Below are 46,289 nucleotides of genomic sequence, written 5' to 3'. Positions count from 1 at the left end.
TGCTGCCAGTTGCAATGTATCACTCCATCATTCTCGCCGCCTATCACACCGTTTACAAACGGAGTTATCTCAAAAATACCATGAAAAACATAGTTATATCAAAGATAATTTAATGCCGCTTGTCACAATATGCCGCGAATAACCGCCTATCAAGCCTATAAATCTCTACGCTTAAGTCTGTATAAATAAACAGGTTAAGATATGAAGCTAAAATCCCCCTTCCTGAACGAAATACAAGATTATATGTACTCTCGACATTATGCGAAAAGTACAGTTGAAGCCTATATCTACTGGATTAAACAGTTTGTTCTATTTCACGACAAACAGCACCCTAGCAATCTCGGCACTGACCATGTCGAGTCATTCCTTAGCCACCTAGCACTAAATAAAAATGTTGCTTCAAGTACTCAGTGCCAAGCACTTAACGCGCTCGTCTTTCTTTATAAAAATATTCTTCACACCCCAATAGATGTAGACATTCGCTTTCGTAAATCTAACAAGCAAAGGAGGTTTCCTACCGTGTTAACGCAACAAGAAATCCGCTTGTTGTTTTCTCATATTAATCCAACCTTTCTTCTTCCCATTAAATTGATGTACGGCTCAGGGTTAAGGGTAAAAGAGTGCGTTAGGTTAAGATATTCCGATATTGATTTTGACTACAATGCTCTGCGTATACATCGGTCAAAAGGAAATAAAAGTCGCGTTGTTACGCTCGCCAAAGAACTTATTCCAAACTTGAAACATCAGCTTGAAACAGTAACCACTGTGTGGCAACAAGACATTACCAACACTGCTTATCAAGGTGTTTGGATGCCCAATGCTTTAGAAAGAAAATACCCTAAAGCAAACAAATCACTCCGATGGCAATTTTTATTCCCCTCATCACGACTGTCTGTCGACCCCGCAACTCACGCAATTCGCCGACATCATATCGATGTTAGCACTATCCAACGAGCGATTAAGGACGCATCACATAAAGCAAAGATTAGTAAATCGGTTACCTCGCACACCTTACGCCATTCATTTGCTACTCATCTACTCGAAAGTGGCGCCGATATTCGAACTGTTCAAGAACAATTAGGGCACGCAGATGTGAAAACAACACAGATATATACGCATGTATTGGAGCGAGGCGCACAAGGGGTCGTCAGCCCACTCTCGCGCTTATAACTCTAACCTAAGGTTAGCTCTCAAGAACCTCAAATGAGTGTGTAATGGTAATCGCTGGCTTCAGCATTAAACACATGGCAATATTTAGATATGGCTTCTTGAGCAGCTATCTCAATTTCTGATTCTGTTACACCGATACCTTTCACCACAAAATGTAAATTTACCGATTGATACAACTTAGGTTATTCTTCAGTCAGATCGTAGGTAAAAGAGTCAGCGGAGGACGCTACCGCCCTCACGTTACCATGGCTTCGTGCGTCTTATAACCCTACCACAGCAGTATGTTTTACTGTATATGCAGATCAATCAACTAAAGTGATCGCTTTCGCAAAAGTATGGATAAATAGGACTAAGCCACTACGCCATCCACTGCCACGACATGGGAAATTTTGTGCCACCACCGACTTTAAAGCACTATCTAGAGCGGTTCTACGATACCCTTTTCACGTGTGCTTTTAGTTTTTTCAGCGCCCAGTCATAATGACTAGGCATAGCGGAAATACAATAGCTACCCAACGTCGTGGTCCCTGTCCAATCAAAATGCCGCTTGGTGAACAGTTCTTCATTGGAAAAGGTGCTGGTTAGCTCCAGAGCTGCTTTATGGCTCTCTTTAACCAAAACTTTTGCTGAAAGTAGTTCAGTCCCTTGGTGTTTATTAAAGAACTCAATGTTCATTTGACCATAGGTTTTCCAGTTATATGGTTCAGGAAGAAAGCTCACATTTTCTCCTGAAATGTTTGAGTTAATCCAATTAAATAGCAGTTGATGCCATTCGTATAGATGAACCAAAACGTCTCTCAAATTACGGTCGCGACACCAATGGGCTTCTTTTTTGTTGGGTTCGCTCGAAAAATCGAACTCAGTACTCAACTCAGCGTCGGACATAGATTCGATGTAACGAAATAATGTTAAGAACTTGTCGTTAGCTTGCGAGATTAAGTCTTCTTTTGTCTTCGGCCTTGTCATTGGCGCAGGTTCCTTTTGCTTGTGCTAATGGGGCTATAACTAGCGAGACTGTCGGTTCTCGATTAGATGTAAGCGTTCAATTCATTAAGCTTCATTGCGTTCTCCTGTGAAGGGATGATTTTAAAGGTTCGATCTTCACCCTAGGATTAGGGTTGATAAATATGTGAAGGGGAACTCACCAAATCATTTGCTCTAGAAGTCGTGTCGCACTCCGATGAGAGCAAGCTCAAACTTATCTCGTTGCACTTGCGCTCCAAGCCTGGGGGCAATCTTTAATAGACGGCGATACCGGCCCTAGCCACTCGACCCAAGGCTAAACGCCAACGATACCACCAACGTTTGCGCTAAGCACAAAGAGGCAGCTTGCGAACGAAACGCCTCAACATGTGCCTCTTTAACAACAAAGCAGACATCACTGAACGATGATAACGGGCTTATTTGGCTATCAGTAATCACTATCTGTTTTGCGCAAGCCTGAGTGGCCAAATCGCACAACTTTATGGTCTCTTCGGTATAGGGGGAAAAACCAATCGCAAGCACAACGTCGTCTTTGCCAACTAGACCCAGCTGCTCTTTGAACATACCTCCTAACCCATCAATAAGATGAGCACGACGATTAAGGTGGCGCAACGCATAGGTTAAATAAGAAGCAATACTAAACGAACGCCCTAAACCGATCAGATAGACGTTGTGTGCTCTCTTTAGTATCTCAACCGCTTCTTCGAGTTTTTCTGGGGCGGTTTGCGCAGCTAATTGTTGCATCGCCATCGCATTAGCTCGGGAGAACGCTTGTAAAATGTCACTCGGACGCTCAAGCGCTGGAGTCTCGCCGTCGAGCTCTTTCAATAATCTCACTCTATCGCCGTAGTTCGCTGTTTCTTCGAGTAGGTTTTTACGGAAAATCTGTTTCATTTCATTAAAACCGCTGAAGCCAAAAGCACTAGCAAAGCGAATTAACGTTGACGGCGGCACTTCAGCTTGACCTGCGATAGCCGCAACAGTATCAAAAGCGACACTGTTCGGGTTATCCAACACATACGCCGCGACCTGTTGAAGCCGCTTGCTTAACTCATCATAGCGAGAGCGAATTTGATCTTGAAGTTCTGTCAAACTTATTGCTATGGGCATAGAAACTCCTGATATTCTGTCGTTCCTCATTGTATGTATTTCCACCGCCCAATGAAATATTTTTTTCATATATTGCATTTACAGATGACGAAGCCTTAGAAGTGCTATCTATCAGATTGACTCAGTAACGAAAAATATTACTAACAATCAAAATCTTACTAATTACCCCGCCAAAATGCACATATGTGACGACGTCACAAAGAGAACAAGAATTTCATAAGGAAAGTTAAATACCATTTCAGCGTTTGAAATGAAATAAATATTGCGTCGTCGCATTACAAAGAACTGATGATGGTCCATAGCGATAAATGAGAGACTTGAACAATTGGCACAGTAATTGGAGTTTTACTTCCTATTATGCATCTATTGAGAGTGTCAGTATGAGTCTATTTGCCGGTATTATCTGTCATCGCGGTTTCAATCAATATCACAAACAATTGATACGCAAAGTGTCTAGTTACTTTTCTGACTTCAACCCTCAGCACTGCAATAAGGTTTCAACCGATAACTGCTACATTTCGCATTTTGATTTTGATGCGTATAAACAGCCTGTATTTTTGCAAAACGAGACGCATTGTTCCACGCTGATTGGCCATCCACTACTGAGTGCCAATCGCACAGACGATATTGCAGCCTTAAATGGGCATCTACAGCTAGAAACATCTTTAGCACAATGCGAAGGGGCGTTTTGCTACCTGAATGTCGATCACGAAGCAAAATCGTTAACTTTGGCAACGGATGCATTAGGCCTAAGGCCATTCTATTATATGGTGTTCGATGGTGCGCTAATTATTAGCACCCAACTTACCTTTTTTACTCGACTTGGTATTCACCTTACACCCAACGCTGCGGGGTTAACGGAATATGCAACGTTAGGGTACTTTCTACTCGACCACACCCCTTATAAAGAAGTGAAATGTGCCTTACCTAATCAAATTCTGCGATATACCGATCATCAAGTTTGTCTCACTCAATACTTCGATTGGGTAACCCTAGCTAATCAACAACGTAACGTACCAGAAGCCGTGGCCGGTATTAGCCATGCCTTTAAATCGGCGTGCGAAAAATACCGTGGTCACGACCAACATGTTGTTACGACCTTAAGCGGTGGGTTAGATTCACGCCTTATCAGCTCTGAGCTAAAACAGCAGCAATGTGATATCAGCGCACTAAATTTTTCGACGCAGCGCACCCACGATGCAACGTGTGCACGAGCATTTGCCAAGCACCAGAATATTGCGTGTGATTTTATTCATGTTAACGATACGCAGTCTCAAACCGTCGAACAACGCCTCGGTACCTATTGGCGCCAAGCCCCTCACCCTGATTATGCAAATGTCACCCGGCCACAGCTGGCTTGGTCTGGCAATGGTGGCAGCGTGGGCGTGGGAATGGTTTACTATTCTGAATCAATCTATCAGGCAGCCAAGACAGGGAGTCTAGACAAGTTAATTGACGCCTTCCTCGCTCAGCAATACGCGTATTTACCAGCAAAAGTCGTTAGGCAAGCGAAGCAATATCAAGATACACTGAAGCAGCATCTCCAGTTAGCTTTTGCGCCTCTGACATCATTGCCGCTAACAAAAGCCTACCCGCTATTTTTGCTCCTCAATGATCAACGGCATCATCTCTCAATTCCGTTCGAAAATATCACTGACTATCAGATGGAATTTTGTGTGCCGTTTTTTTCGTGGAAGGTGCTGCAATTTCCACTCTCATTGCCAGTGGAAGAGACCAGAAATCACCAGTTTTACATGAAGTGGATGGAATTAACCTACCCGGAGGCATTGGAAACGCCATGGCAGGCTTACCCAGGGCATGCTGCTTGTCCGCATAAGGTGGAGGGAGAAACGCAGTGGCAACATAATCGGCGAAAAGTCGCATCCAATCAAACAGTGGCTCGCGTGTGGTTACGCGCACTTCGCTTTGATGACCATCGTTATATTCGCAAGCCGATTTTTAGTCTGTTATGTCTATTACATTTGCTGAAGTTGCGGGATGCGACATCAACAATTACCTTAACCCATCGGCTGATTCGTTGGCGAACTAAAACCCGTCGCCAACGCACCTATAGCCAGACATTTTAAGCTAATCGCATCAGTTATGAGGCTGGCTTGGCTTTTGATCTAGCAGGCTTAAATGGCTTACCGCCTCTATTGTCAGCTTTTCTGCCTTCTGCTGTGTTGCCGTTACCTTCCGTTTTTTTGCGCGGACGACGTGATGACGGCGATTTAGCACCCTTTGGCTTTTGATGCTCAGAGATAATTTGCGGCTTCTTCGGTTTCTTTGGCTTTTGCGGCTTACGTAAAACAGACTCTGCCACTTTATTTGTCGGCTCAAACCCTTCCACGATTTCACGTGGTAGCAATTTCCCGATCAAGTTTTCAATTCCATTAAGATCTTTTTGTTCATCTGCAGTTACAAAGCTAATCGCATGGCCGCTGGCACCCGCACGACCTGTTCGACCGATACGGTGCACATAATCAGCAGCAACATTTGGCAGATCAAAGTTAACAACGTACGGCAATTGATCAATGTCTAACCCACGCGCCGCTATATCCGTCGCGACCAGCACGCGGATCTCGCCAGATTTAAAGCCCGCTAACGCCTTGGTTCTCGCGCCTTGGCTTTTGTTACCGTGTATTGCCGCCGCGTTAATTTTGCGTTCTTCCAAATAGCGCGCCAAACGGTTTGCACCATGCTTCGTGCGTGAAAATACTAGAACTTGTTTCCAGTCGCCTTGTTTAATCAACGACGCTAACAACGCTGGTTTCTGCTTTTTGTCACACGGGTGAACTAACTGCTCAACCAGCTTCGCGGTGCTGTTAGGCGGCGCAACAGAAACTTCAACTGGATTTGCAACTAGCCCTTTCGCCAATGCACGAATATCATCAGAAAATGTCGCCGAGAACAGCAGGTTTTGACGCTTAGTTGGTAGCAAGCTAATGATTTTACGGATGTCACGAATAAAGCCCATATCAAGCATACGATCCGCTTCATCTAAAACCAGTACTTCTAACTGATTAAAGCGCACAGCATTTTGCTGATATAAATCCATCAAACGGCCAGGCGTTGCAACTAATACATCAACACCCTTGCGTAGACGTGTCATTTGCGGATTAATTTTAACACCACCAAAAACCACTGCAGAGGTTAACGGTAAATGCTTACCATAAGTTGCAACACTTTCTCCCACTTGAGCGGCTAGCTCGCGTGTTGGCGTTAAGATCAGTGCACGAACTTGGTTGCTCTTTACTCGCTGGCCTTTCGATAGGTTTTCAAGAATTGGTAGGGTGAATCCGGCGGTTTTACCTGTTCCGGTTTGCGCGGCTGCCATCACGTCTGAACCCGCCAAAATAGGCGGAATCGCTTTCGCTTGAATTGGAGACGGATCGGTATATCCTTGCTCATCCAGTGCGTCAAGAATGCGGGATGAAAGCCCCAGAGCAGTAAAACTCATAAATAATATCTCTACATCGGTTTGGTGGGATGTCGAAACAACTATTTCAACTACCCTTAAGGGGGGCGGAGGTTACGCGAATGACCACCAGATAGCAATAAATCATTTAAATCACAGCAAAACTTGAATATTTGGTGTGGCTTGTCATGTATGGTGCTTTTTCAGGCAATCAGTTTTATCTAATTGAAACATTGATGCTATTCGTCGCTTTCTTCTCTAAGATAGCAGTGGGTGATTAGAAAGGTAGATTTAGTGTGATAACAGTCGAAAAACGTGATGGCATGAATGTACGCCTAACGCACATACAAGATGAATCAAAGTCTCGCCAGTTAGATATTTTTATTTTTGTACCCGGCGAGTTATCACTTAATGAGCACGTATTAACAGAAGACGAGTTCTATCATAACGCCCTGCACAGTAAGCATACTTACCACAGTGACAAAAACCTATTACCACTCGTACACAGCCGGCTGGCCAGTCGCGGCAAGCTCTCCAGCGACCAATACCGGCTCAGTTTAAGTCTTTATGCCTTCCAATATGTAATTGCATTAGAGAAAACCTCTCATGCCCTGTTTAACCACCCTTTTCTTGAGCAGAAATTAGAAGATATAGACTCAGACCATATCGAAGAAGCCTATGAAGCCAATGAGTACCTCAACGCGGTAATCGATGCCAAGCTGCTGGCTGAAAGTATATTAAGAAAACTAAGACGAGGCGTGCCGTCGGATAAAAAGCTCCTACGCTACTTTGAAAACATCGACAACTATCTATCTTGGATTACCGAGCAGAGGTTTTTAGCGCTTATCGCGCACCTACCCCGCAGTAAAATGTACAGCGAAGTAAAAAGCCAACTGCTCGATACAGCATCGTCAGAAAATGAGTATCGCAAAGAAAAGAAATACAACTCTCGTCATGCGATGCGCGATACCACTAGAATGTCAAACAAAATGCGCCTGCTACGCCGACTCATTGAATATCCGGTAACATTACGTGAAAATACCATCAAGCTGGGCGGCACGACCAATAAAGTAGTAAAAGGGTCTGCTACGGCCATTGTTATGCTGTTTGTCTCCTTTATGATTTTGCAAGCGCAAGGCATGTTCAGCGAGGTCACTCTGTTGCTTATTCTGGTTTTATCTGGAATTTATGCCGTTAGGGAGGTCTTTAAAGACGATTTAAAAAATGCCCTCTGGCGTTGGATGAGGAAAGGGAAACCGAAGTGGCGAAGAGAGTTCTCTGATAATTCATCGAAACAGATCGTCGGAAAAAAAACAGAATGGCTAGAATATAGAAATTATGACCGCCTCGAAGAGATAATCCAAAAAACACGTAAAGGAAAGGTCTCGCAACGTGAAGAATCTATTCTTCATTATAAAAGCCACACAGACTTAAGCAGTACTAAATTTCTCTCTGGATATGAACAAATTCGAGAAGCGATGACCATCGATTTCCGGGTTTTTGCTCGTTTGATGGAGAAAGGCAGCCAACGCATTTACCGATTAAAAGACGACCAAGTGGTAAAAGAGTCGGTAGAAAAACGGCACTTAATCAACCTTATCACACGTTTACATGACAGTAATGGAGAACCGATAATCCAACGCTGGAAAATCATCATGAACCGTTCAAAAATCGTCGACATAGAAGCGATCGAATAGCAACAACGGCGCAACAAGTAAAACAACAAATAAAACAATAACTTTACATATCTGGTACATACTTTAGACTATAAGTACGTGAGTATAATTAGTCAGGGTTATGCATGGAATTTGTCAGTAAAATCCGTCAAATTGTCATTCTAAGCGTACTGCTTACCATCAGTACCTTTAGTTATGGGCAACAATCCATTGCATTTTACTACAACAAAATCGACTCAGTTCGTGAGCTGGTCAATTACGACCGCGTTGTCGTTTCTCCTGCATTGATTAATCAAAAACAAATAGAAACATTACACAAAGCAGAGACAAAGGTTTTTGCTTATCTTAGCGTGGGTGAACTTGATGAACACCCATTGCCGAATTCACTACTAAACAGCAGCGTTGGAGAAAACCAAACTTGGTCTAGTTGGGTGATGGATCTTACCGCTGCGCCGTGGCAAGCCCACCTTCAACAACAGGCACAAGCAATACTTGCACAAGGGTTCGATGGGCTATTTTTAGATACGCTAGATAGCTACCAACTGTTCACTAAGTCGAACAGCGCACTGCAACGCCAAGAACAAGCATTAATCACGATTTTATCTTCATTAAATCAACTAAGTCCTTCATTAATCATTAATCGTGGTTTTAGTGTTATCGACAAACTCGATTTTCAACCGGACGCTGTCGTGGCTGAATCCCTTTTTCATGGCTACAATGCAGACAGTAAGAGCTACTACACCGCAACTGCGCAAGATAGCCAATGGTTAGAAAATGAACTAAATACTATCGCCACATCTGGCATTGAAGTTATCGTTATCGATTACCTTCCCCACAATTTGCGCCAACAACAAATTGACGCCGCCAAACAACTTAGTGAGCACAATTATACGCCCTATATCAGCGATGGATTACTTCAAGGCTTTGGCGTTAGCACCATTTACCCCATTGCTAAACGGGTATTGATTTTTTACGACGGCACGTCAACGCGCATGGTCAAGTCAAACTGTCATCGACTGCTCAGCATGCCCATTGAATATTTAGGCTATGTGCCTGAATGTAAATCAATTAGAGCAGCAAACATTGAACAGATCGAGATGTCACGTTATGCCGCTGTAATTTATTGGCTGAGTGATGAGCTATATAGTCAAATTGATAATTTTGAACCGTGGATAAAAAAACACCTTAACCATACTCCAATGCTATTCATCTCTGGTCTACCTCAAGCATCATCAATACGCACTATTCTCGGGATTCACAGTGGCGAAGTGACAAATACTGCACTAGAGCAAGTGTCAGGAACCGACTGGACAAACAATAGACCACCGCTACGATTAAACCGTTTTAACCTTTATCGACGCGATTACGCCAATAGCATAAAGACAAAAGAGCTTATTCGTTTTGAGGATAAGCAAGGCCAACCAACCTCACTGTTATTTAAAGGCAGTTGGGGTGGCGCTGTGCTTAATCCGTTACCCATTAAAAATCTCGCTAATAATAAAGAGCGCTGGTTTATTGACCCATTCCGATTATTAACCGAAGTACTTGGCCTTGCTGCGATTCCCGCCGCCGACGCCACCACCGAGGCTGGCTTGCGCATATTAACCAGTCACATCGACGGGGACGGGTTTCCTTCTCGCGCTGCGTTCCCCAATCGGCCATACACCGCTGAAGTGATACAGAAAAATATATTGGAGAAATACGCGATTCCACACACCGTTTCGGTCATTGAAGGTGAAATAGGCGCAACGGGCCTATTTCCAAAGCAAAGTCATCAACTTGAAGCCATCGCACGATCAATTTTCCGCCTCCCCAATGTAGAGCTTGCTTCACACACCTATAGCCATCCCTTCTTTTGGGATCAATCAATCCCAGATGACGAAAAGCTGTATGGCGACTACTTGCCTATCCCAAATTATAAAGTTGACTACCATAAAGAGATCATTGGCAGTATTAACTACATCAATCAGAGGTTAGCCCCCACCAATAAACGCGCCGAGATTATTCTTTGGTCCGGTGCCGCAGATCCAACAGAAGACGTGCTTGCCATCGCAGAAGAGGCGCAGCTCATTAACGTTAATGGTGGAACAACCTACGTTGTTAAAGGCGACAACGACCCTAGCCAAGTGTCCCCTACCATTGCATGGTACCCGAGCGCTGTTCAAGTCTACGCACCAGTGCTCAATGAAAATGTTTACACCAACCTATGGACAGAACACTTTGATGGGTATCAGTTTGCAGTGGAGTCTTTTCAATTACTCGCCCTTCCCCGACGATTAAAAAGCATCAGTATTTACTATCATATGTACTCTGGTACTTACCCAGCCTCATTAAAAGGACTGCAACGCGTGTATGACTGGGCGCTGGATCAAGCCGTCACCCCGCTATATTTAAGCGAGTATGCAATACGTGCTGCACAACTCTATGAAACAGGTATTGCTAAAACGCTAAATGATCAATGGCAGATAACCACCACGGGCGTAAAGAGCATCCGCTTTCCAGCCTCACTGGGCGTGCCAGTTAGCTCCGACATTGCTGGCTGGAATAAAGGGCCTGATGGCCGTTACCTGATCATCACCAATGCCAAATCTTTAATTGTTGGCAGTAACAAAATACACAACAAGCAACCCCGCTTAATGAGTGCTAATGGCCAAGTTATGCGTTGGGAAAACCATCAGGAGACAATTAGCGGCGACATTTTTTCTCATGTACCCACAACGATTAACATTGCCAATGCTGCACACTGTCGCCTTGCCAGGAGCAATAAGCCGATAGCAGCACAGGCTGTAAAACAAACACTACGTTTAACGTCTGAGTCCTCTGGTCTGTTATCCGTCCAGCTTCGCTGTAACAAGATCAGGTAGAACAATGGGCACACGACGACGCAGGCAAATGAAACCAAGAATTCGCTTGATAAATAAGCTAACACTTATCGTACTGACGCTCACCACACTTTGGGCGCTATGGATCGTTGCGCCCACCAAGTCGATGCTCATTCAACTGCTTTCTCGTTCATCATCGCCAGAAATCTCGCTTGCCTTTTTACAACAACTGTTTAAAAACGATCCACAAAACAGAGATATCGTCAGGCAAATCGCAAATAATTACTTCGCATTAGGACAACTAGAAGCGGCAGAGAACCTATTAGAAAACATGCTTGTTATGGACAATGGTGAGTACGACGGGCAAGCCTTAACCCTTTATGTCGATATTTTAGTAGCCCATATTTTTCAACAAGATGAGCCCAAAAGCCAAGATGCGCGTAAGCGGCTCAGCCACTTATTACAACCACCACCTCAAGTAAAAGACAGTGAAATAGCGAGAAAACTGGCAGATATTGCCCTCGCCTTTTCGATGCCCGCATCGGCATATCAGTTACTTTATCCATTTCAAGCAACACCGATCACCAATACGCAAGAGCTGATTGATTTGGCGCTGCAAAGTAATAACCAGCACAATGCGATTGCGCTACAAACGGCCCGCTTTTACGAAAGCGATAGCATGCAAGACGCGACCTACCTCTTCTCACTCTTTGTGTCCGCGAATGCAATACAAGCCAACCGTGATTTTTTCCAGCAATACCAAGGCAGCCTAAGGCAAGACATTGCGTTCTTAGATACCGCAATTAACCATTGCGAACAAATTGGCGACCAGCTGTTAGCCCTCGAGCTGGCACTTGAGCGTCTCGCAATCTCTCCCTCACATTCGCTTTATTCAAACGCTTCACGTACCGCAATAGCCTTAGGTGATATCAAACTTGCCACTCAACTACTCGAGAGTGCATTAGCATTAGATAGCTCAGTGACGACTAGTCACAGCAACGTTAGTAACACGGCTATCAATCAGAACGAATACTCTGATATGGTAACGCTACACCAATTGTACCGCTGGCAAAACGAGACCGGGCGTGCGTTATCAATGAGTCGCCAGCTTTATCAACACTCTAATAACGTTATTCACCTTAAGAACGGTATTGATGAAGCCCGCGCGTTAATTGACCTCGATAGTGAAGCTGAATTTTTTAATCTCCTCGCCAGTAGCAATCAAATTACGCTAGCTGATTATTCTGAGTGGCTCGATGCTGTGGAAAAAGCGCTAGGTACCCCAATCGCACACAGTAAATTAAACCAGCTCATTCAAAAAAGGCCCAATGACCCCGCACTTTTATCCCATAAAGCGCGCCAGCTGATGTCCTTTAACAATCACGCTGATGTCATCACAACCTCGCTAACGCTAGCAAAAATCCGTCAGTTAACACAAAATGAAGCCAGGCGCTTAGCCACCGCATATATCATGACCTACCAACCCGAACGCGCACTCAACGCCTTAACCCAGCACAGTGGCTGGCAGCTTGCTGATAATGATTACTTAGAAACCGTTGATCTTCTCGCATGGGAAACAGGCGAAATAGAAATATCAGCGGTAGCACAACAATTACTCATTGAACGTTCTGCACAATACCTTGATAGCAGCCGCTACGCCCAAGCTCTAATGCCATTAAATAACGATAAAGCCGCAAGGTTAATGCGCTTGTATCAGCAAACTAACGACGACACACTGCTACTTATTGTTATCCAGTACTATTCTGAGCAAAATGATGTCGAACAGTTAACCCATTTACTCTCGATTGCAGCTAACTCACTCAATCTGGCTGATCATCAAACCGTGATGCTCTTGCGTGCTCGTCTCGCTGAACTGCAAGGTGATACCTCACTCGCGACAGCGAATTACCTCGCCTTACTTCAACACTATCCGAATAACACCCTAGCAATAGAAAGCCTCATTTGGCTTGCGCTGAATAACAACGACCAAGACCAACTCGCTGCTGTCTATCATAAATACAAAACACCACTGCTTAATCAGCCAGCACTGTGGCCCGCCTTTGCCAGTGCAAGCCAGCAATTAGGCCTATTTCGTGAATCTGAGGTTTGGTACCGCAAGCAGTTAATGGATAGCGCTTCACCACTTCTATTGCTTAGTTTTGCTCGTCTTCTAGAACAAGCAGGAAAAGCAGACACCGCCTATCAGCTCAAACGTTTTATCCTCCAAGAAAAAACCGATGCCTTGCTTAAGCACCCCAATGGAGAGTTTGGCTTTCGTGATATGTTGGCCTTGTTTGTCGATGACAAGCTCGCCTATCAACTTAGCCAAACGATAACGCTAGTTGAGCCAACCAATGACCGAGTGGCTGAGTTTTTCACACACCTGCTAGGGCAAAACAACACCGACAACATACTGCTATGGCAACAACGTAGTGCGCTTGGCACATTTCAGCTACCTGACTGGCAAGCGCTATCTATCGCTCTGCAACGGAAAGATAGATTAGAAATCGAACGCATATTGGCGACAGCACTAAGGCTGCCAGAGGCCGATAAACACGTTGCTCTACAATTAGTTAATCAGCATCAATCGGCGTGGCAGCATGGTCAACAGTCACTCGGCCGTATGCCAGACAAGAAGGCCGAACAACAACTGCGCCTTATTCACGTTCAACAACACCCCAATAAAGTACACAGTGTTCGCGGTCAGGCCACCAGCCTCTCCCCATGGGGGATCACCCGTTATAGTGTTGACTACTTTGCGCCGCACAGAAACGGGCATTGGCGTCTTGGCACCGATTATCAACAAGCGGATACAGCAGAATTATTCCTTCACAACCAGGAATCAAAAGAGACGCGATTAAGGGGCCAATATTTTCACGATACCAGTAATGAAGATTGGCGCTTTAGCTTCGATTTTGCTGATGGCGTTGGCGACATCAGAACAGGGCTATTCGCAGAACACGTATTTATTATTGATGATGACCTTTCAGGGTCTGTGCAACTTGGCATTAATACTCACCAAGAAGCCAGCCAGCTAATGACCATCGCAGGGCAAAGTGATTTTGCGGGATTCAACCTCAACTACCAACCAACCATTAGAGAGTCGGTACATTGGCAGTCGCGTTATCACAATTACACCACTCGCTTTGGCGATGACATTGGTGCCGGATGGGAAATGAGCGTACGTGCCGCTGAACAGCTCTTTTTTACTGACCCAGCTTGGCGAATTTACCTCGATTACAGCCAACAACAGGTTAGCCTTTCAGAGGCCCCACTCCTAGGAGTAAACCACTGGCAGCAGAGACAAACCGCATTCAGCAGTGGTGATTTTATTGATGAACACTATCAGCGTATTGCGATTGGGCAACGGTTCTGGCATGGCCAACCTGGCACACCAGGCGCAACAGCACCTAGCCCAACATATTGGTTTGATAGCAATCTAGGTTACAACATTGGTAACGCTAATCTCGATGTTGGTCTCAGTGCCGGTATAGGGTGGCGTCTAATAGGTAACGATGAACTCTATTTTAATTTCGATTGGCAAAGCCAAGATAAAAGTGGCGATGAATCCCTGCGAATTCATTTTGGTTATTACTATAATTTTTAAAGGAACAAACCATGAAAAAATACTTATTCACTTTTATTACCCTCACCGTGTTGTCCGCGTGTAGCAGTTACGAAGTACCAGATAGTCCACAGTTCTCAGCTAATAATCGTTGGGCAATAATGCCAATGTACAACTACTCTAATACCCCTCTTGCGGCTGAAAAAGCAGAGCAAATTCTCGCAACTTTGCTCTATGCTAAAGATATCAAGCCATTACGTTATCCTAACCCACGCCCTGATAATTTAACGAGTATCCTCGATGAGTCGTTCAAGCAAAATCAGGCTGGAGCATGGCTTAGTGGACAAAAGGTTGATTTTGTCATTACTGGCTCCGTCGAAGAGTGGCACTACAAAAGTGGCCTTGATGGTGAGCCTGCTGTTGGTATTACATTGGAGGTAAAGGATGCCTTAAGTGACGAAATCATATGGCAGGCTTCTGGTAGTCGAGCTGGCTGGGGCAGAGAAAGCGTTAGCGCGTCAGGACAAATCGTAATGACTGAACTACTTGAAGGTCTGAATATCGCCACCAGAGATCGCTAACTTGCCCAGTACTATTAACGGCATTCAGGGAAGCATATGAAACGACTAAGTCAGTTAGCCCTAAAGGGCTTAGCGAATAACAGCTTTGCGTGGATTGAAACGTTACTCGTCACCTTTGGCTCTATCTACGTTTGGATCTCGTATGACGCTAACACGCTCTCTTATGAGCACAACGGTTTATTGTCGAATGATCAAACCTTCTTCTGGCCACTCATTGGGCCCTTGCTTATCGCATTACGCTATGGCTTTGCTAAAGGATTTACTTGTGCGCTGGTCACCTCTGTAACATCTGCCTATTTTTTACAGGTTACCAATCAACTTGATACCTACCCACTTGCATTAGCGATAGGCACTATTATCGTTGCTATGTTGGCGGGCGAGTTTCATGACCATTGGGATAATATTAATCGCCGTCATCAATTAGATGAACAATACATGAACCAAAAGCTCGAGAGTTTCACACAAAGCTACCACTTACTTAAAGTGTCTCATGACCAATTAGAAAAACAGACGGCTGGACAAACCGTTAGCCTTAGAGCCAGCATCAGTGCTTTGCAGAAACTCGCTGTAGAATACCCAGAACAACGCATAGAACAAATTGCCTCGCCATTTATGAGTATTTTAGCGGAAACCGCCGGACTAGAAGTCGCCGGTATTTACCAAGTCTTAAATGGGACTATTCAGCCCAAAGCTCTTGCGACTATTGGTGATCAGCACAACTTGAACCCTCACGACCCGATGCTTAAAGATATGTTACAAACACAAAAAGTGCTTTCTCCCGCTGATATTACCGCATTGCAAAGCCACCAGTCTCAATATCAGCTCTGCATTCCTATGGTCGACTCGTTTGGTGAAATTCAAGCCGCTGTTGCTGCTGAAAAGGCAAAGTTCTTTATGCTAACCCCTGCAAATGTCTCGCTTGTTGCACTCATCGCCAACTACACAGCAGATCTGCTTTCACACAAAGTGACCACGCCCATTTTAACCGAACAACAAGGGCATCTATTTCACCAACACCTAAAGAACATGATAAAGCACAATACCTTATATGGTGCTGATAGCGCTATCGTGGCGTGCATCGATCGCTCTGGCAATGCTGAAACAAGCTTAATGCGTGCGGTCAATTATCGGCGCGGCGCTGATATCTATTGGTCTTGTAAAAATCCGCAAAACCAACCTGCATTAACAGTGCTGCTTCCTCTGACCAATGTGTACGAGGCTGGTCAATACGCCAATCGTTTACAGCAAATATTGCAGGCGCAATTAGGCGATAACGCAACGCAATTCGATATTATTGGCCCGTATTCAATAAACAAAAACAGGGAAGACATCACCGCTCTTATTAATCACTTCGGAGTATATGATGAAGAAATGGTTGACGTTGCAAACAATACTCTTTGAGGTCAGTGGCATTTACCTGCTGTTAGCGCCGTCACCGCCTAGCAATGTGTGGTTTTACTTTGCGCTGAGTCATACCGTTGCCAGCGTTAGCTTTAGTGCGCTGTGCTGGCTTGTGCTGCCTAGGCATTATAAAAAGCCGCTACTTCCTACAATTAGCTTTCTGTTTTTATTTAATTTATTAATGCCGGTTATCGGTATTATTGGCACTTGCTTTTCGCTGCTGATCGCACTCTACCTTCCAAGAAAAGCCCCCCTTGTTACTTGGAAAGAGTGTGAGCGTGCTCAACTGCCACTAAACCCTGGGGAGTCAATTGGTCAGCGTTTTGGTACTGGTGCGTTGCGCGAAATATTGGTCCATAGTGACAACGATGAAAAGCGGCTTATTGCTGTAAACGCAATACGAAATATGTCGCAACAACAAGCGGTGCCACTATTGCAGCTTGCTTTGCGTGACCTTAGCGATGACATTCGATTAATGGCTTATGCATCCTTAGAGGCGATTGAAAACGAAATTAATGGCGGTTTATCACGGTTACAAGCGCAATATAACCAAAAACCAACCGCTCAGGTTGCGCTCGATATCGCGCAGCAGTATTGGGAGTTATGTTATTTGGGTATTGCTGATGGCAGCTTAAAGCGCCATTATCTACAACAAGCAAAAACATTTATTCTGCACTCGATTAAACTCAATTCCTCTGCGTCTGCGCACTTACTGCTAGGTCGGGTATTGCTTGACCAAAACGACCCGACTGCGGCACAAAGTGCATTAGAGACAGCCTTGTCTGGCGGCCTCTTGTCTTCACAAGTCGCTCCTTACCTTGCAGAGGTTGCCTTCATCAACAAAGATTACGAGACCATGCGGCATCATCTGCAATATTTCCCAGAACAACAAGGGACTAAACTCAGTCAAATTAGGGAGTATTGGGCATGATCTTTAATAATAAGCCAGCGCTAAACCAGTCTGAAGCCGATATCTGTTTACTGCTCGAAGGCACCTACCCTTATGTTCGAGGCGGCGTGTCTAGCTGGGTGTATCAAATGATTAAAGGTCTTCCTGAGTTTACGTTTCATCTCATTTTTTTAGGTGGGGATCCCAAGCTCTATAATGAACCAGCCTATGACTTTCCAGATAACGTTATTGGTTTCAATATTCACTTTTTGTTACCACAACAAACACGAAGTAAACCTTTTATCCGCCAAGGTAAAAAACGCTGGTTCAAAGTTTGGGGCAACTTTTTGCACTATTTTGAATCCAATCGCGAGCCGATTCCCGGCGAGTTGCTGCAAGAGGTGTCCAGTATATTGGGAGCACGTGGACGACTATCACGAGATGACTTTTTGCATAGCCGGGCGTCATGGAACACGTTGACCGAACACTACTTTAAAACATCAAAGCAGCAATCATTTGTTGACTATTTTTGGACTTACAGAAACATTTATCAACCACTCTTTGTATTAGCACAAATTTCACAACAGCTACCAAAGGCAAAAATTTACCACAGTATTTCTACTGGCTATGCCGGATTTCTCGGCGCACTATGCCGACAAAATACTGGTAAACCTTTTCTGCTAACTGAGCACGGGATCTATACCAAAGAACGAAAAATTGATCTCTCCCAAGCAAAGTGGATTAAAGATAATCACGACAACTTGAACATTTCTATTCATCGAGGGTTGGAGTCAACCCGAAGAACATGGATTAACTTTTTCGAGAAGCTAGGTATCACCGCTTATCATCAGGCTAACCGCATTGTTGCCCTTTTTGAGGGAAATCGCCAACGACAACATCGCGATGGTGCTCCGTCTGATCGTACCCAAGTTATTGTTAACGGCATCAACATTGCGCGTTTCAATAATGCCTATCAGCAACGTCCAAAGGCCCCGCCATTGGTGGTTGGTCTCGTTGGGCGCGTTGTACCAATTAAAGACATAAAGACCTTTATTAGAACAATTCGCAGCGCCATTGAAACTCACCCGCAACTAGAAGGTTGGATTATTGGTCCAGCAGAAGAAGATCCAAACTATGTACAAGAGTGCATACTCCTAATTGAAAGCCTTGGACTAGAAAACAGAGTAAAGCTGCTGGGTAATCAAAATGTTGCCGAGATAATGCCAAGACTCGGCATCATGATGTTGACCTCAATCAGTGAAGCTCAGCCTCTTGTGTTACTTGAGGCGATGGCTGCTGGTATTCCTTGTATCGCAACGGAAGTGGGCGCCTGCCGAGAGATTATTGATGGTGTCCCGGGTGAGGACGCCGCCATAGGCACTGCCGGTGAGATAATTTCCATTGCAAACCCAGTAGAGGGATCAAAGGCAATCTCTCGCCTTTTGGTTTCTGCAGAGCAATGGCGTCAAACCGGTGATAATGGGCGCAATCGGGTTTTGCGTTATTACGATGAGAAAACAATGTACGAATCTTATCGTGCGCTATACAAGGAGGCAATTCATGGCTGGGATAGGGTTTGAACTGAGGAAAATTCTAAATAAAAACTCCTTACTGTCGGTATTAGAAGCCTATGGCCTTGCCGGTCTCATTGGGTCTGGCCCTTGGGTTTTATCTATTCTTGCGCTTCTTGCGATCGGCCTATTAAGCATCGGTATCATCTTTCCTAGCTACTTAATTGTTCAGTTTTTGGTACTGGTCACCTACATGATGGCTGGGTCTTTAATTATTAGTGGTCTATTTCAGTTATTATTGACTCGGTATATATCAGACTTACTGTTTGCCAATAAAAATCAATATGTTGTACCAAACCTACTTGGTTCCATGCTAATAACCAGTCTGATTGCAGCGCTCGTCGCAGGGGGCGTTTTAGCGTTTTGTCACAACATCTCACCGATCATAAAGCTGACATTATTTAGCTGTTTCGTGCTGTTATCTAATCAATGGCTGGTGATTATTTTCTTAAGCGGAATGAAAGAGTATTACCGCATATTTTTTACCATGCTAGTCAGCTATGGACTGATGGTCATGCTGGTACTTCTGCTTCCACCATTTGGATTGTTAGGGTTACTCCTCATTTTTTGCTTTTGCCAAGCAATACTGACCTTTTCGTTCCTTTTTCATGTGCTTCGCGACTTTCCAGCAAACGAACTGGTTTCATTCGCTTTTCTTAATAGGAAAAACACGTTCTACTCGTTGATGTTTTGTGGTCTGATCTACAACCTTGGTGTCTGGCTTGATAAGTTTGTATTTTGGTTTCGTGACGAAACATCTCATCAGGTTATTGACCTGTTCAGAGCATCTTATATTTATGATTTGCCTATTTTTATTGCTTACCTTGCTATCGTGCCCGGCATGGCTGTATTTATGTTGCGAATGGAAACAGACTTCGCCCAAACCTGTGCGAATTTTTATGATGCTGTACGCGAAGGCGCGACATTAGACGCTATATTTCTCTTAAAAGATAAAATGGTATTAGCTTGCCAGCAAAGTATTTACGAGATATTCAAAGTACAAGGGATCACGCTAGCGCTATTGATTTTATGGGGTGAGGATATTCTTCGAATACTCGATATCGACCCCTCATACCTCCATCTGCTGTATGTCGATCTGGTTGGGGTCAGTTTACAAGTGCTCGTGATGGCGATTCTAAATGTGATGTTTTATCTTGATAAGCGCTATTCTGCACTCGCACTAACCAGCTTAATGGCCATATGTAATTTCACGTTAGCTCATGTGAGCATTAATGCAGGGCCTATATTCTATGGTTACGGATTTGCGGTAACCATGCTAATTACAACCATTAGCGGGTTGATCATGCTCGATAATCAATTTGATGATCTTGAATATCAAACTTTCATGCTGCAACGTTAGTGAAAATCCCGCGAGCCAATAGCTAGACCTGACAAAGTGTCAGTTAAGTCGGTCAGTTGGCCGGCTATCACATGGATCACATCCCCTTCACGTTCAACAATGCCTTTGATCATCAGCGCATTGGCGGTTAAAAATGCCTTTTTTTGTGCCTGCGCAGTGCCCGCCCACACCACCACATTAATATTGCCTGTATCATCTTCCAATGTAAGGAATGTTACCCCTGCTGCGGTGCTGGGTGATTGTCTACCCGTGACCAAACCAACCACCGTCACGAGCGATTTATGCGGTCGATGAGCAAGATCAGAACCACGTGTAAAGCGCGTAATGGCACCTGATTCGGCTAACAAGGTGATTGGGTGCTTATGCAGTGTTAACCCCGTGGCCGTCATATCTTCCTTTAAAGTTGTCCACTCATCTGGACGATAAATATGCTCGGGCAGGCCCATATCAATACCTTTAAACAGGGGGAGTGCATCCAAATCATCCATGACTGCCCAACGCGAACAAAAACGATCACCAGACAGGGCAAGTAAGGCATCCGCCGATGCTAGTGCTTGAATGTCTCGCTGCGCAATCCCTGTGCTTTTCAGCATACTTAAGTGAGAAAAACCACCAGCAGGCCGCTTTTCTAGTACCGCTTCAATGGCAGCTTGACTTAGCCCTTTAACTATTCGACACCCTAAGCGTAACGCCTCACCCTGATTAACTGTTTCAATACAGTGCTCCCATAACGAGTGGTTGATACACACAGGCAAAATGGTCACGCCGTGACGCTGTGCATCTTGAATTAACTGGGAAACACTGTAAAAGCCCATTGGATGGCTATTTAGTAATGCGGTATAAAATGCCAAGGGGTAATGATGCTTTAACCATGCAGAAACATACGCCAGCACAGCAAATGAAGCGGAGTGACTTTCCGGAAATCCATATTCTCCAAAACCACAAATTTGCTCAAAAATTCTTTCCGCATAAGCGGTTTCATAACCACGAGCTTGCATCCCCTTAATCAGCTTGTCACGAAATTGGCCCAACTGGCCATTTTTTTTCCAAGATGCCATCGCACGGCGTAGTTGATCCGCCTCTCCTCCAGAAAAGCCTGCGGCGACCATTGCCAATTTAATCACCTGCTCCTGGAAAATGGGGACACCCATTGTGCGAGATAAGACCGATTCAACCGCTTTAGAGGGGTACGTTACTGGCTCCTGTCCATTACGACGTTTTAAGAAGGGGTGCACCATGTCGCCTTGAATTGGCCCCGGGCGGACAATGGCTATCTGTATCACTAGGTCATAATAATTCCGAGGCAAAAGGCGAGGCAGCATGCTCATCTGTGCTCTCGACTCAATTTGAAAGACGCCAACCGTATCAGCCCGTTGGATCATGCCATACACTTGAGGGTCATCTTTCATGCGCGTAATCTCAGCGATCGTTAATGCTCGGCCTGTAAAACGCTGCACTAGATCAAAGCATTTACGAATCGCGCTAAGCATACCTAGCGCGAGAATATCAACCTTCAGCAACTTTAACGCCTCTAAGTCATCTTTATCCCATTGAATGACGGTGCGCCCGTCCATTGCCGCATTTTCTACGGGCACCAATTCATACAGCGGTCCCGATGAGATAACAAAGCCGCCAACATGCTGAGATAAATGCCGAGGAAAGCCAATAATTTCATCAACGAGCGAAATAAACTGTGCCCCTTTTGAGGACGCAGGATCTAATCCAAGCTCAGTGAGTTGCGCTTGCCAACCAGCATGTTTATCGCGTCGATTGACATTTTTAATAAAGTGACTCAGCTGAATATCAGCCAAACCTAATGCTTTGCCGACATCACGAATGGCACTTTTAAATCGATAAGAGATCACCGTAGCCGCTAGAGCTGCTCGCTCTCTACCGTATTTTTTATAGATATACTGAATCACCTCTTCGCGACGTTCATGTTCAAAATCCACGTCGATATCTGGTGGTTCAGCTCGCTCTTTACTAATGAAGCGCTCAAAAAGGACAGAAATTTGTCGAGGGTCGACCGAGGTAATTTCCAAACAGTAACACACAACAGAGTTAGCCGCCGATCCCCTGCCTTGATACAAAATGCCCTGAGATTGAGCAAAAACCACTATATCTTGAATAGTTAAAAAGAAGAATGGGTAATCCATCTCTTCAATCAGTGCGAGCTCTTTATCTATAATCTGTTGAATATCACTCGGGACACCTTGCGGAAAACGTCGCAATGCTCCTCGCTCGGTCAATAAACGTAACCAAGAGATAGGAGTGTGCCCTTTCGGGATTAACTCTGCCGGGTATTGATAACTCAACTCCCCCAAATCAAAGTTGCACCGCTCTGCTATCGATACCGCTTCGCTTAACCACGCCTCGCGATACAACTTACTCAATTTCTCTCGTGAACGTAGCGACCGTTCACTGTTACTCAATAATGCGTGCCCCGCTTGGTCAACGGTCGTACCATCGCGAATAGCGCTAAGTATATGCTGCAAAGGTAACCGTGTAGCACTATGCATCAACACCCCACCACATGCCGTTAGCGACATGGAATAATGGGCAGCTAAACGCTCACAATGCGCAATATATTCTTCTTCGGCCGCCGACAAGTGACGTTGTAACCCAACCCACACGCGATTTGAATAATAACGCGAGAGCCATGCTCCCCAATGCGCATCTTTTTCATCACCGCGCGGGAGCCATAGCAACAAACACGTTTTAACCGACATAAGATCCCACTCAGACAAAACGTATTCGCCTTTCTCACTCCGTCGTCTAGCATTGGTAATCACGCGACAAAGCTCAGCGTAAGCCATTCGATTAGGACACAGTAAAATCACATCGAGTTCATCATTTAAACGAAACAGACTACCGACGATCAATTTGATGTTTAACGTGTGTTCTTTAATGGCTCGCCATGCCCTTACCACGCCCGCCACCGAACACTCATCGGTGATCGCCAATGCTGAGTAACGTAAAAAATCAGCTTGTAGCACTAACTCTTCTGGGTGAGAAGCGCCGTGTAAAAAGGAGAAGTTACTCTGACAAAACAGCTCGGCATACTTCATTAGCTAAATATTCCGTGCAAATACCAATGCTGCTGTTGATCCCGAAAAATCCACAACCAACTCCCTTGCTCACTGCGTGCAATGAAATAATCCCGCACAATTGGGTTATCATCCCACCACCCTGTTGCGATACGTTCAGGTCCGTGAACCACTGAAACTTTCTCTTTTAACCGGGTTGCCGTTGGTAATAAAAAGCTCGGGCGCAATGCCTTTAACTCTACCCCCACCATCGACTCGGGCGTAAAAGGCACACAGTAATGGCTTTCCAACTCTGGACGGGGATCATTTACAGCACAAACACCTTTTACCGCGTCTTGTCCAAGCTTTGCTTGTAACATAGAAAGCAGTGCCAGCGATGTCATACTCCCCTGCTTACCGTCGAACAGATCAGTTTCATCACTTCCACGCTCTCCCTGCCGAACGATGTCTAATGTCAGGCCAACAACTGGGGCTGATAAAGCAACAGACTCAAGCCTAAGTGCTGATAATCGCTGCCAAGCCTCTGCACGATAGTCTCCTTGCGCAGAGGTTAATGACACACAGAGACAAGATTCATCGCGTTGATGCAATGTTAGCGTCAACTCATAAGCGAGCTGATCCCGCAGTGCTAAAAACTGTTCTAATTGAGTAAGCAAAACCTGAAGTGGCTTTCGCAGCCACTGCGTGTTTTCAATCTCATACAACAATGTTATTTGCCGTTTAAAAAGCACCTTAGGGTGATAGACAGTGACTGGGTGCTTGAACTGCCCGGTTAATCTTCCTACATAGTTCACCACACCAATATCAAAGCGCCGCGCAAGTTCTTTAACGGGGATCTGCAACAGTGCATTCAAGTTATCTACACCGACGCGAGACAAGCCCTCTATCGTTTTATGGGGCAATTCAGTCGCACTCAAAGGTTGAGCGCATAACCTTTTATGCATGTCATGGCGACATTCACTCACCGCATTGTTTGCCGATTTTGCTAATAACTGTGCTGATAAAGGCGAATACCCCGTTGAGAATTGATACTGCACCCCCACCTCAGCTAAATGATGTTGTAAATGAAGCCAATAATTATTCAAGTCACTATATAACGTCAGCATATTTGTGACGTTCAATAACAGGCCATTGGGGGGATATAAGCTAATGTCTGACGTTAACAGATAGAGCCAGTCAGCCAGTTCGATCAATCGATTGTGTTCTATCTCGATATCATAGGCAAAAACTTGTAATGCACTACACAGTGAAGCTGCAGTGCCCAACCCCATGCCAATGTTGATCCCCACCTGCTCTGCTAACGCATTACATTGCACGACACGGCTCTGACGACCGTCAACCACGGCGACAACCTGGTGTAAATTGTTCTCGTTTTGCGCCAGTAAACCATCTAAATGTAGTGATGGAAAATGTAGATATAACCATAATCCCACTCTATTGCCCTCCAAACACAGTGTGTTGCAAAGGAAATGGAATGACTCTCGTTTCACTCTCAGGCAAGGTTAAACTCGGCCACCTTCCTGTCATATCAACAAGTAAACTCTTATTTATCCATCCGCCTTTTCGTTTTAAAACGTCTATATTCAGCCCGCGAGGATGCGCAGACACATTTAGACTGAGACTAACGGGTAAAGAAGCGAGATGTTGCTGACTATCACGCAATAAAAATTGGAGGCACCCCCCTATTTCACTCGCCATGTGAAATCGTCTCACTTGGTGTACTTCTATCTCTTGATGCCAAAGCAAAACCGCACCGCAAGCGCCACTTTTAAGGCACTGCTCTGCGGCCCATAAAGCATCCTGCTTTGAAAGGGGGGAAAGCAACAATATCTGGTTGAGGTCAAATCCACTGTGGCGTAAAGATGCTGCATTAATTTGATAAGGAGCACCAATGAAAGCGACTAAGCGCTGCTTCCCACACGCTGATAAGTAAGGGAACAATAGACGTAGTTCGCCCACCCCAGTGGTCGAGCGAACATCAATAACACCATGCCGAGGGAAACCACCAGCAAGGCAACTATCTAACGAAGAAAACCCTGTACTATGGGTAGTTGGGGTTGGAAGAACGTTACCTCCCCTCCAAATCAGATTTTTACGTTGTAATAGCTCAATAACTTCATGCATAACAATATACCTGTTTATTTATACAGTATATATCATCTTCTCTCTGTCGCAAACACTTTGTGCTGACGCAGTAACACCCTATTAACCTTTTAATTTATATAAAACATGACCATTATTTTTGTTTTTTTACAGCAAAAAATAACAGGCCTACTTCTTGTTTAAATCTAGAGATTTTCCGTATTTTTCTGCGACGGATGTAACAGTAACGCCACGTGTGTTACATGATTTTCTAGCATGAAGTGAAGTGTGCTGGAGCTTCATTTCACCGTTATTTCGTAAGGGATTTTAAATGGTATAAATATTTGAACAGTAAAAAATGGTAGCAACTATGACAACACAAGCCGTTGATGAAACGACAAGTAGGGAAGCAACGAAAGTCGATGCTCTTGTCTACAAAATAGGCGATATCACTTGCGATTTTTCAAATAATTATCTCGATGATGGTGAACAAACGCATTGGTTAATGCTGAAAGAAGCGCAAACCCTGTTAACCTTGGTAAGGGCATACCCTAACCCTGTTAAACCTATTGAGTTACATCAGGACATCTGGCAGGCAGGCCCATTAAATGAGTCGTTAATTGACCGGGTTATCGTTAACCTACGTGAAAAGCTCAATGATCTTGAAGCAGAAGTCATCAGGAAGGTGCCTGATTTTGGCTATGTGCTTACTGTCACACCTAGAGCTGTCATCCACACCTCTGCCACTAAAGATAAAGATTTTGATACGCAGTACAGCTATCAAGAAATATACAAACAACCACGAAGAACCGCAGATATTGGCATTCTAAAGCAAGCGGCGATTTATTGTGTTGTTCCTATTTTTATGGCGGTGGCGTTTCAACTTGGCGTTTTGACACACGATAAATTCACTGGCTATAAAGAAACCGCTCAATGGATTACATTATCAAAAGATGTCAAAACGTATGAAATTGATGCGTTAAAGAATGAATACAGTGGTAGTGATAGTTTATATATTGATAAGACAAAAGACGGCAAACTCATCGTTTGTAGCTTACAATCCGGTCATAAGGGGCTAGCATGCAATACAAAATAATGTCTGGAGCCTTACTCTTCATACTTAGTTTTGGTGCTGGTATTGGCTATACCCAATACCAAGAGTACCAAAGAGGTAATTTTAAGTTTGATGGACACTGGATAGCAACGTCCAGTTTTACCCATTTACCTGAGCCATTAAGTATTACATCTCAAGCCTATATCAGTGATGGTACTGCACTATTTCATGACTATTACAATACGCTATGGATGACAGAAAAATACTTTACATCATCAGAGAAAACACTATTCCAGATATCAAAGTATCGTTTAGCTATGCGTTTAGAGATGCAACAAGCTTCTCAAGATGATGTTCCGATGCCAAGGCACAAGTTAAATATATCTACATTTTATCCCATAAATAATGACCAGTTCTTCATCAAGTACGAAACAGAATATGGTGAAGATGTGTACTTCCTTTACGGAAGGAAAGCATAAAACAATAAAAAACGCATCATTCGATGCGTTTTCTTTTTTGGTCTATTTTTAAGACTATGGCGTCAACACGATAACAGGCTTTTCAAAGTCGATTTCAACGACCTGGCTAATAGGTTTACTGTTAAGTGTCGGTACTTGATCTTCTGCTTTAACCGCTTCATTTGAATATGATGCCGCGATCTCTTCCAATATTGCTGGTGTCGCCGTTTCATATTCAGTTTCGCCCGCAAGCGCTGACACCAACTCACTGTCTAGTAAGGCCTTTAGTTGTAGTTCTTCATCTTCCACCGTAACACGGCTTACAACAGATTTTGCCTCTTCGGTCGACAGTTCATCATCTAAAGCAATAATCTCTGCGACTTTCTTAGGCTGTTGGGTTAATTCGCTTTGAGCATGACGTTCAAACCAACTTACTGGCATAATCCAAGGATGAGAATCTCGCCACTCCGGCACTAATTCAGATTTTAGAGATTTCACTACCGAATAACCAGAATAAGGCCCAGCAACCAACAAGTCATGCACAATACCAGATTGTGATTTGGAACATACTTTCAATTCGGTATATAGACCAGCTGGCAATCGTGTTAATTTATCAGCCGCAGGAAAGCGTCCTTCCCCACTGACAGAGTACAGCTGAATTAAATAGCCAGCTTCATATTCAGAGAAAAGAGCGTCGCAAGGTTCAACATGCTCAGGATAAGCAAATTTATATGTAGCATCTGTTTCCGCGCTATAAACTTCTATCGAAGTCAACATAGCTGCAACCAATGGTATCAATGAGAACATCTTCATACTTGTTGTTTATCATCATTGTTGTAGTAGTGGACAAAATCATTGTGCCTTTCTCTCTATATAGAAAGGACGACGCAAGTGCCTAACTATATCATATTTTCTATTTTATCAATGCCATATTCCATTACACAAATGCCAAAATCGGCATTAATGTCTCATCACCGTAATGAGACAACAAATACAAAATGACCAAAAATAGCGATTTACTCTAGACAGGGTTTAATAACTCTGTGTAGTATGACCAACGAATAAGAAAGTTAGTCGGGGAGCCAAAGGCTGAGACTGTGAGGTGTAATCACAGGACCCGTAGAACCTGATACAGTTAACACTGGCGTAGGGAACTAACAGGATGTTCTCCCCATTCCTCCTGTCAGCCTCTATGCCCTATATTGAAGTAGGGAAACATATGTCTACACCAATCACATTAACCATCGCAGGCTCTGACAGTGGTGGTGGAGCTGGCATCCAAGCAGACATTAAAGCCATATCAGCAACTGGCGGCTATGCATGCTCGGCAATTACCGCTCTAACGGCACAAAATACGCAAGGCGTTCAAGGCATCCTGCCTATCGATATCGCTTTTGTCGCACAACAGATCGATGCCATTTTCACCGATCTTGATGTTAAAGCGGTAAAAATTGGTATGCTTGCTGATAGTGACATCATTCGAACTGTTGCAGAAAAACTAAAACAATATCAACCCGCGCATATTGTGTTAGATCCCGTCATGGTCGCCACCAGCGGTGATTTATTATTACAACAAGATGCGATTGCCTGTTTGAAAGAACACCTTCTTCCACTGGCTACCGTAATTACCCCCAACCTTCCAGAAGCTGCGGCACTAACAGGCACAACAATGCCGAGTACCCCTGGCGATATGGATAACTTGGTCAATGCACTAAAAGCCCTCGATACACGTGCAGTATTGCTAAAGGGCGGTCATAGCCATGATGACCAAAAGGCGACCGATTTACTGATTGAAGCGAACAACATCACCACATTCAGTGTCGAGCGTCACCCCACCAATAATACTCACGGAACCGGTTGTACACTGTCAGCCGCCATTGCCAGCTACCTAGCACAACAAAATGCTTTACCCCAGGCTGTAAAACTGGCCAAAAACTACATCAGTGATGCGATCAAGCATGCTGATGAACTGCGCATAGGTAAAGGCCACGGCCCTGTTAACCACTTTTACATGTTAAACCGATGACAATACATTTGGATAATATCAGCCTCACCTTTCAAGGTGAGGCTACCCCACTGTTTGAGAATTTTAACCTCTCATTATCTGGGTGGACCTGCCTACTTGGGCAAAGTGGCTGTGGTAAAACGACGTTGTTGCGGCATATTGCCGGACTTACCGACCCACAACACCATACAACAGGACGTGTTGATTATCAGTCGCGTGACACGACGACGCCACTAGGCAATGAGCACATTGCCTATATGGGGCAGCAAGATTTGCTTTTCCCTTGGTTAAGCGTTCTGGATAACATTTGCCTACAATCGGTGATTACCGGTAAAAAGCCAAACAAAGCACAACGCGATCAAGCCCACCAGCTACTGATTGCGACAGGGCTAGATCAGCACGACACATTACGTCCCGACCAGTTATCAGGAGGCTTACGTCAACGCGTTGCTTTAGCAAGAACCTTAATGCTCGACAAACCGATCGTTTTAATGGACGAACCATTTTCGGCGTTAGATGCAGTGACACGGTATAAGTTGCAAGACTTAAGTGCCAAGCTACTAAAAGATAAGATTGTTGTCCTAATTACACATGACCCACAAGAGGCACTGCGTTTAGGAGAGCATATCTACGTCATGCAGAATAAACCTGCCCAGCTCAAGGAACTATCGACCCCCGTATCGCCAATTCCACGCAAACTCAGCGCTGAGTTTGCCGCACATCAGCAAGCCATTATTGATATGTTGGCAAATGAGGTTCCAGTATGACGCTCACTCAGCACCCTTTGTCGCGTGCGCTTATCAGTGTCAGTATCATACTGACACTGTGGCAAATGCTTATTGTCTTTTTCGAGTTACCACCGTTTATTTTGCCTAGTCCAATGGCAGTATTCGATGCGCTTATTCAACGCTACGACGTCCTGCTTCGCCACACTCAAGTGACGGCGATTGAAATTGCATTAGGCTTATTACTCGGCCTAAGTATGGGACTCATCTTTGCATTACAAATGCTAATGTTTGAGCCTTTACGCCGATGGCTACTCCCTATTCTTATTGCCAGCCAAGCCATTCCTGTATTTGCCATCGCACCTATCCTTATGCTTTGGCTCGGTTACGGCATCGCATCTAAAGTTGTAATGGCAGCCATTATCATCTTTTTCCCTGTAACGACATGCTGTTATGACGGACTGCGTCAAACGCCACGAGGTTACCTCGATCTTGCCCAAACCATGAACCTCACTACGTGGCAGAAACTACGTTATGTTCGATTACCAGCAGCCCTACCCACTATTGCATCTGGCATTCGCGTCGCTGTGGTTGTTGCGCCTATTGGCGCAGTGGTGGGTGAATGGGTCGGTTCAAGTGAAGGACTGGGTTACTTAATGCTCCACGCCAATGCAAGAATGATGATTGCAGACATGTTTGCAGCGCTCTTTATGCTCGCATGTATGTCCATTTCACTCTACTTCGCAACTGACTATATCCTCAAAAAAGCCATTCCTTGGAATGGTAAACAATAAAGAGATAAACAATGAAGAAACACAACCTATTACTAATGGCGCTAAGCCTTTCATTTACATCTTTAACCTTACAAGCAAAAGAGCTTAGCTTAATGCTAGACTGGTTTGTAAACCCAAACCACGGCCCTATTATCATTGCTCAGCAAAACGGTTTGTTTGAAGATCAAGGTATTAAAGTTAATATTCAAGAGCCAGCAGACCCAAGTGTTCCAGCTAAAATGGTCGCTGCTGGGCGTGTCGACCTTGCGGTCTCTTATCAAACTAGCCTGACTATCGATGTCGCCGCAGAGCTACCCTTGATTCGCTCAGCGACACTGATTGCCACACCACTAAATAGCTTGATGGTATTAAAAGACAGCGGAATTAAAAGCATCGCTGACCTAAAAGGCAAAAAAATCGGCATCGCAATTCCAGGCCACGAACGCGCTACAGTCGGCACCATGTTAGAAACCAATGGGCTAGAAATGAGCGATGTTAGCCTTATCAATGTGGGCTGGGCACTCTCTTCTTCCCTTGCATCTGGTAACGTCGATGCTATCTGGGGGGGATTACGTAACTTTGAAACCAACCAACTTGCCCTAGAAGGGTACGAAGCCACCGTCTTTTACCCTGAAGAGCACGGTGTACCAGCCTATGATGAACTGGTGTTTGTTGCTAACCGTCACAAGCATGATGCAGCGTTATTGAAAAAATTTAATCATGCCCTAGAGCTAGCCACCCAGTACATCATCAATAACCCAGATAAAGCTTGGCAAGAGTTTGTTGCCTATTCACCAGACACGCTCGATAACGAGCTAAATAGACGTGCATGGCGCGACACTTTACCTCGCTTTGCATTACGCCCATCGGCTGTCGACATCCAGCGTTATGATATTTATGCTGATTTCCTTACTGAAAAAGGCATCGTAGAAAACGTGCCAGAAACGACACTGTATCTGCCAACGCTATAAGGATAAGAGAATGAACTACTTAGATTTAATCACTGCCTGTGAAAAAGAGTGGCAAGCTTATACGCAGCACGACTTTGTTAAGCAATTAGCCCTAGGTACATTGCCACAGTCACAATATCTGCACTATTTACAACAAGACTTTCTCTTTCTAAAACACTACGCACGTGCCTATGCATTAGCTATGTTTAAGGCTGACAGTTTAGATGAAATGCGGGCGTCATTACCTTCAGTCCGTGCACTGCTTGAGACAGAAATTGCCCACCATGTGAATTACTGTTCCCAGTGGGGACTCACAGAATCTGACATGGAAGCGCTAGAAGAAGATTTTGGTACGGTTGCTTATACCCGCTATGTGCTCGACTGTGGGATGCAAGGCGATTTGCTCGACCTTTTAGTTGCACTCGCTCCTTGTTCACTTGGCTATGCGCATATCGGTGCCCAATTAACCAAAGAGGAGGCTTTAGCGCAAGGGACAACGGCGCTCGACAATAACCCTTATCATCAATGGATTGAAATGTATGCTCATGACGACTTCCAGCAAGGGTCGGCAGAAACTGCAGCTCGACTAAGTAGATTACTAGAAAATATTGACCGCCACTCTGAGCAGGGAAAGCGACTCATTAAAATTTTCCGCACAGCGACACGAATGGAAATAGCATTCTGGCAACAAGCTCTCGATCAGTAACCTTCTGATTAACGCGGGTAAACACCTTGCCCGCGTTTGCTTCTGTCTTCAAACCAAAGTTGCATCCACTCCTTCAGCGTAACCGCTGCACCACCTCTTTCATGTTGTCGACAATTTCTATGCCTCTTTGATTAACAAAAAAATAAGAATTATCAACTTGTGACACGCCTTCTATGTATTGCATTCAGTACAGGTAAATATGTTTTTTTAGACTAGATTAATTCCGAACATAGGCAAAACGCCGCGACTGATTGCTGGTTTGTGCAGGGCTGAATCAGCACAGGTTTATTCAATATAGGAAAAACATCATGACAGCTAATCAACAAACTCCTTTAGCGCTTTTTGATTATTGGCTAGACGATCATAAACAACTAACGCTTAGTGCTGCACAGCTTACCACACACAGCCTATTTCTTGCCGCCGATGAAGGCGATAGTAATGTATCAGGGCAAAACTCCATTGGAGCCGGACCGAATGCTGCCGCTGAGGCGCAACAAGGTAAGCAAATGGATCAAGCAATCGCCGCTGGTAATTTAGATGAAGCGATTCGTATACTCACTGCATCAACAGGTAATGCGGTATCAAGCATTTTAGGACTGGCGCAAAGTCGTACAGGATGGAACCCTCTCGATCCAGATAACGCCCAAAATGCTGCCGGGTTTGAGAACTTTGTCGGCTCACTATTAAAAGTCCCCTACTTTAACGTCACTCAGTCAGAAAGAACCACCGTTCACTACGAAGAATCAAATTACAATTCTCTTATTGATAAAGTGGTTAGTCTTTACGACGGCGTGATGGCGAGTGATGTTGGCGCCATTAAGAAAAGTATTGTTGATCTAGCGCAAGCGTGTACAAGCCGGGTAAATACCCAAAACACCAAAACACTCTTTGTACAAAACACCATTAATGCTGCAGGGCAAAATATTGTGGTTGGTATCCAGCAGACATTTATGATGATGGAGCGCAGCCATAGCTCAGGGAAAGGCGCCCCTAAAGATCAGTACAAAACAGAAATTACGGTCAACACCATGGAACTCACTTTCCAAGGTAACCTATGGAATGCCTCTGCGGCTGAGAAACTAGCAAATAAATTTGTTAAGAGCTGGGATGACTGGTTAGATGGCAGCACCACACCTCCTGCGAAAGGACAGGAAAACGTAGTATTTTGTTTTGGGGACAAAACAAAACAGCCCGCCTAGTTATAAGAACTTTCATCTATAAAGGTTAACGTTTAATCATCTAACCAATGACCATCAAGTACAATGTGTTCATCGGTTCACAACGCTCAGTAGGATAAACTAAAACGAAGCTCTGGCTTATGTCGCCAGAGCTTTTCGTTATATCAATCATCTGATTAACGTGAATTTTTGAAGCCTAACCAAAAATATAGCTATACAAGAAACCAGCTCCGATAGCTATGCTAAGAATGACCGCTTCTGCACGAATAAGCGTCTTGAAGAATGATACTAGGTATTTAGACACTCTCGGCAATTTCATCTATACAATGGCAAAAAAGCTTGGTTTAAAATCAATCTTCCCTTATGTTTCATTCCTAATGATAATTTTAATTTTAGATATCAATGCATACACAAAAACAAACTGCCCTAAATTATTTAGACGAACTAAATTACAGTGTCGTATCTCAATCTGATAACACCTATGAACTAAAGCAGAATCGCACAGGGCTTGAAGTGGAACTGGATTTCTCAGTGTTGGGCAAAGGCATTTTGCCTTCTGATATCACGCCAAAGAAAGACAAAAAATTGGTGTTCTTTGATATTAGTGATATCGATAGTATTGGCATCGACGCACTAGAAGTTCATGCGAGCCAGTACGGTGAACACTGTTCACTGGTGGTCATTGAAGATGCGTTTTTTGAGCAGACAATGAAAGAGATTTGGATGTTCTTAGCCAATGACCCAAGAGAGCGTGATGTCTTCAATGACAGTCGCTTTTACAAGCCTTAAAAACAATCTCTTCTGCAGTGCTTATCATTACATTCCAATACGCTTGCAGCCAATAAGAAATACCCAGCTAGGGTGATAATAACTAAAAAACAAGGTGATGTGCTCACCTTGCTTTTCTGTAAACGATGTTAACTTACTCTAGCTAAGTCTACTTACTGCATTTTCTCTGGGGTAATATCTACGCTTAACTCACCCGCATTTAACCAGATTTGTCCATCTTGAATTAAAAATTGCAGGTTCATGGTGCGCTCACAACATTGTTCTAATACCGCCATAATGGCATCAGAAACATGGTAAATAGCTAGGTTTTCAAACGAATACAATTTAGGCTGTTGTGATTTCCACCACGGACCGAATGAATCATCACCATAAGCAAATAATACCGCTTGTTGTGAACGTTGCGATGCACGCTTCAAGCGTTTTTCATCGGGTAAGCCTAGCTCAATCCAAACCTCTATTTCATCGGCATAGCTCTTTTGCCACAAGGCAGGTTCACTCTCATCACACAAGCCCTTACTAAAATGAAGCCGCTCATTGGCATACATTACCCATGCCAATACGCGCAACATCATACGCTGTTGTGTTTCTGATGGATGCTGGGCCAAGGTTAATGTCTGGTCCAAGTAAATATGCTCATCCATGTTTGCCAAGTTTATGGCGGCTTTGTAAATAGTGGCTTTTAGTGCCATGTTATTTCTCTTTATACTAATTTGTGATCCAGTCAGGAAAAGTCTGTATTAGCTGCTCATATGACCCGATGGTCGCTATGATCTGACATTTGGTTTTACGATTAAGGCGTTTTAACCGATACTCGACTCTTCCTGCAATTTGCTTATTTGGCACTTCAAGGGTCCACTTTAAACTGAGCGGTTGCTTTCCTCTTAGATACTTCGCCCCCTTCCCCTGCTGGTGCTGATGAAAGCGACGACTCACATCATTGGTGATCCCGCAATAAAGTGTATTTGTGTTTGTCGCAATAAAATAAACCCACCATGTTGGTGGGCTTTCTTTGATGACGACCTCGGTCATATCAAACTGTCTAACTTATCTTCGAGTGCTTTAATGCGCTGGCGCAATTCCGCCACCTCTGACTCAAGCTCTGCCACACGGTTATTACTTGTCTGGCTTGTCGATGGTTCAACCGCCACCGCACTGACGTCTACGTCACCACAAAATTGATGCATATAGCGGGATTCACGCTTACCAGCTTCACGTGGCAATTTCACCACCAAGGTGCCCGTTTCATGGGCTGAAAGGGTATCAAGCACCTTCTCGACCTGCTTAACGTCTTCAAACGTACACAGACGGTTTGTTCGTGTCCGCAGTTCTCCTGGAGTTTGTGCGCCACGCAACAATAACGCACAAACAATACCGAACTGCTGCTCAGTCAATTTCAAAGAGCCAAATTCTGTATTACAAAAACGGTGCTTATATTTTATCGAACGACCACCAAAGGCTTCATCGTCACTAATAAGACGCTTAGCTTTTAAGGCTTGCAAGCTATCCATCACTTCAGCATCGGACAGCTGCATCACTGGCTCTCGATTACTCTTCTGGTTGCATGCATTGGTTAATGCATTTAACGTTAAGGGGTATAGATCAGGGGTAGTTACTTCTTTTTCTAACAAGCAACCAATGACTCTAGCTTCTACCGGGGTCAGCGCAATATCCATAATACACTCATCTTTTGACGTAATAACAGCAGAGTATCAACTACCTCTTCAGCCGACAATAGCTTGATGTACTGATCGTTGCTTTAATATCCCAACCCAGTCTATTTTTCACATTCCAACCAACGCTGCGATAGCGTATTTATACCAAACAAGCTATCTAAAAATCTGCAGCAACGAATTGATCTCGCCCTTGTGCTTTCGCTTTATAAAGGTATTTATCAACCAAGCCGTAAATGTTATCTAATGTTTCTAACCCTGTTGGGATCCATGACAACATGCCTTGACTCACGGTAATAATCTCTGCAGTAGAGGAAAAGTGATGAGGTATGCCTAATTCGGTAATCGTTTCTTTTAGTCTCTGGCAGTGATCTAACGCCATACTACGATCGCAATTGCTCAACACAACAACAAACTCTTCTCCACCGTAACGACCTACCACTTCCCCACCACGAGAAAACTGTGCCTGGAGGGCGTGGGCGATGTTTTTTAAACACTTATCTCCCTCGAGATGACCATAATTATCGTTATAAGCCTTAAAGTGGTCGACATCCACCATCAGCACTGTCAATGGATTACCGCTACGACCATGCAAAGCAATCGCCTCTTGCAAGCGACTATCTAAATAGCGCCGATTCGCCACCCCCGTCAGGCCATCTTCTGTCGCCTGCTTCGATAGGCGTAAATTTGCCCGTTCCAACTTCTCGGTTGTTTCGGCTAAGGCATGACGCATATTGGCAATGCGTTGCATCGCTTTCAGCTTCGCTTGTAAAACGATACGATTCACAGGTTTGACTAAATAATCATCGCCACCCATATCAATCGCTTTAGAGATCATTTCTGGTTCGTCATGCCCACTTAAAAAAATAATAGGCACCCACTCCGCGTACATCTGCCGCAACTTTGCCGCTACTTCAGTGCCACTCATGTCTGGCATGCTTACATCCAAAAGCACCAGATCAGGACTAAATTTTCTATATTTTTCAATCGCCTCCTCGCCACAAGATGCCATATCTACAAGATGCCCTAAGCGCTCCAAGCGCATAGACAACTGCATGCGTTCAATATGAACATCATCAACTAACAGAATCCTCATTGCTATCATGCCACGCCCTTATGAAACCGCTCCCCTATAAAAGTTATAGCACAACTATAGCCGACCACTATAAATTTATTTAAAAAACACACCCTTAACATAATGCTATTGCACTAACTGTTGACTTTTTATAACGAAAAACTAGGATTGTCAGAAATACCTCTATTTAGGAACGTCACATGTCTGAACAAATGCCAGCGGCAGAAATGCAAACAATTACTCTAGAAGAAGCATCTCCGGAGCTTCGACAAGTAATTAAGTTTGAAAGTGTGCCAGAAGAAATGTTACCGATGGTTCTTGGCGTTTATCAAGCATCTGAAGAAGCAGTGTATGAAGCTTGGAATAGCATGCCTGCTAGCGCTCAAAATGTATTAGATAACTTCGAACAATTTCATGCGCTTGTAGCGGTCAGCCAAAGCTACTCTGGTCTCGATTTCATGGAGCAAGTTCGCAATATGGAAATGCCAGATACCATGACAGGCGAAGAGCAAGAGCAATATAAAGCACAACTACTAGACAACGTCTTACATACAGCCATTAAAGATCTGATTAAACAGATCAAAAAAGCACGTTTAAAACCAAATATGAAGCGCGAAATTAGAACCATTTTTGAATCTTAATCGCGAGCATAGATAAGAAAGGAGGCTTGATTGCCTCCTTTTTTATGCTTGAAGAGTAAAGAGATACTACAAACAAACGTCCGTTTGGTGTGTCTTCACACAAAAGCCAAGTGCATCGCTATACATATCAATGTATTCAATGGCACTCTCTTGCCATTCAAAACGTTTTGCCATGGCGTTTTGCTGCACACGAGTAAATTCAGCAGGTGCCTGCAAGTATACAATCAAACTACGCTGTAATATGCATAACAAATCGAGAGCCTTCGGCTCTGTAAATACAAAGCCAGTCGCTTTTTGCGGATCACTGTCATAGTCAACCACAGTATCAACCAAACCACCTACCGCCCTTACGATAGGTAGCGTACCGTAAGCTAGGCTATAAATCTGATTTAATCCGCATGGCTCAAACTCTGAGGGCATCAGGAAGAAATCGGAACCCGCTTCTACCTTATGTGCAAGCGTATTGTCATACGCCTCAACAAAACGCATTTTATCCGAGTGGCGTTGGGCAATCTCTCGCAACTCTGCAGCCAAAACAGGATCTCCGGTACCAACCAGCACAACTTGAACGTTATTCACCAAAAAACGTTCTAAGATTGGTATCAGATATTGTATTCCTTTCTGGTTAGTCAGACGGCAGACCATTCCATATAAAGCCACGTCTTTTTCGGGTAAGTCAACGGTTCGCTGTAAGTCTGCTTTGCATTGCAATTTACCCTGCGCCAACTCCCTCTCACTGCGACCATAATTCGCCGCGATTAGAGTATCAGATTCTGGGTTCCAACTGCCATAGTCGCAACCGTTCAAAATGCCGTACAAATCATGTTGGCGCCGCAGGAAATCTTCATGTAACCCATGCGCACCTAATGGCGTTAATAGCTCCTTCGCGTAGTTGGGGCTGACTGCATTTACCTTATCTGCAAATGCAATACCCGCTCGCAACATACTGATAGAGTGACACCCTGACTCGATTTGTGGGTAATGGCACTGCGTTAACTCTGGCAGCAAACTGAACTGCGAATAGTCAAATTCACCACGAAAAATCGCGTTATGGATGGTAATAACCGATTTGGTTTTCGCGTAAAAATCACTATGCGAATAACGCGTTTTCAATAAAAAAGGCACTAAGCCCGCTTGCCAATCATTGCAGTGAATCAAGTCTGGCTGAAAACCAATCTCTGGTAGACAGTCAAGTACCGCAGCATCAAAAAACGCAAATCGCTCTCCGTTATCAGGGTATGCCTGATTATTCACTGCATAAGGCGCTTCACGATCAAAGTAGTGCGGTGCATCAATGGCATACACTGACAAATGTCCCACCTGAATATGGTAAACCTTATACTCAACCGAGTAAGCTTGATCCTTTACACTCAGTACCTTAGAGCAAACTAAGGTTTTTTCTCTCTCCTTCAGTTGTCTATAAAAGGGCATAATCACCTTTACATTATACCCAAGCTTAAGAAGCGATTCAGGAAGCGACTTGGCCACATCTGCCAAGCCACCTGTTTTTAATAACCCTTCAACTTCTGATGAAACAAATAATAGTCTCAATGAAGATTTACTCGTCATAACCTACCTTGGCATTTTTACTAATAACTACGATGCCATCATCAGAAACATGAAAACGACGGCGATCTGCTTCAATGTCTTCACCAATCACTGTACCAGCCGCTATCTCAACATCTTTGTCAATGATTGCACGACGGATCGAGCAGTTCTCTCCAATCTTCGTATCTCCCAATAGCACACACTCACTTAAATATGAACCATGGGCGATATTGGAGCGAAAGCCAAGCACACTCTTGTGGATTTTGGCTCCGCGGATAAAGCTCCCTGCCGAAACGAGGCTATTGACCACTGAAACTTTATCGTTATTTGCGTCTACAAATGTAGCAGGCGGTAACGCTGGATAGTGGGTGTGCAATGGCCAGTTACGATTATACAAGCTAAATGGTGGGTTTTCGGCTAATAAATCCATATGTGCTTGCCAGTAAGCATCAATGGTTCCTACATCTCGCCAATAAACCTCACCCGGCTCACCAGCAATGGTGTTTTGACTATAGTCATACACATAAACAAGGCCTTGGGGGTACATATAAGGAATAATATCTTTACCAAAATCGTGGCTAGAGTTTTCGTCTTCCGCATCACGCTCTAGTTCACGGTAAAGCGCTTCCGCTTCAAAGATATAATTACCCATTGATACCAAAGCAAAGTCTGGCTCGCCTGGAATGCACTTAGGATTGTCTGGTTTTTCTTCAAAACCAATCATTTTTCCTGTCGCATCAACTTCAATTACCCCGAATGCACTCGCTTCATGAAGTGGCATACGGATGGCGGATACCGTCAGTTCTGCTTTCATGGCTTTATGATAATTAATCATCTGACCTACATCCATCTTATAGATATGGTCACTACCAAAGATTGCCACTTGATCAGGATTTGATAACTCGATGAAACGCAAGTTCTGATGAATAGCATCTGCCGTTCCATCATACCAGCGCTTCCCTTTTCTCATCTGTGCTGGAATAGGGTCAATAAACCGATCTGTGATACCCGATAAATTCCAACCCTTTTTCATATGTAAATATAATGACTGTGATTTAAACTGTGTTAATACATAAATTCGCATTAAGTCAGCATTTACAAAGTTGTTGAGTGCAAAATCAATCAGCCTATAGCTTCCGCCAAATGGTACGGCAGGTTTACTGCGCGACTCTGTTAAAGGACGTAAACGGGAACCTTCCCCACCAGCAAGTATCATCCCTAGGACACCAGACATACCTAACCTTCTCCTTGAATTAATGATTATTCTTTATATGCAGCCAGTATGCGTTTTCTAATCAATACTATGCAACCATGCTCACCACCATTGAAGATAACATTCCCGGAGGGAAATTCAACACAATTATTAACATTGGCGTAACTGACATATAGCATAATTCATTCTCACTGCATGCCATAAACAGTTATCAACTCTCAGATCAAAAACGCCCTGCTATATATAGCAAGGCGCTTTTGTATTAACTTAATAAACAGCCGTTATTTGTTATTTCGACGCTTTTCAACAGCCGTTGATAATTGACGTAAGACTAACGCTGTATCGTCCCAGCCAATGCATGCATCAGTAATGCTCTGTCCGTAAGTAGCGACGTTACCATCAACAATATCTTGGCGGCCTTCTACCAGATGGCTTTCAATCATTACACCGAAAATAGCGTGGTTACCCTCAGCCACCTGTTCGCAAACGTCTTCACAAACAGCAAGCTGACGCTGATATTGTTTCTCACTATTGGCATGACTAAAATCGATCATCACTTTATTTCTTAGGCCTGCTGCTACCAACTGTTCAGAGATGGCATTAACATGCACCGCCGAGTAGTTGGGTTCTTTGCCGCCACGCAAGATAAGATGACAGTCTTCATTTCCAGACGTAGAGACAATCGCTGAGTGGCCATACTTTGTAACTGACAAGAAGTGGTGTGGCGCACTGGCTGACCCAATCGCATCCGTGGCAATTTTGATGTTTCCATCGGTACCGTTTTTGAAGCCCACCGGACAAGATAGGCCCGAAGCCAGCTCACGGTGAACCTGAGATTCTGTTGTACGAGCACCAATCGCACCCCAACTAATTAAGTCTCCCGTATATTGTGGCGAGATCATATCAAGAAACTCTGTCGCCGTGGGTAAGCCCATATCGGTTAACTCTGAAAGTAACTTGCGCCCAAGTCTAAGGCCATCATTCAACTGAAAACTATTATCCATATACGGGTCATTAATCAACCCTTTCCAGCCAACGGTCGTACGGGGTTTTTCGAAATAAACCCGCATAACAATTTCTAGGTTGCCTGAAAGCTCATCACGCAGTGCTTTTAACTTGTTTCCATACTCAATAGCCGCAACTGGATCATGAATAGAGCAAGGACCGATAACGACAAGCAATCGATCATCTTCATCATTTAAAATGTTGTGAATTGACTTACGTGATTGATACACCGTCTCTACCGCATTTTCCGACGCTGGAAAACGTTCAATAATTGCGACTGGAGGAAGAAGTTGTTTTATCTCTTTAATGCGTACGTCATCTGTCTGATGCATTGTATGTTCCTGTATTACATCCTGTATTTCGAGCTATCGTGCTCAAGTTGTGTCAGACAACATTATCGTTATTAACCGCAGAGTGCAACGGTAAATTGACAGTTATCAAAAAACTTTATTACATCAGTGTATTGCCATCGACCTTGATTCATGATAGTTGGCAACTATACTGGTCTGAGTATGTCACATAAATGAAGAGGGGTAATTATGCTCGGAGAGAAACACGACTTGCTTCATGAGTTTCCCAACCTTGAAGGTCGAATATCTAATTTAAAGCAGCAAAACGCAGATTTCAAAAAAATGTCCGATGAATACGACAGTTTGGATAAGCAGATAAGGGTATTAGAATTAAATGACCTCCCCATTTCAGACACGGCATTTAATCAAATGAAAAAACACCGAGCACAGCTAAAAGACCAGCTATACAGTATGCTCACCCACTAGCTGTAGACCATAGTGCAGCGTGACGTGATGTTGCTTAGCTGCACTATTCTATCAAACAGATCTAGCAAACAACCATGTTACGCTAATGTGATGATTTAGATAGTAGACTGTTTTTATCTAATCGATATCGATATGAAATCAATTTCTCCGACAATATTATAACGAAAACACGATATAACCTCTTGCGCTTCGCACCTTCACGTAGAAATTTACTTAGCAATAAATCAACCTCTATCTTAAAGTGATCGATGTTATGGCACTTCAACAATAATGAAAGCAGATGGATACTTAACTCATCAATCGCTTCATTTGTCGTATTCATCACTATTTGCGCATCTATCATATGCATGACGATACCGCCTAGCTCTTTCAGAGAGTCTATTCGTTGCACACGCTAGCCTTTATTCTTGTATTTTATTTTTGGACTAGACTAACAAAATTAACAGATCTATCAATACAAAGATGCAAACAACAATTGCTATGCCTTTGTTAGTATGGTAACAAGTTTAATTATCCCTACTTTTTTGTTACTAATGATACCCTGTGCGCATATCTGACGCTGAAATTATCGAATTGAGCCATATGGCTTTTAGCAGCAACAATCGCCATTCCGTCATGATTGCCAATCGACGCCACTGCAATTTATCAGCGGCACTGCATTGGCTTAGTCTATGCACCTCTAATAGCAGAAATGGAGAGTACTTTTTAACAAAAGGCCATGTGCTAACAATGCTCAATCAACCGCAGGATGCGCTCATCGAGTTCTATAACGCATTGCGCTTTAAATCACATCACCTGTTAGCTAGTCGAGCAGTGGAAGTATGGCGCTTTTATCTTGATCAACAAACATTCCCTACTTTGCCTGAGCTAAAGAATACCGCAACAAAGCTCAAAACCCGCTTTCGCCATCACGCTTGTAATAACGGTCCAGAAGCGTTTATCATTCCTGGGATAAAGCTACAAGAAAACGGTCAAATTTCAAACCCACTGAAAGCACGCTTATCCAATGCGCTACCGTTTCTAAGACAGACACAAAACGCGCACGTTATTTTAACGGGAGGGTTAGCTAAGGCGGGAATTAGTGAAGCTAAAGCAATGCAGCGTTTTCTCGTCGATCATGGCATTGAAAAAGAGCGCCTTTATCTCGAATCCTACGCAACAAACACCATTGAAAATATGCAATTTTCTTTGCCGTTATTAAAATCGCTTGCCGTAAAAGATGTTTCAATCCTCTCTGACCCTTTACACGCTATCAGGGCAGCAAGTACGCTGCAAACTCTTGCCCCTGAGTTAGATGTGTCAGTAAGCGGTTCCATTCCTCCCTTTAACCAGGGTTGCCCTCAATGGAGAAATGTCTATATTGACTGGTTACGTGCTGCCGGAAATCCGTGTTTTCACATTGGTAACTATGTGTATTATTAAGTAGTGAGGTAACCTCAAGCATAGCCAGCCTGAGGTTTATATTTGCAGCTTACCCTAATGACACCAGTAATGTATCTGAAGAGCTATCTTGGTTATTGATCAACACTTTTATATTGATTCCCTCACCCTCTCTGACAACTTCTTCAACAGATACTTCAGCCCCTTCAGGCACACGTTTACGAATGACGGAAATTATATCGTCCATCAGCTTCTGCTTAATCATTTCAACTTTTGGCATGTTTACTATCGATTCAAACAATAAAAGGGAAATAACGATACTACAACACTTACTCGTTGCCACCTCGAACAAATCAGTATTGTATCAATATCAAAGATTGACAAATTAGCAAACAAAAAATTTAAGTGTAATGGGCAAGTATTGAACAGAAAATATAAAAATAACAAAGCTGACATAAAATGTTCTTATGTCAGCTTATAGTTCGGGTGTTACATCGTTACACCATCACCTGCCCTAAATCGACAGGGATTGTTTTACCATTGCACGCCATACCATGATCAATGGCATACATAACGACATCAGCAACTTCTTTTGGCTGTAATAGTCGACGTGCAGGAATTGATTCAATAATACCTTCGAGTATATCCTCCCTTAACTCGCGGATCATCGGGGTATCTACAAACGTTGGTGCAATAGAAACACAGCTGATTCCTTTAGAAGCACCCTCTTTTGCAACGACTTCGGTCAAGCCACGCACGCCCCACTTGCTCGCACAGTAACCAGAGAGACCACGTTCACCTTTTCGTCCCATAACAGAAGAAATAGTGACAATACGCCCAATTCCATTCTCTCTAAAGTGTGGCATCATGTAATGAATTACATTAAAGGTTCCATTAAGGTTGACCTTTATCACACGATCAAATTCATCAACATCCATCACGTGAATAGGCTTACTCACTTGAATACCGGCACAGCATACCAAAACACTAGCGTCTTCATGCCCTTCAAGTGCTTGAGCCACACTTTGTGAATCGGTAACGTCAACCTCAGGAAAAGAAAGATCAACCACCTTGTAGCCTTGATGAGCTAGCAACTCAACTACAATCTCTCCAATTCCACCGCTACCACCTGTGACGATTGCCTTTTTCATAGCACTATATCTCCTTTACATTAGCTAATTATCATCATTGTTATAGTATTCGTACAGCTAACGCGAACACAGAATATTTCCCTTGCGCTTAGAAGCGTTTAATTTTACTTCTTACGAGTAAAATACTGTTAAGGCTGACTTTGTTATTATTACTTCTATCAACGTCTTACTGTGAAATCTACTCTGATTTTCCAACAATAGCGAAACCATGTAGCTTAATAATGTATTACTGTTTCATTTTGGAGTAGCATATTGCAATCGACCCACTAATAATAACCAATATGCATAAAATTCCAACAAATATTATCAGCGGATTTTTAGGTAGTGGTAAAACAACCGCTATTTTAGATCTTCTCAATAAAAAACCTGCCAACGAGTACTGGGCTATCTTGGTCAACGAATTTGGTCAGGTCGGCATTGATGGTGCATTTTTGTCAGAACAAGGTGCGTTAGTTAAAGAAGTGCCAGGCGGCTGTATGTGCTGTGTCGCCGGCCTTCCAATGTCTGTCGGCTTAAATGCACTGATAGAGCAAAAACCGGATCGTATTATCCTAGAGCCGACCGGACTTGGCCACCCTCAAAAAATATTGGGCAAGCTACGTTCAGAGGCCTACAGTCAACACATTGAAGTATTCGCCACGATTACCTTGGTTGACCCTCGAAATCTTGCCGATCCGCTCTTTGCTGAGAATGATAATTTTAAGGCACAAATTGCGCTTGCTGATGTTATCGTTGGTAATAAAACGGACCTATGCCAGACAGATGACTTGGCGCAGTTTACGTCGCGACTGTCTAAAATAACCAGTGACACCCAACATATTGAGCTCACCCAGCAAGGCAGGCTCAAGTTGGACCGGCTTAAACTTGACGCCAAGCAACTCGATATTGGCAGCCACCACGATCACGATACAGCGCCAGTTCCGGGCTTAGAGATACCACCCGGCGAACGTTACATTCGTAAAGAAAACAGCGGTCAGGGTTACCGTAGCTGCGGTTGGTTTTTTGACAACGAGCTAACGTTCGATTTCTCAAAAATATTCCAACTGTTTAGCCAACTATCAGCGCAACGGGTTAAGGCAGTTATCAATACAGAACGTGGTTGCATCGCATTTAATGTGGTTAATCAAGTTGTTTCGGTTAATGAGCTATCATTAGATGGATTTGAATCACGTGTTGAAGTTATTGACCGTCAGCCATTACCTTGGGACGAATTAGAACAATATCTATTGGCTAGTCTCACTACCCCGCTCAGTTAACCACTGTCGTCAGGAGATCATATGCTAGAGAAACGCATTGCACAGGAAGTTATTGATCACGCTCTTTATCTGGGAGCCGACTTCGCTGAATTGTTTATCGAACACCATCAATCGCACAGTGTCGAAATGAGTGCGTCTAAAATTGAAGGTATCAATGGTGGTATCGAATTTGGTATTGGAATTCGCCTCTTCTTTGGGTTCAAAGTGTTATACGGCTATAGCAACGATACATCGCAAGAAGAGTTAATCCGTATTGTCTC

General features: G+C 43.8%; 41 protein-coding genes and 1 riboswitch (1 of these 42 running past the window's edge). Of the genes, 24 read left to right on the top strand and 17 right to left on the bottom strand.

Annotated elements, in window-relative coordinates; translation table 11 throughout:
• Positions 1-201: 201 nt before the first annotated feature.
• Positions 202-1,170, top strand: a complete 969-nt coding sequence (locus ACKLNH_RS08825; protein WP_413111896.1) for an integron integrase — start codon at positions 202-204, stop codon at positions 1,168-1,170.
• A 429-nt stretch (positions 1,171-1,599) separates the two neighbouring features.
• Here ACKLNH_RS08825 and ACKLNH_RS08820 read toward each other — a convergent pair whose 3' ends face one another.
• Positions 1,600-2,136 carry a ClbS/DfsB family four-helix bundle protein gene (locus tag ACKLNH_RS08820; protein ID WP_413111895.1) on the bottom strand — a complete coding sequence of 179 codons (537 nt, stop codon included), beginning with the start codon at positions 2,134-2,136 and terminating at the stop codon, positions 1,600-1,602.
• A 294-nt stretch (positions 2,137-2,430) separates the two neighbouring features.
• On the bottom strand, positions 2,431-3,264 hold the full coding sequence (locus ACKLNH_RS08815) for a MurR/RpiR family transcriptional regulator (RefSeq protein ID WP_413111894.1): 834 nt from the start codon (positions 3,262-3,264) through the stop codon (positions 2,431-2,433).
• Between the two features lie 380 nt (positions 3,265-3,644).
• Here ACKLNH_RS08815 and ACKLNH_RS08810 point away from each other — a divergent pair, with 380 nt between their 5' ends.
• Positions 3,645-5,351, top strand: a complete 1,707-nt coding sequence (locus tag ACKLNH_RS08810) for an asparagine synthetase B family protein (protein WP_413111893.1) — start codon at positions 3,645-3,647, stop codon at positions 5,349-5,351.
• Positions 5,352-5,365: 14 nt separating this feature from the next.
• Here ACKLNH_RS08810 and ACKLNH_RS08805 read toward each other — a convergent pair whose 3' ends face one another.
• A complete protein-coding gene (locus ACKLNH_RS08805; RefSeq protein ID WP_413111892.1) occupies positions 5,366-6,724 on the bottom strand; it encodes a DEAD/DEAH box helicase in 1,359 nt (452 codons plus the stop codon).
• A 254-nt stretch (positions 6,725-6,978) separates the two neighbouring features.
• Between ACKLNH_RS08805 and ACKLNH_RS08800 the strand changes: the two genes are divergently transcribed.
• From ACKLNH_RS08800 to pelG, 8 genes are all read left to right on the top strand, one after another.
• Positions 6,979-8,379, top strand: a complete 1,401-nt coding sequence (locus ACKLNH_RS08800) for a hypothetical protein (RefSeq protein WP_413111891.1) — start codon at positions 6,979-6,981, stop codon at positions 8,377-8,379.
• Positions 8,380-8,483: 104 nt separating this feature from the next.
• The gene (locus ACKLNH_RS08795) at positions 8,484-11,222 is read left to right on the top strand and encodes a bifunctional glycoside hydrolase/polysaccharide deacetylase family protein (protein WP_413111890.1); all 2,739 of its coding nucleotides are present in this window, start codon (positions 8,484-8,486) and stop codon (positions 11,220-11,222) included.
• 28 nt (positions 11,223-11,250) lie between these two features.
• A complete protein-coding gene (locus ACKLNH_RS08790) occupies positions 11,251-14,787 on the top strand; it encodes a tetratricopeptide repeat protein (RefSeq protein WP_413111889.1) in 3,537 nt (1,178 codons plus the stop codon).
• An 11-nt stretch (positions 14,788-14,798) separates the two neighbouring features.
• Positions 14,799-15,326: a hypothetical protein gene (locus ACKLNH_RS08785; RefSeq protein ID WP_413111888.1), complete on the top strand. Its 528-nt coding sequence runs from the start codon at positions 14,799-14,801 to the stop codon at positions 15,324-15,326.
• Positions 15,327-15,362: 36 nt separating this feature from the next.
• Positions 15,363-16,727: a PelD GGDEF domain-containing protein gene (locus ACKLNH_RS08780; protein WP_413111887.1), complete on the top strand. Its 1,365-nt coding sequence runs from the start codon at positions 15,363-15,365 to the stop codon at positions 16,725-16,727.
• Positions 16,687-17,658: a HEAT repeat domain-containing protein gene (locus ACKLNH_RS08775; RefSeq protein WP_413111886.1), complete on the top strand. Its 972-nt coding sequence runs from the start codon at positions 16,687-16,689 to the stop codon at positions 17,656-17,658. The genes ACKLNH_RS08780 and ACKLNH_RS08775 overlap by 41 nt, the downstream gene beginning before the upstream one ends.
• Positions 17,655-19,196 carry a GT4 family glycosyltransferase PelF gene (gene pelF / locus ACKLNH_RS08770; protein ID WP_413111885.1) on the top strand — a complete coding sequence of 514 codons (1,542 nt, stop codon included), beginning with the start codon at positions 17,655-17,657 and terminating at the stop codon, positions 19,194-19,196. The genes ACKLNH_RS08775 and pelF overlap by 4 nt, the downstream gene beginning before the upstream one ends.
• Positions 19,177-20,547, top strand: coding sequence for an exopolysaccharide Pel transporter PelG (gene pelG, locus ACKLNH_RS08765; RefSeq protein ID WP_413111884.1), 1,371 nt, complete (start codon positions 19,177-19,179; stop codon positions 20,545-20,547). The genes pelF and pelG overlap by 20 nt, the downstream gene beginning before the upstream one ends.
• On the opposite strand, the gene ACKLNH_RS08760 is transcribed toward pelG, so the two are convergent.
• Genes ACKLNH_RS08760 through imuA form a run of 3 tightly spaced genes read right to left on the bottom strand, consistent with a single transcriptional unit; the run spans position 20,544 to position 25,718 of the window.
• The gene (locus tag ACKLNH_RS08760) at positions 20,544-23,615 is read right to left on the bottom strand and encodes an error-prone DNA polymerase (protein ID WP_413111883.1); all 3,072 of its coding nucleotides are present in this window, start codon (positions 23,613-23,615) and stop codon (positions 20,544-20,546) included. The two genes, pelG and ACKLNH_RS08760, sit on opposite strands and share 4 nt — an antisense overlap.
• A complete protein-coding gene (locus tag ACKLNH_RS08755) occupies positions 23,615-25,027 on the bottom strand; it encodes a Y-family DNA polymerase (RefSeq protein WP_413111882.1) in 1,413 nt (470 codons plus the stop codon). Before ACKLNH_RS08755 ends, ACKLNH_RS08760 begins: the two co-directional genes overlap by 1 nt.
• Position 25,028: 1 nt before the next feature.
• On the bottom strand, positions 25,029-25,718 hold the full coding sequence (gene imuA / locus ACKLNH_RS08750) for a translesion DNA synthesis-associated protein ImuA (RefSeq protein ID WP_413111881.1): 690 nt from the start codon (positions 25,716-25,718) through the stop codon (positions 25,029-25,031).
• Positions 25,719-26,046: 328 nt separating this feature from the next.
• On the opposite strand from imuA, the gene ACKLNH_RS08745 reads away from it, so the two are divergent.
• Both ACKLNH_RS08745 and ACKLNH_RS08740 read left to right on the top strand, forming a co-directional pair.
• Entirely contained in the window at positions 26,047-26,772 is a 726-nt protein-coding gene (locus ACKLNH_RS08745) for a winged helix-turn-helix domain-containing protein (RefSeq protein ID WP_413111880.1), read from the top strand.
• Entirely contained in the window at positions 26,757-27,209 is a 453-nt protein-coding gene (locus tag ACKLNH_RS08740; RefSeq protein WP_413111879.1) for a hypothetical protein, read from the top strand. The genes ACKLNH_RS08745 and ACKLNH_RS08740 overlap by 16 nt, the downstream gene beginning before the upstream one ends.
• Positions 27,210-27,263: 54 nt before the next feature.
• Here ACKLNH_RS08740 and ACKLNH_RS08735 read toward each other — a convergent pair whose 3' ends face one another.
• Complete coding sequence (locus ACKLNH_RS08735; protein ID WP_413111878.1) at positions 27,264-27,965, bottom strand: hypothetical protein; 702 nt, start codon at positions 27,963-27,965, stop codon at positions 27,264-27,266.
• Between the two features lie 288 nt (positions 27,966-28,253).
• A riboswitch (TPP riboswitch) is annotated at positions 28,254-28,358 on the top strand.
• A gap of 49 nt (positions 28,359-28,407) precedes the next feature.
• Between ACKLNH_RS08735 and thiD the strand changes: the two genes are divergently transcribed.
• The 7 genes from thiD to ACKLNH_RS08700 all read left to right on the top strand — a co-directional run bounded on the left by thiD (position 28,408) and on the right by ACKLNH_RS08700 (position 34,314).
• Entirely contained in the window at positions 28,408-29,214 is an 807-nt protein-coding gene (thiD, locus tag ACKLNH_RS08730; RefSeq protein WP_413111877.1) for a bifunctional hydroxymethylpyrimidine kinase/phosphomethylpyrimidine kinase, read from the top strand.
• The gene (locus ACKLNH_RS08725) at positions 29,211-29,960 is read left to right on the top strand and encodes an ABC transporter ATP-binding protein (RefSeq protein ID WP_413111876.1); all 750 of its coding nucleotides are present in this window, start codon (positions 29,211-29,213) and stop codon (positions 29,958-29,960) included. The genes thiD and ACKLNH_RS08725 overlap by 4 nt, the downstream gene beginning before the upstream one ends.
• Positions 29,957-30,712, top strand: coding sequence for an ABC transporter permease (locus ACKLNH_RS08720; protein WP_413111875.1), 756 nt, complete (start codon positions 29,957-29,959; stop codon positions 30,710-30,712). Before ACKLNH_RS08725 ends, ACKLNH_RS08720 begins: the two co-directional genes overlap by 4 nt.
• Before the next feature lie 11 nt (positions 30,713-30,723).
• The gene (locus tag ACKLNH_RS08715; RefSeq protein ID WP_413111874.1) at positions 30,724-31,662 is read left to right on the top strand and encodes an ABC transporter substrate-binding protein; all 939 of its coding nucleotides are present in this window, start codon (positions 30,724-30,726) and stop codon (positions 31,660-31,662) included.
• A gap of 10 nt (positions 31,663-31,672) precedes the next feature.
• Positions 31,673-32,347: a thiaminase II gene (gene tenA / locus ACKLNH_RS08710; protein WP_413111873.1), complete on the top strand. Its 675-nt coding sequence runs from the start codon at positions 31,673-31,675 to the stop codon at positions 32,345-32,347.
• A 308-nt stretch (positions 32,348-32,655) separates the two neighbouring features.
• Positions 32,656-33,546 (top strand): hypothetical protein, encoded by an 891-nt coding sequence (locus ACKLNH_RS08705; protein ID WP_413111872.1) that lies wholly within the window; start codon positions 32,656-32,658, stop codon positions 33,544-33,546.
• Between the two features lie 381 nt (positions 33,547-33,927).
• Entirely contained in the window at positions 33,928-34,314 is a 387-nt protein-coding gene (locus tag ACKLNH_RS08700) for a hypothetical protein (protein WP_413111871.1), read from the top strand.
• Positions 34,315-34,466: 152 nt separating this feature from the next.
• On the opposite strand, the gene ACKLNH_RS08695 is transcribed toward ACKLNH_RS08700, so the two are convergent.
• From ACKLNH_RS08695 to ACKLNH_RS08680, 4 genes are all read right to left on the bottom strand, one after another.
• Positions 34,467-35,003, bottom strand: a complete 537-nt coding sequence (locus tag ACKLNH_RS08695; protein ID WP_413111870.1) for a YaeQ family protein — start codon at positions 35,001-35,003, stop codon at positions 34,467-34,469.
• Between the two features lie 16 nt (positions 35,004-35,019).
• Positions 35,020-35,343 carry a GIY-YIG nuclease family protein gene (locus ACKLNH_RS08690; RefSeq protein WP_413111869.1) on the bottom strand — a complete coding sequence of 108 codons (324 nt, stop codon included), beginning with the start codon at positions 35,341-35,343 and terminating at the stop codon, positions 35,020-35,022.
• Positions 35,340-35,987: a YceH family protein gene (locus ACKLNH_RS08685; RefSeq protein ID WP_413111868.1), complete on the bottom strand. Its 648-nt coding sequence runs from the start codon at positions 35,985-35,987 to the stop codon at positions 35,340-35,342. Before ACKLNH_RS08685 ends, ACKLNH_RS08690 begins: the two co-directional genes overlap by 4 nt.
• A 157-nt stretch (positions 35,988-36,144) precedes the next feature.
• Positions 36,145-37,089 (bottom strand): GGDEF domain-containing response regulator, encoded by a 945-nt coding sequence (locus tag ACKLNH_RS08680; protein ID WP_413111867.1) that lies wholly within the window; start codon positions 37,087-37,089, stop codon positions 36,145-36,147.
• 170 nt (positions 37,090-37,259) lie between these two features.
• Between ACKLNH_RS08680 and ACKLNH_RS08675 the strand changes: the two genes are divergently transcribed.
• Positions 37,260-37,700: a DUF3069 domain-containing protein gene (locus ACKLNH_RS08675; RefSeq protein ID WP_413111866.1), complete on the top strand. Its 441-nt coding sequence runs from the start codon at positions 37,260-37,262 to the stop codon at positions 37,698-37,700.
• A 66-nt stretch (positions 37,701-37,766) separates the two neighbouring features.
• Here the strand turns inward: ACKLNH_RS08675 and glgA are convergent, their stop codons facing one another.
• From glgA to aroG, 3 genes are all read right to left on the bottom strand, one after another.
• A complete protein-coding gene (gene glgA, locus ACKLNH_RS08670) occupies positions 37,767-39,269 on the bottom strand; it encodes a glycogen synthase GlgA (protein WP_413111865.1) in 1,503 nt (500 codons plus the stop codon).
• Complete coding sequence (gene glgC, locus ACKLNH_RS08665; protein WP_413111864.1) at positions 39,259-40,482, bottom strand: glucose-1-phosphate adenylyltransferase; 1,224 nt, start codon at positions 40,480-40,482, stop codon at positions 39,259-39,261. Before glgC ends, glgA begins: the two co-directional genes overlap by 11 nt.
• 260 nt (positions 40,483-40,742) lie before the next feature.
• Entirely contained in the window at positions 40,743-41,798 is a 1,056-nt protein-coding gene (aroG, locus tag ACKLNH_RS08660) for a 3-deoxy-7-phosphoheptulonate synthase AroG (protein WP_413111863.1), read from the bottom strand.
• A 207-nt stretch (positions 41,799-42,005) separates the two neighbouring features.
• Between aroG and ACKLNH_RS08655 the strand changes: the two genes are divergently transcribed.
• The gene (locus ACKLNH_RS08655; protein ID WP_413111862.1) at positions 42,006-42,242 is read left to right on the top strand and encodes an HP1242/YdcH family protein; all 237 of its coding nucleotides are present in this window, start codon (positions 42,006-42,008) and stop codon (positions 42,240-42,242) included.
• An 82-nt stretch (positions 42,243-42,324) separates the two neighbouring features.
• Here ACKLNH_RS08655 and ACKLNH_RS08650 read toward each other — a convergent pair whose 3' ends face one another.
• Positions 42,325-42,633, bottom strand: a complete 309-nt coding sequence (locus ACKLNH_RS08650; protein WP_413111861.1) for a hypothetical protein — start codon at positions 42,631-42,633, stop codon at positions 42,325-42,327.
• Positions 42,634-42,785: 152 nt separating this feature from the next.
• On the opposite strand from ACKLNH_RS08650, the gene ACKLNH_RS08645 reads away from it, so the two are divergent.
• Positions 42,786-43,664 (top strand): YdcF family protein, encoded by an 879-nt coding sequence (locus ACKLNH_RS08645; RefSeq protein WP_413111860.1) that lies wholly within the window; start codon positions 42,786-42,788, stop codon positions 43,662-43,664.
• A gap of 49 nt (positions 43,665-43,713) precedes the next feature.
• Here the strand turns inward: ACKLNH_RS08645 and ACKLNH_RS08640 are convergent, their stop codons facing one another.
• Positions 43,714-43,869, bottom strand: a complete 156-nt coding sequence (locus ACKLNH_RS08640; RefSeq protein WP_413111859.1) for a hypothetical protein — start codon at positions 43,867-43,869, stop codon at positions 43,714-43,716.
• A gap of 250 nt (positions 43,870-44,119) precedes the next feature.
• Positions 44,120-44,773: an SDR family oxidoreductase gene (locus ACKLNH_RS08635; RefSeq protein ID WP_413111858.1), complete on the bottom strand. Its 654-nt coding sequence runs from the start codon at positions 44,771-44,773 to the stop codon at positions 44,120-44,122.
• A gap of 281 nt (positions 44,774-45,054) precedes the next feature.
• Between ACKLNH_RS08635 and ACKLNH_RS08630 the strand changes: the two genes are divergently transcribed.
• Positions 45,055-46,029: a CobW family GTP-binding protein gene (locus ACKLNH_RS08630; protein ID WP_413111857.1), complete on the top strand. Its 975-nt coding sequence runs from the start codon at positions 45,055-45,057 to the stop codon at positions 46,027-46,029.
• 21 nt (positions 46,030-46,050) lie between these two features.
• Positions 46,051-46,289, top strand: the beginning of a protein-coding gene (locus ACKLNH_RS08625; RefSeq protein ID WP_413111856.1) for a TldD/PmbA family protein. The gene runs 1,150 nt beyond the window's last position; only the first 239 of its 1,389 coding nucleotides appear in the window; its start codon is at positions 46,051-46,053; its stop codon lies off the right edge, out of view.

It is taken from the genome of Thaumasiovibrio clandestinus (genome assembly GCF_047250365.1).
Classification (GTDB): Bacteria; Pseudomonadota; Gammaproteobacteria; order Enterobacterales; family Vibrionaceae; genus Thaumasiovibrio.
This window is presented reverse-complemented; position numbering and strand designations above follow the sequence as displayed.

What these genes read in the sequence shown, in the direction of transcription:
- ACKLNH_RS08700 (WP_413111871.1), top strand. Translation starts at nt 33,928, where the DNA reads ATGCATACACAAAAACAAACTGCCCTAAATTATTTAGACGAACTAAAT.
- aroG (WP_413111863.1), bottom strand. Translation starts at nt 41,798, where the DNA reads ATGCATCAGACAGATGACGTACGCATTAAAGAGATAAAACAACTTCTT.
- ACKLNH_RS08640 (WP_413111859.1), bottom strand. Translation starts at nt 43,869, where the DNA reads ATGGACGATATAATTTCCGTCATTCGTAAACGTGTGCCTGAAGGGGCT.
- thiD (WP_413111877.1), top strand. Translation starts at nt 28,408, where the DNA reads ATGTCTACACCAATCACATTAACCATCGCAGGCTCTGACAGTGGTGGT.
- ACKLNH_RS08815 (WP_413111894.1), bottom strand. Translation starts at nt 3,264, where the DNA reads ATGCCCATAGCAATAAGTTTGACAGAACTTCAAGATCAAATTCGCTCT.
- ACKLNH_RS08820 (WP_413111895.1), bottom strand. Translation starts at nt 2,136, where the DNA reads ATGACAAGGCCGAAGACAAAAGAAGACTTAATCTCGCAAGCTAACGAC.
- ACKLNH_RS08780 (WP_413111887.1), top strand. Translation starts at nt 15,363, where the DNA reads ATGAAACGACTAAGTCAGTTAGCCCTAAAGGGCTTAGCGAATAACAGC.
- ACKLNH_RS08705 (WP_413111872.1), top strand. Translation starts at nt 32,656, where the DNA reads ATGACAGCTAATCAACAAACTCCTTTAGCGCTTTTTGATTATTGGCTA.
- ACKLNH_RS08725 (WP_413111876.1), top strand. Translation starts at nt 29,211, where the DNA reads ATGACAATACATTTGGATAATATCAGCCTCACCTTTCAAGGTGAGGCT.
- ACKLNH_RS08685 (WP_413111868.1), bottom strand. Translation starts at nt 35,987, where the DNA reads ATGGATATTGCGCTGACCCCGGTAGAAGCTAGAGTCATTGGTTGCTTG.
- glgA (WP_413111865.1), bottom strand. Translation starts at nt 39,269, where the DNA reads ATGACGAGTAAATCTTCATTGAGACTATTATTTGTTTCATCAGAAGTT.
- ACKLNH_RS08715 (WP_413111874.1), top strand. Translation starts at nt 30,724, where the DNA reads ATGAAGAAACACAACCTATTACTAATGGCGCTAAGCCTTTCATTTACA.
- ACKLNH_RS08760 (WP_413111883.1), bottom strand. Translation starts at nt 23,615, where the DNA reads ATGAAGTATGCCGAGCTGTTTTGTCAGAGTAACTTCTCCTTTTTACAC.
- ACKLNH_RS08790 (WP_413111889.1), top strand. Translation starts at nt 11,251, where the DNA reads ATGAAACCAAGAATTCGCTTGATAAATAAGCTAACACTTATCGTACTG.
- pelF (WP_413111885.1), top strand. Translation starts at nt 17,655, where the DNA reads ATGATCTTTAATAATAAGCCAGCGCTAAACCAGTCTGAAGCCGATATC.
- tenA (WP_413111873.1), top strand. Translation starts at nt 31,673, where the DNA reads ATGAACTACTTAGATTTAATCACTGCCTGTGAAAAAGAGTGGCAAGCT.
- pelG (WP_413111884.1), top strand. Translation starts at nt 19,177, where the DNA reads ATGGCTGGGATAGGGTTTGAACTGAGGAAAATTCTAAATAAAAACTCC.
- ACKLNH_RS08635 (WP_413111858.1), bottom strand. Translation starts at nt 44,773, where the DNA reads ATGAAAAAGGCAATCGTCACAGGTGGTAGCGGTGGAATTGGAGAGATT.
- ACKLNH_RS08745 (WP_413111880.1), top strand. Translation starts at nt 26,047, where the DNA reads ATGACAACACAAGCCGTTGATGAAACGACAAGTAGGGAAGCAACGAAA.
- ACKLNH_RS08810 (WP_413111893.1), top strand. Translation starts at nt 3,645, where the DNA reads ATGAGTCTATTTGCCGGTATTATCTGTCATCGCGGTTTCAATCAATAT.
- ACKLNH_RS08795 (WP_413111890.1), top strand. Translation starts at nt 8,484, where the DNA reads ATGGAATTTGTCAGTAAAATCCGTCAAATTGTCATTCTAAGCGTACTG.
- ACKLNH_RS08690 (WP_413111869.1), bottom strand. Translation starts at nt 35,343, where the DNA reads ATGACCGAGGTCGTCATCAAAGAAAGCCCACCAACATGGTGGGTTTAT.
- ACKLNH_RS08805 (WP_413111892.1), bottom strand. Translation starts at nt 6,724, where the DNA reads ATGAGTTTTACTGCTCTGGGGCTTTCATCCCGCATTCTTGACGCACTG.
- ACKLNH_RS08655 (WP_413111862.1), top strand. Translation starts at nt 42,006, where the DNA reads ATGCTCGGAGAGAAACACGACTTGCTTCATGAGTTTCCCAACCTTGAA.
- glgC (WP_413111864.1), bottom strand. Translation starts at nt 40,482, where the DNA reads ATGTCTGGTGTCCTAGGGATGATACTTGCTGGTGGGGAAGGTTCCCGT.
- ACKLNH_RS08785 (WP_413111888.1), top strand. Translation starts at nt 14,799, where the DNA reads ATGAAAAAATACTTATTCACTTTTATTACCCTCACCGTGTTGTCCGCG.
- ACKLNH_RS08740 (WP_413111879.1), top strand. Translation starts at nt 26,757, where the DNA reads ATGCAATACAAAATAATGTCTGGAGCCTTACTCTTCATACTTAGTTTT.
- ACKLNH_RS08720 (WP_413111875.1), top strand. Translation starts at nt 29,957, where the DNA reads ATGACGCTCACTCAGCACCCTTTGTCGCGTGCGCTTATCAGTGTCAGT.
- ACKLNH_RS08675 (WP_413111866.1), top strand. Translation starts at nt 37,260, where the DNA reads ATGTCTGAACAAATGCCAGCGGCAGAAATGCAAACAATTACTCTAGAA.
- ACKLNH_RS08680 (WP_413111867.1), bottom strand. Translation starts at nt 37,089, where the DNA reads ATGATAGCAATGAGGATTCTGTTAGTTGATGATGTTCATATTGAACGC.
- ACKLNH_RS08695 (WP_413111870.1), bottom strand. Translation starts at nt 35,003, where the DNA reads ATGGCACTAAAAGCCACTATTTACAAAGCCGCCATAAACTTGGCAAAC.
- imuA (WP_413111881.1), bottom strand. Translation starts at nt 25,718, where the DNA reads ATGCATGAAGTTATTGAGCTATTACAACGTAAAAATCTGATTTGGAGG.
- ACKLNH_RS08775 (WP_413111886.1), top strand. Translation starts at nt 16,687, where the DNA reads ATGATGAAGAAATGGTTGACGTTGCAAACAATACTCTTTGAGGTCAGT.
- ACKLNH_RS08825 (WP_413111896.1), top strand. Translation starts at nt 202, where the DNA reads ATGAAGCTAAAATCCCCCTTCCTGAACGAAATACAAGATTATATGTAC.
- ACKLNH_RS08735 (WP_413111878.1), bottom strand. Translation starts at nt 27,965, where the DNA reads ATGTTGACTTCGATAGAAGTTTATAGCGCGGAAACAGATGCTACATAT.
- ACKLNH_RS08630 (WP_413111857.1), top strand. Translation starts at nt 45,055, where the DNA reads ATGCATAAAATTCCAACAAATATTATCAGCGGATTTTTAGGTAGTGGT.